The 43,706-nt window shown below is 69.7% G+C and carries 40 protein-coding genes and 1 riboswitch; of the genes, 13 read left to right on the top strand and 27 right to left on the bottom strand.

Annotated features, from left to right (window positions below):
- Positions 1–2 precede the first annotated feature (2 nt).
- Positions 3–1,169: a class I SAM-dependent methyltransferase gene (locus AAG801_RS13555; protein WP_341888843.1), complete on the top strand. Its 1,167-nt coding sequence runs from the start codon at positions 3–5 to the stop codon at positions 1,167–1,169.
- Here the strand turns inward: AAG801_RS13555 and AAG801_RS13550 are convergent, their stop codons facing one another.
- A complete protein-coding gene (locus AAG801_RS13550; RefSeq protein ID WP_341888842.1) occupies positions 1,170–1,667 on the bottom strand; it encodes an Lrp/AsnC family transcriptional regulator in 498 nt (165 codons plus the stop codon).
- A 140-nt stretch (positions 1,668–1,807) separates the two neighbouring features.
- Here AAG801_RS13550 and glmS point away from each other — a divergent pair, with 140 nt between their 5' ends.
- Together glmS and AAG801_RS13540 are read left to right on the top strand one after the other, a co-directional pair.
- Positions 1,808–3,676, top strand: coding sequence for a glutamine--fructose-6-phosphate transaminase (isomerizing) (gene glmS / locus AAG801_RS13545; RefSeq protein WP_341888841.1), 1,869 nt, complete (start codon positions 1,808–1,810; stop codon positions 3,674–3,676).
- Between the two features lie 142 nt (positions 3,677–3,818).
- Positions 3,819–4,475: a class I SAM-dependent methyltransferase gene (locus tag AAG801_RS13540; protein ID WP_341888840.1), complete on the top strand. Its 657-nt coding sequence runs from the start codon at positions 3,819–3,821 to the stop codon at positions 4,473–4,475.
- A gap of 31 nt (positions 4,476–4,506) precedes the next feature.
- Here AAG801_RS13540 and AAG801_RS13535 read toward each other — a convergent pair whose 3' ends face one another.
- Positions 4,507–5,256, bottom strand: a complete 750-nt coding sequence (locus AAG801_RS13535; protein ID WP_341888839.1) for an SDR family oxidoreductase — start codon at positions 5,254–5,256, stop codon at positions 4,507–4,509.
- A 102-nt stretch (positions 5,257–5,358) separates the two neighbouring features.
- On the opposite strand from AAG801_RS13535, the gene AAG801_RS13530 reads away from it, so the two are divergent.
- Positions 5,359–6,255 carry an AraC family transcriptional regulator gene (locus AAG801_RS13530; protein ID WP_341888838.1) on the top strand — a complete coding sequence of 299 codons (897 nt, stop codon included), beginning with the start codon at positions 5,359–5,361 and terminating at the stop codon, positions 6,253–6,255.
- A 156-nt stretch (positions 6,256–6,411) separates the two neighbouring features.
- Here AAG801_RS13530 and AAG801_RS13525 read toward each other — a convergent pair whose 3' ends face one another.
- The 6 genes from AAG801_RS13525 to AAG801_RS13500 form a co-directional block, all read right to left on the bottom strand.
- Entirely contained in the window at positions 6,412–7,710 is a 1,299-nt protein-coding gene (locus tag AAG801_RS13525) for an MFS transporter (protein WP_341888837.1), read from the bottom strand.
- A 14-nt stretch (positions 7,711–7,724) separates the two neighbouring features.
- Complete coding sequence (locus AAG801_RS13520) at positions 7,725–8,744, bottom strand: betaine/proline/choline family ABC transporter ATP-binding protein (protein WP_341888836.1); 1,020 nt, start codon at positions 8,742–8,744, stop codon at positions 7,725–7,727.
- An 11-nt stretch (positions 8,745–8,755) separates the two neighbouring features.
- Positions 8,756–9,634: an ABC transporter permease subunit gene (locus tag AAG801_RS13515; protein WP_341888835.1), complete on the bottom strand. Its 879-nt coding sequence runs from the start codon at positions 9,632–9,634 to the stop codon at positions 8,756–8,758.
- Positions 9,634–10,662 (bottom strand): ABC transporter substrate-binding protein, encoded by a 1,029-nt coding sequence (locus tag AAG801_RS13510; RefSeq protein WP_341888834.1) that lies wholly within the window; start codon positions 10,660–10,662, stop codon positions 9,634–9,636. Before AAG801_RS13510 ends, AAG801_RS13515 begins: the two co-directional genes overlap by 1 nt.
- 10 nt (positions 10,663–10,672) lie before the next feature.
- Positions 10,673–11,443, bottom strand: a complete 771-nt coding sequence (locus tag AAG801_RS13505) for a class I SAM-dependent methyltransferase (protein ID WP_341888833.1) — start codon at positions 11,441–11,443, stop codon at positions 10,673–10,675.
- A gap of 271 nt (positions 11,444–11,714) precedes the next feature.
- On the bottom strand, positions 11,715–13,109 hold the full coding sequence (locus AAG801_RS13500; protein ID WP_341888832.1) for a chloride channel protein: 1,395 nt from the start codon (positions 13,107–13,109) through the stop codon (positions 11,715–11,717).
- Between AAG801_RS13500 and AAG801_RS13495 the strand changes: the two genes are divergently transcribed.
- Entirely contained in the window at positions 13,108–13,659 is a 552-nt protein-coding gene (locus AAG801_RS13495; protein WP_341888831.1) for a MarR family winged helix-turn-helix transcriptional regulator, read from the top strand. The two genes, AAG801_RS13500 and AAG801_RS13495, sit on opposite strands and share 2 nt — an antisense overlap.
- Before the next feature lie 130 nt (positions 13,660–13,789).
- Here AAG801_RS13495 and mmuM read toward each other — a convergent pair whose 3' ends face one another.
- From mmuM to AAG801_RS13460, 7 genes are all read right to left on the bottom strand, one after another.
- Entirely contained in the window at positions 13,790–14,791 is a 1,002-nt protein-coding gene (gene mmuM / locus AAG801_RS13490) for a homocysteine S-methyltransferase (protein WP_341888830.1), read from the bottom strand.
- Between the two features lie 17 nt (positions 14,792–14,808).
- Positions 14,809–16,122 (bottom strand): sorbosone dehydrogenase family protein, encoded by a 1,314-nt coding sequence (locus tag AAG801_RS13485; protein ID WP_341888829.1) that lies wholly within the window; start codon positions 16,120–16,122, stop codon positions 14,809–14,811.
- An 11-nt stretch (positions 16,123–16,133) separates the two neighbouring features.
- Positions 16,134–16,454, bottom strand: coding sequence for a hypothetical protein (locus AAG801_RS13480; RefSeq protein WP_341888828.1), 321 nt, complete (start codon positions 16,452–16,454; stop codon positions 16,134–16,136).
- A 101-nt stretch (positions 16,455–16,555) separates the two neighbouring features.
- Positions 16,556–18,064 carry a YdiU family protein gene (locus AAG801_RS13475; RefSeq protein WP_341888827.1) on the bottom strand — a complete coding sequence of 503 codons (1,509 nt, stop codon included), beginning with the start codon at positions 18,062–18,064 and terminating at the stop codon, positions 16,556–16,558.
- A gap of 59 nt (positions 18,065–18,123) precedes the next feature.
- The gene (locus AAG801_RS13470; protein WP_341888826.1) at positions 18,124–18,651 is read right to left on the bottom strand and encodes a YgjP-like metallopeptidase domain-containing protein; all 528 of its coding nucleotides are present in this window, start codon (positions 18,649–18,651) and stop codon (positions 18,124–18,126) included.
- A complete protein-coding gene (locus AAG801_RS13465; protein ID WP_341888825.1) occupies positions 18,648–19,262 on the bottom strand; it encodes a DUF938 domain-containing protein in 615 nt (204 codons plus the stop codon). Before AAG801_RS13465 ends, AAG801_RS13470 begins: the two co-directional genes overlap by 4 nt.
- 11 nt (positions 19,263–19,273) lie before the next feature.
- Entirely contained in the window at positions 19,274–20,113 is an 840-nt protein-coding gene (locus AAG801_RS13460) for a PA4780 family RIO1-like protein kinase (RefSeq protein ID WP_341888824.1), read from the bottom strand.
- A gap of 86 nt (positions 20,114–20,199) precedes the next feature.
- Between AAG801_RS13460 and AAG801_RS13455 the strand changes: the two genes are divergently transcribed.
- Entirely contained in the window at positions 20,200–20,823 is a 624-nt protein-coding gene (locus AAG801_RS13455) for an ATP-binding cassette domain-containing protein (RefSeq protein ID WP_341888823.1), read from the top strand.
- A 91-nt stretch (positions 20,824–20,914) separates the two neighbouring features.
- Here the strand turns inward: AAG801_RS13455 and AAG801_RS13450 are convergent, their stop codons facing one another.
- Both AAG801_RS13450 and AAG801_RS13445 read right to left on the bottom strand, forming a co-directional pair.
- On the bottom strand, positions 20,915–22,558 hold the full coding sequence (locus AAG801_RS13450) for a diguanylate cyclase (protein WP_341888822.1): 1,644 nt from the start codon (positions 22,556–22,558) through the stop codon (positions 20,915–20,917).
- A 108-nt stretch (positions 22,559–22,666) separates the two neighbouring features.
- Complete coding sequence (locus AAG801_RS13445; protein ID WP_341888821.1) at positions 22,667–23,221, bottom strand: hypothetical protein; 555 nt, start codon at positions 23,219–23,221, stop codon at positions 22,667–22,669.
- Positions 23,222–23,417: 196 nt separating this feature from the next.
- On the opposite strand from AAG801_RS13445, the gene AAG801_RS13440 reads away from it, so the two are divergent.
- Both AAG801_RS13440 and AAG801_RS13435 read left to right on the top strand, forming a co-directional pair.
- Entirely contained in the window at positions 23,418–24,116 is a 699-nt protein-coding gene (locus tag AAG801_RS13440; RefSeq protein WP_341888820.1) for a 3-oxoacid CoA-transferase subunit A, read from the top strand.
- 11 nt (positions 24,117–24,127) lie between these two features.
- Entirely contained in the window at positions 24,128–24,781 is a 654-nt protein-coding gene (locus AAG801_RS13435) for a 3-oxoacid CoA-transferase subunit B (RefSeq protein ID WP_341888819.1), read from the top strand.
- 17 nt (positions 24,782–24,798) lie between these two features.
- On the opposite strand, the gene AAG801_RS13430 is transcribed toward AAG801_RS13435, so the two are convergent.
- Together AAG801_RS13430 and AAG801_RS13425 are read right to left on the bottom strand one after the other, a co-directional pair.
- Entirely contained in the window at positions 24,799–25,689 is an 891-nt protein-coding gene (locus tag AAG801_RS13430; RefSeq protein ID WP_341888818.1) for a hypothetical protein, read from the bottom strand.
- The gene (locus AAG801_RS13425; protein ID WP_341888817.1) at positions 25,686–26,156 is read right to left on the bottom strand and encodes a hypothetical protein; all 471 of its coding nucleotides are present in this window, start codon (positions 26,154–26,156) and stop codon (positions 25,686–25,688) included. The genes AAG801_RS13430 and AAG801_RS13425 overlap by 4 nt, the downstream gene beginning before the upstream one ends.
- Positions 26,157–26,308: 152 nt before the next feature.
- Between AAG801_RS13425 and AAG801_RS13420 the strand changes: the two genes are divergently transcribed.
- Positions 26,309–27,466 carry a CoA transferase gene (locus tag AAG801_RS13420; protein WP_341888816.1) on the top strand — a complete coding sequence of 386 codons (1,158 nt, stop codon included), beginning with the start codon at positions 26,309–26,311 and terminating at the stop codon, positions 27,464–27,466.
- A 39-nt stretch (positions 27,467–27,505) separates the two neighbouring features.
- Positions 27,506–28,438 carry a hypothetical protein gene (locus AAG801_RS13415; RefSeq protein WP_341888815.1) on the top strand — a complete coding sequence of 311 codons (933 nt, stop codon included), beginning with the start codon at positions 27,506–27,508 and terminating at the stop codon, positions 28,436–28,438.
- Here AAG801_RS13415 and AAG801_RS13410 read toward each other — a convergent pair.
- Positions 28,426–29,718, bottom strand: coding sequence for an amidohydrolase family protein (locus AAG801_RS13410; protein WP_341888814.1), 1,293 nt, complete (start codon positions 29,716–29,718; stop codon positions 28,426–28,428). The genes AAG801_RS13415 and AAG801_RS13410 overlap by 13 nt on opposite strands.
- A gap of 980 nt (positions 29,719–30,698) precedes the next feature.
- On the opposite strand from AAG801_RS13410, the gene AAG801_RS13405 reads away from it, so the two are divergent.
- The 3 genes from AAG801_RS13405 (at position 30,699) to AAG801_RS13395 (ending at position 34,634) form a co-directional block, all read left to right on the top strand.
- A complete protein-coding gene (locus tag AAG801_RS13405; RefSeq protein ID WP_341888813.1) occupies positions 30,699–31,166 on the top strand; it encodes a hypothetical protein in 468 nt (155 codons plus the stop codon).
- 5 nt (positions 31,167–31,171) lie between these two features.
- The gene (locus AAG801_RS13400; RefSeq protein ID WP_341888812.1) at positions 31,172–32,647 is read left to right on the top strand and encodes a sugar transferase; all 1,476 of its coding nucleotides are present in this window, start codon (positions 31,172–31,174) and stop codon (positions 32,645–32,647) included.
- A gap of 361 nt (positions 32,648–33,008) precedes the next feature.
- The gene (locus tag AAG801_RS13395; RefSeq protein ID WP_341888811.1) at positions 33,009–34,634 is read left to right on the top strand and encodes an alkaline phosphatase D family protein; all 1,626 of its coding nucleotides are present in this window, start codon (positions 33,009–33,011) and stop codon (positions 34,632–34,634) included.
- A gap of 42 nt (positions 34,635–34,676) precedes the next feature.
- Here the strand turns inward: AAG801_RS13395 and uca are convergent, their stop codons facing one another.
- The 7 genes from uca to ppk2 form a co-directional block, all read right to left on the bottom strand.
- Complete coding sequence (uca, locus tag AAG801_RS13390; protein ID WP_341888810.1) at positions 34,677–38,288, bottom strand: urea carboxylase; 3,612 nt, start codon at positions 38,286–38,288, stop codon at positions 34,677–34,679.
- A gap of 2 nt (positions 38,289–38,290) precedes the next feature.
- On the bottom strand, positions 38,291–38,932 hold the full coding sequence (locus AAG801_RS13385; protein ID WP_341888809.1) for an urea amidolyase associated protein UAAP2: 642 nt from the start codon (positions 38,930–38,932) through the stop codon (positions 38,291–38,293).
- A gap of 5 nt (positions 38,933–38,937) precedes the next feature.
- Complete coding sequence (locus AAG801_RS13380; RefSeq protein WP_341888808.1) at positions 38,938–39,669, bottom strand: urea amidolyase associated protein UAAP1; 732 nt, start codon at positions 39,667–39,669, stop codon at positions 38,938–38,940.
- Positions 39,666–40,439 carry an ABC transporter ATP-binding protein gene (locus AAG801_RS13375; RefSeq protein WP_341888807.1) on the bottom strand — a complete coding sequence of 258 codons (774 nt, stop codon included), beginning with the start codon at positions 40,437–40,439 and terminating at the stop codon, positions 39,666–39,668. Before AAG801_RS13375 ends, AAG801_RS13380 begins: the two co-directional genes overlap by 4 nt.
- Positions 40,436–41,251: an ABC transporter permease subunit gene (locus tag AAG801_RS13370; protein ID WP_341888806.1), complete on the bottom strand. Its 816-nt coding sequence runs from the start codon at positions 41,249–41,251 to the stop codon at positions 40,436–40,438. Before AAG801_RS13370 ends, AAG801_RS13375 begins: the two co-directional genes overlap by 4 nt.
- 17 nt (positions 41,252–41,268) lie before the next feature.
- Entirely contained in the window at positions 41,269–42,327 is a 1,059-nt protein-coding gene (locus tag AAG801_RS13365; RefSeq protein ID WP_341888805.1) for a putative urea ABC transporter substrate-binding protein, read from the bottom strand.
- Positions 42,328–42,387: 60 nt separating this feature from the next.
- Positions 42,388–42,490: riboswitch (guanidine-I (ykkC/yxkD leader) on the bottom strand.
- A gap of 139 nt (positions 42,491–42,629) precedes the next feature.
- Positions 42,630–43,544 (bottom strand): polyphosphate kinase 2, encoded by a 915-nt coding sequence (gene ppk2 / locus AAG801_RS13360; RefSeq protein ID WP_341888804.1) that lies wholly within the window; start codon positions 43,542–43,544, stop codon positions 42,630–42,632.
- Between the last annotated feature and the right edge of the window lie 162 nt (positions 43,545–43,706).

The following is a 43,706-nucleotide window of genomic DNA, read 5'->3' as shown; positions in this document are numbered from 1 at the left end:
CCCTGCGCGAGGGCAAGGAGCGCTCGCTGCTGCGCCAGCATCCCTGGGTGTTCCAGGGCAGCGTGGGCAACGGCCGTGCCGATGCCGGCGAGACCGTGCGCGTCGAATCGAAGGAAGGACGCTTCCTCGCCTGGGCCGCCTTCAGCCCGAGCTCGATGATCCGCCTGCGCGCCTGGAGCTTCGACGAGGCCGAGCGCATCGACGCTGCCTTCTTCGAGCGACGCATCGCCCGCGCCCTCGCGCTGCGCGCGCGTCTGCCGATCGAAAGCGACGGCGTGCGCCTGATCCACGGCGAGGCCGACGGCCTGCCGGGGCTGATCGTCGACCGCTACGGCGACCTGCTGTCGGCGCAGTTCCTCTCTGCCGGCACCGAGCGCTGGAAGCCCACCCTCGCCGACCTGCTGCTCAAGGCGACCGGCCTCACGCGCCTGTACGAGCGCAGCGACTCCGGTGTGCGCAAGCTCGAAGGTCTGGAGCCCGTCGCCGGCTGGCTGCGCGGCGACGGCGCCACCGGGGTGACGATCCGCGAGCACGGCTGGAAGCTGACGCTCGACGTGGCCGAAGGCCACAAGACCGGCTTCTATCTCGACCAGCGCGACAACCGCAAACTGTTCGCCGACACCGTGCGCCACTTCGGCCTGCAGCGGGTGCTGAACTGCTACTGCTACACCGGCGGCTTCAGCGTGGCTGCGCTGGCCGGCGGCGCGGCGCAGGTGGTCAGCGTCGACTCGTCGGCGCCGGCGCTGGCCCGTGCCAGCGCGCACGTCGCGCTCAACGGCTTCGACCCGGCGCGCCACGAGGCCCGCGATGCCGACGTCAACCAGACGCTGCGCGACGCACTGAAGGCTGGCGAGGTGTTCGATGCCATCGTGCTCGACCCGCCGAAGTTCGCGCCGACCGCGGCGCACGCCGAGCGCGCCGCACGCGCCTACAAGGACATCAACCGCCTCGCGCTCAAGCTGCTCGCGCCGGGCGGGGCGTTGTTCACCTTCTCGTGTTCGGGCGGCGTGGGCACCGAGCTGTTCCACAAGATCGTCGCTGGCGCCGGCATGGATGCCGGGGTCGACGGCATCATCTACGAGCGTGTCGCCGCTGCGCCGGACCACCCGCAGACGCTCGTCTTCCCCGAAGGTGAGTACCTCAAGGGCCTGGTGATCCTCAAGTCCTGATCAGGTCGCCGGCGGCCGCGGCAGCGCCAGCCCCGGCTCGAACTTCGCGCGCGAGACGCTGAAGAAGGCCTTCACGTTGCGCACGTTGGCGTCCTGCGTGAACAGGCGCTGCACCAGCGCGTGGTAGGCCGGCATGTCGGCCACCTGCAGGATCAGCAGGAAGTCCGGCCCCGGCGAGACGCGGTAGCACTGGCGCACCTCGGCATCGGCCACCGCACGCGCTTGGAAGGCGGCGAGGTGCTCGGCGCCCTGGCGGTCCAGCGTGACTTCGACGATCGCCGTCAGCCCGGCGCCCAGGCGGTCGGGCGAGAGCAGCGCCACCTGACGCTCGATCACGCCCGCGTCCATCAGCCGCTTGACGCGGCGCAGGCAGGTCGCCGGCGAGGTGTGGACCGCGGCGGCGAGCGACTGGTTGGTCAGCGAGGCGTCGCGCTGAAGCTGGTCGAGGATGCGCAGGTCGGTCGCATCGAGCTCGACGGTGACGGATGTTTCTTCCATTTGTTCGCGATGTGTGAACTATTTGTTCACTCCGCATGGGGGATGGATGAATATTGCATGAGTGGCGCAAACTTGCAATCAATCACCTCGGGGGTCTGCCTAGCATCCGCCCCCATTGCCCAACCCGGAAGGTCGTCACCATGTGCGGAATCGTCGCAGCCGTCTCCACCAAGAACATCGTCCCGGTGCTGCTCGAAGGCCTGCGACGGCTCGAGTACCGCGGCTACGACTCCTGCGGCGTGGCGGTGCATCAGGGCGGCGAGCTCAAGCGTGCGCGCAGCACCTCGCGCGTGGCCGAGCTGGAAGGCAACGTCAACAGCGACGGCGTGAGCGGCGGCACCGGCATCGCCCACACGCGCTGGGCCACGCACGGCGCGCCGGCGGTGCACAACGCCCACCCGCACTTCTCGCACGGGCCGCAGGCCAAGCAGGCCAGCGCGGGGCGCATCGCGCTGGTCCACAACGGCATCATCGAGAACCACGACGAACTGCGCGCCGAGCTGCGCGCCAAGGGCTACGAGTTCAGCAGCCAGACCGACACCGAGGTCATCGCCCACCTGGTCGACCGCCTGTACGAAGGTGACCTGCTCGACGCCGTGCAGCGCGCCGTCGTGCACCTGCGCGGCGCCTACGCGATCGCGGTGTTCTGCCGCGACGAGCCGCACCGCGTGATCGGCGCGCGCGAGGGCTCGCCGCTGGTGCTGGGCATCGGCACCGGTGAGCGCGCCGGCGAGAACTTCCTGGCCAGCGACGCGATGGCGCTGGCCGGCGTGACCGACCAGATCGTCTACCTCGAGGAAGGCGACGTCGTCGACCTGCAGCTCGGCAAGACCTGGATCACCCGCCGCGACGGCGACGGCCCCTTCAAGCCGGTGACGCGCGAGGTGCGCACCGTGCATGCGCACACCGGTGCGGCCGAGCTGGGCCCGTACCGCCACTACATGCAGAAGGAGATCTTCGAGCAGCCCAAGGCGATCGCCGACACGCTGGACGCGGTCGGCAGCATCACCCCGGAACTGTTCGGTGACGGCGCCTACAAGGCCTTCAAGGAGATCGACAAGGTCCTGATCCTGGCCTGCGGCACCAGCTACTACAGCGGCTCGACCGCCAAGTACTGGCTGGAGAGCATCGCGAAGATCCCGACCAGCGTCGAGATCGCCAGCGAGTACCGCTATCGCGACAGCGTGCCCGACCCGAAGACGCTGGTCGTCACCATCTCGCAGAGCGGCGAGACCGCCGACACGCTGGCCGCGCTCAAGCATGCGCGCGCGCAGGGCATGAAGCACACGCTGACGGTGTGCAACGTCGCCACCAGCGCGATGGTGCGCGAGTGCGAGTTCGCCTACATCACGCGCGCCGGCGCCGAGATCGGCGTGGCGTCGACGAAGGCGTTCACGACGCAGCTCGTCGGCCTGTTCCTGCTGACACTGGCGCTGGCGCAGACGCGCGGCCAGCTCAGCGACGACCAGGAAGCCGAGCACCTGAAGGCGCTGCGCCACCTGCCGGTGGCGGTGCAGTCGGTGCTGGCGCTGGAGCCGCAGGTGGTGGCCTGGAGCGAGGCCTTCGCGCGCAAGGAGAACGCACTCTTCCTCGGCCGCGGGCTGCACTACCCGATCGCGCTGGAAGGTGCGCTCAAGCTCAAGGAGATCAGCTACATCCACGCCGAGGCCTACCCGGCCGGCGAGCTCAAGCATGGCCCGCTGGCGCTGGTGACCAGCGCTATGCCGGTGGTGACGGTGGCGCCGAACGACGCGCTGGTCGACAAGCTCAAGAGCAACATGCAGGAGGTGCGCGCCCGCGGCGGCGAGCTGTTCGTGTTCGCCGACAGCGACACGCGCATCGAGTCCGGCGAAGGCGTGCACGTGATCCGCATGCCCGAGCACTACGGCGCGCTGTCGCCCATCCTGCACGTGGTGCCGCTGCAATTGCTGGCGTACCACACGGCGTGCGCACGCGGCACGGACGTCGACAAGCCCAGGAACCTCGCCAAGAGCGTGACGGTCGAGTGAGTGGCGCGCTCGGCGCCTCGCGTCGCCCGGAACAGGGTTGCCGACGCGGCGAGCGAACCCGGTCAGAGGCAGAAGTGACCCGCGCGGCAGCGCAGGCGAGCTGGGTTATTCTGCGATCCATGGCGACAGTCGTGGACCACACGTGAGCGAGACGAAGCGCGGCGACCCCGGCACTCAGGCGTTCGACGCCCATGACTATTGGCAGGCGCGGCACCGGAAGTATGGCGCCGACTTCCGGGGCGTCGGGAACGTGTCGCTGGCTTGCGAAGCCAACGAGAAGCAGATCCACCAGAAGGCGCTTCTGCTTGCCCACCTGCTCGGCCGCCTCGGTGTGGCTCGCGGGGCGCGTGTGCTCGATGCGGGATGCGGGCGCGGATACCTGACCATGCTCATGGCGCAAGTCGGTTTCGACTGCGTTGGCTGCGATGTTTCGCAGGACGCCATCGAGAACGCGTATGGGCGGGACCGTGTCGCCTACGTGCAGTCGCCGCTGGCGACGCTGGACCTCGACGAGTCGTTCGCTGCCGTCCTGTGCATCGACGTGCTGTATCACGTGGTCGACGACGACGAGTGGCAACGGTCGCTCGCTGCCCTGCATGCGCACACGCAGCCGGGCGGCCATCTGTGCATCGTCGAGAACCTGACCTCCGAGCCGAGCCACTCGCCCCACTGCCGCTGGCGGACGATCGTGGACTACGAGTCCTTTTGTCGCCAGGCAGGGTCGCGCATCGTCGGCGTGGAGACGTACACCCCACTGGAGATAGCGCGCGAGAAGAGCGTCATCGTCATCCAGACCTAGGCCGCATCGACGCTCCGCATCTCGGCGGTTCTCATCGCTGCCGATCACCGGCCAGGGCCACGGCGTCGGGCCCAGCCGGGAAGTGCAACTGGCCGGACACGTCGTTCACCGCTTGCCAGACGACCTGCGCCACATGGCCCGGGCTGGTCGTGGCAGACACCTTGGCGAATTCGGCGAACACACTCTGCGCGTAGACGGCGTAGGGTTCGGAGATGAGGCCCTGCATGCGCGCCGCGCCGTTGTCCGCGAAGCGCGTGTCCGGTCCGTAGCCTGGCTCGACGAGCTTCACCTGCACGTCGAACTGCCGCAGTTCGAGGGCGAGCGATGCAGTGAAGCCTTCGACCGCCGTCTTGCTCGCCGTGTACGCGGCCACCAGGGGGAACGGCGCCAGCGTTGCGCTCGAGGTCACGTTGACGATGACGCCGGACCTGCGCTGTCTGAAGTGCGGCAGGATCGCCTGGGTCATGGCCATGACACCGAAGGTGTTGGTCTCGAACAGTTCGCGCACGGTCTGCATCGGCATGGCCTCGAAGGCGCCCAGCGCGCCGATGCCAGCGTTGTTGACGAGCACGTCGACGGGGCCGGCGCTCTCCACCGCGGCCGCGATGCTCGTCGGGCTGGTCACGTCCAGCGCGAGCATGCGCAGGCGCTCGGAGCGGGGCAGCAGGTCCGCGCGCGGGGTTCGCATCGTTGCGACCACGCTCCATCCGCGGTCGAGGAAGTGGCGTGCGGTTTCGCGCCCGTAGCCAGACGAGCAGCCGGTGATCAAGACGGTCTTCACTTGCAGTCCTTGGTGGGTGTTGGGATGCGCAGAACGATAGACGGCCAAGACAGGACTTTCTACAATTGATAGTCCAGAAGTCGTTTGCGAAAGTCCGGTCCGATGCTGGATCCACTCTCCGAAGTCATCTCGCTGCTGCGGCCAGGCACCGTGTTCTCCAAGGGCATCAGCGGAGCGGGCCGCTGGGGTGTGCGCTACTCGGATTTCGGCCATCCGAGCTTTTGCGCGGTCCTCGAAGGCTCGTGTCGCCTGGAGGTGGATGGGCACGAGCCGCTCACGCTCGAAGCCGGCGACTTCGTGTCAATGTCCGCGACGCCGGGGTTCACCATGTCGGGCTTCGAGCCCGTGACGCCAACGCAGATGGACCCGCACGTCGCTGCCTCGTCCACCGAGGAACTGCGCCACGGCAGGCAGAGCGGGCCGCCCGACGTTCGCCTGCTCGGCGGCTATTTCGTGTTCGGCTCGCCGGACGCTGCCTTGCTGGTCTCGCTGCTCCCGCAGTTGGTACATGTCCGCGGCGAGGAGCGGCTAGCGACCGTGGTCCGGCTCGTCAACGAGGAATCGCGTGAACAAAGGGCAGGGCGCGACCTCGTCCTGGCTCGCCTGGTGGAGGTGCTTCTGATCGAAGCGCTTCGCTCCACCACCGGGGCGGCGGCCTCGCCTGGGCTGGCACGCGGGCTCGCGGACGCCCGCCTCGGTGCGGCCATACGGCAGATGCACCGGAACCCTGCCCATCCCTGGACCGTGGCGCAGCTGGCGAAGGAAGCGGCACTCTCGCGCTCGGCCTTCTTCGAGCGGTTCAGCCGTGCGGTCGGCGTTGCGCCCATGGAGTACCTGCTTGCATGGCGCATGGCCATCGCCAAGGACCTCCTACGACGCAACGAGCACGCACTGGCTGAAGTCGCCGAACGCGTCGGCTACAGCTCGGCCAGCACGTTCAGCACGGCATTCAGCCGCCACGTCGGGCAACCGCCGGCGCGATATGCGCGCAGCCATTGACGCGGCGCAGCGCGCGCTGTCGCGGGCGGTGCGGTCGCGCACACCCCGCCGCGAACGTGATGTGCGCCACGCCATCCGCGTGCGACGCATGCCTGCAGATACATTGAAACAAATACAATCTGTGTCGTCCGTCAACGATCGTGTCGCCGATGGGCATCAAAGAGTCTTGCCGGAGCCCCCGCGTGGGGCTCCGTTTTTTCCGGGCAAGTCCTCCCGATCTTCCGGCTGACCGCCCGTCGCCCGTGGATCCAGCTGCAATGCGGCCTGCGAGCTGCCACCGACGATGACGTAGCCGGCCTTGGCCTCCGCCGGCACCGGTACGGCAAAGCGCATCCGGTGCAGCGTGAACAGCGCCTGCAGCGCCGTCACCACCGCGAAGTAGATCAGCAGGCTGCCCGGGCCGAGTGCACTCATCACGATGCCGGCCAGCGTCGGCCCGAGCGAGGCGCCGACACCGTGCACCAGCAGCAGCCCCCCGGTCACCTCGAGCACCCGCGCCGGCTCGATCAGGTCGTTGACGTGGGCCACGCTCAGCCCGTAGATCGCAAACATCAGGCCGCCCAGCGCGATGCCGGCGGGGATCAGCGCGGACGGCGCCACCCTGACCAGCGCAAAGGCGCCCGACGCGACAACGGCCGCGCCGGCACAGACCGCCAGCAGCACGCGGCGCCGGTCGTGGCGATCGGACAGGTGGCCGATGGGCCACTGGAACAGGGCGCCGCCGAGGATCGTCGCCGCCATGAAGGCGGCCACGGTGGCGTCGGAGTGCCCCAGGCGCTGGACGAACACGGCGCCCAGGCCGAGCAGGGCGCCGGTCAGCAAGCCGGCGCTCAGTGCGCCCGAGACACCCAGCGGCGAGGTGCGATACAGGAGCGGCAGGCTCAGGCTTGGCGCTTCCACCGGCGCGGGCTCCGCGACCGGCGTCAAGGTCAGCGGCAGCAGCGCGAACGAGAGCAGCACCGACACGACGACGAAGGGCACGAACCCGAGCCGGTCGCCGACCAGCAGCAACCATTGGCCCAGCGCCATCGCGACACAGGTCACCGTCAGGTACAGCGCGAACACCTTGCCGCGCTGCTCGCGCGGTGCCAGCACGTTGAGCCAGCTCTCGACGACGATGTACAGGCCCACCAGGCAGGTGCCGGTGATGAGCCGCAGCATGGCCCAGTACCAGGGCTCGACCCACAGCGCATGCAGGATCGGCATGGTCGAGGCGACCGAGGCCATGGCCGCGAAACTGCGGATGTGGCCGACCCGCCGGATCAGCAGCGGGCAGTACAGGGTGCCGAGGACGAAGCCGGCGAAGTACGCCGACATCACGAGGCCGGTGGTCACCGTGGAGAACTCGGCCAGCCCGGCGCGCAGCCCAAGCACCGAGAAGAGCAGGCCGACGCCGAGCACCAGCAGACCGACGCCGCTGAGCAGGGTGGCCAGCGGCACCATCAGGCGATGCATGCCGGCCTCCACCGCTACGCCTGCTGCGCGAGCAGGTCGCGCACCAGGTCGGTCGACACCTGTCCGACGATCACCCCGCCGCGCCGCAAGGCCAGCGGCGTGCGCCGCCCGACCAGCATCGGCAGCACCTGCTCGATCGACGCATCGGCATCGACTGCGTGCTCCAGCGCCGGCGCTGGCGCGTCGGCCGGCCACGGCACCCGCGCGGCGTCGATGCTCAGGGCGCGCGCACGGTTCACGTCGCGCACGAACGAGGCCACGTGGTCGTCCGCGGGCTCGAGCAGCACCTCGTGCGGCGTGCCCACCTGGACCAGCCGTCCGTCGCGCAGGATCGCCACGCGGTCGCCCAGGCGCAGCGCTTCGTCGAGGTCGTGGGTGATGAACACGATGGTGCGCCCGAGCTCGGCCTGCAGCGAAAGCAGCTCGGTCTGAAGCTGCGAGCGGATCATCGGATCGAGCGCCGAGAAGGCCTCGTCCATCAGGATGACGTCGGTCTCGCTGCACAGCGCCCGGGCGAGCCCGACCCGCTGGCGCATGCCGCCCGAGAGTTGTGCCGGGCCGTGGCCCTCGAAGCCCGTCAGGCCGACGCGTTCGATCCAGTGCCTGGCCTTCGCCTGCCGATCGGCACGGCCGACGCCGCGCAGCTCGAGCCCGAGCGCCACGTTGTCGAGGACGCGCAGGTGATCGAGCAGGCCGAAGCCCTGGAACACCATCGACAGCCTGGAGCGCCGCAGCTCGATCAGTTCGTCCGCCGCCATCGCCATGACGTCGCGCCCGCCGATCGACACGCGGCCCGCCGTGGGCTCGACGAGGCGATTGATGTGCCGCACCAGCGTCGACTTGCCGGAGCCCGACAGACCCATGATGACGAAGATCTCGCCGGCGCGGATGTCGAGATCGACGTCGTGCAACGCCAGCGTGTGCCCCTGCGCCAGCAGGCTCGCCTTGTCCGCGCCGGCGCGCAGGCGCTCCAGCGCCAGCATCGGCCGCGGGCCGAACACCGTGCTCAGACCGCGGATCCTGATCAGCGACATGGCGGCGGCGGTCAGTGCGGCGCGCCCGGCCGGCGCCCCTGCCATCGGGCACCACCGGCCTGCATCAGCCGGTCGAGCACGATGGCCAGAATCACGATCACCAGGCCGCCGATCAGCCCCGTGCCCGGGTCGTTGCGCTGCAGCCCGACCAGGACCGTCTCGCCGACACCGCGTGCGCCGATCATCGAGGCGATCACCACCATCGCCAGCGCCATCATCGTGGTCTGGTTGATGCCCTGCAGGATGGTCGGCAGCGACAGCGGGATCTGCACCTTCACGAGCAGCTGCCCCCGGGTGGCGCCGAAGGCTCGCGCTGCCTCGACGGCCTCCGCGCTGACCTGGCGGATGCCCAGGTCGGTCAGGCGAATCAGCGGCGGGGCCGCGTAGATCACCGTGGCCAGGATCGCGGGCACCTTGCCGAGACCGAACAGCATCGCCGCCGGGATCAGGTAGACGAAGCTGGGGATGGTCTGCATCAGGTCGAGCATCGGCATCACGAGGCGGCGCAGCCCGCTCGAGCGTGCGCACAGCACGCCCAGCGGCAGGCCGAGCACCAGCGACACGAGCACCGACACCAGCACCAGCGCCAGCGTCTGCATGGCCTGGTCCCATTGCCCGAGTGCGCCGACCAGCCACAGGCCGGCCGCCGCCAGCAGCGCAAAGGCCCAGCGGCGGCTGGCCGCCAGGCCGAGCGCGGCCGTGACCGCGAGGACCACCCAGGGCGGCGTGCTGCGCAGCCCCTGCTCGATGGCGACGAGCACGCCCAGCAGGCCGTTCGAGAGCCGCTCGAACTGGTCACCGTGGTCGACGACCAGGGACTCGATCAGCGCGTTGGTGGCATCGCGCAGTGGCGTTCGCCAGTCGGGGAACAGCGCGCCGGCGTCGGCCATCAGAGCGCCGCCTTGACCTTGCGCGCGACCTCCGGCTCCACCCAGCCGGCCCAGACCTCGGCGCGGGTCTTCAGGAAGTGCCGCGCGGCATCGTCGGCGCTGCCCTGTGTGCGCTGCATGTGGGCCAGCGCCTCGGAGACCAGCTTCGCGCTGGTGCGGTAGCGCTGCAGGAAGCTGCGGATCCGCGGTGCCTTGTCGAGGAAGGCCTTGCTGGCCCCGATCCGGACCTCGACCATCGGGTAGGCGGTGGCGTCGCGCGCGTCGCGCGGGTCCTTGACGCGGTCGAGCGCAGCCCACCTGGCGGCATCGTAGGCGGGCTCGTCGAGCATGACCACCTCGTTGCCGATCTGCCCCAGCAACCAGGTCGGACCCCAGTAGTAGAAGAGCACCGGCCGCTTGCGCTTGAGGGCGGACAGGATGGCCGCGTCCAGGGCCGCCGCGGTGCCGGGTCGGAAGTTCGTGTAGTGCCCGGCCAGCCCGTAGGCGTGCAGCTTCTTGCTGTTGACGAGTTCGCACTGCCAGCCGGCGATGCAGTTGAGGAAGCGCCCCTTGGCGGGTTCTTCGGGGTCGCGGAACAGCGTCTTGAAGCGCGGCAGGTCGGCCACCGACTTCAAGCCCCGGGCCGCGGCCCGGTCGCCCTCGACCAGGTACTTCGGCACGAACCAGCCCTGCACCGCGTCCGGGAAGTTGAGGCCGACTTCGACCAGCTTGCCGGCCGCCACCCCCGCCGTCCAGCTCGGTGGTGTGTTGTTGGCCCAGACCTCCATCATCACGTGCATGTCGCCGCGCGCCATGCCGTTGAACAGCGGAATGGTCGAGCCGGGGATCAGGTCGACCTCGCAGCCCATGCCGTCGCGCAGGATGCGCTGGGCCACTGCGGTGTGGAAGGCGTTGGAGTCCCAGTCGAGGCCCGCGAAGACGATCTTGTGGTCGACTTCGCAGGCCTGCGCCGGAGCGCCGCAGCCCAGCGCAGCACCGGCCGCCAGCGCGACGCATCGCAGCCAGGCGCGCAGACGCTTCGAGGTCATCGGCGCGGCGTCAGCTGCGCGGCAGGCTGGACAGGATGCCGGCGGGAATGTCCGCCTCCTTGCGGCCGATCAGCACGTAGTAGAACAGCGCGCGCCCGTCGATCGAGATGCGATGCTTGTAGCGCTCCAGGTGATGCACCTGCAGGGTGTCGCTGACGAGCAGGTGCTTGACCAGCATCGAGAAGCCGGAGCGGTCGCTCTCCTGCAGGAAGGTCTCCTTGATGTTGAAGGCCACCCAGCCTTCCGGACGGATCAGGTTGAAGGCATTCGCAAAGGCCATGGCCGGAATGTCGCCGAAACCGAGCGCGGCGATGCAGGTCAGGCAGTCGAGCTTCCAGCTCTTCATCTCCGCACTCATCTCGGCATCGGGCCGGCTCATGTCGGCCACGTAGTAGGCGTCGTAGGCGTCCGGTCGGTCGCGCTCGCAGGCCTTGCGGGCGCTCTCCGAGATGTCGACGCCGACGACGCGCGCCGCGTCGAGCAGCTCGCCCACCATGCCGTTGCCGGCGCCGAGATCCAGCACGCGCAACTCGTTGAGTTCGACACGATTGTCCTGCAGGACCTTGGTCAGCAGGTCGCGCGCCTTGCGCGGCGACGCGCAGCGCAGCCGCTGGTAGAAGAGCTGCTCGTACAGGCCGGGCCGGTCGTAGATCTGGTCATAGTCGTGGAAGCGGATCTTCAGCTCGCGGCCATCTTCCTTGAGCAGGAAGTAGGCCTCGTCCTGCCCGAGCGCGTGGGGCTCGGAGATCGGGAAGCTGATGTTGTGGACTTGCTTGAACACGGATGGACCCTCGTGGTCTTCGCGGGAGGCGATGGTCGGTCCCGCAGCGTTGATGTGTGCGCGACGCTGGACGCCGCGCAGGCGAAAGCGACGGGCAAGGCCCGGCCGCCAGGGGCCGGCCTCGCCGCAGCGAAGCCGGCGACGGGGCACTGCGAGCCCCGCCGGCGGGGACGACGTCCCCGCTGATCAACATTTGGACAAAGATAACACAGACGACACCGCCTGCAACGAAGGGATACCAGGTGGCCGGCGCCGTGTCCGGGCCGTGCACTCAGCCCTGGGTGCGGCTGTCCGGCGGCCGGGCTTCGGGCTCGACCGTCTCGGCAGGAGCCGGCGCCGGGGCGATCCGGCCCAGCTGCATCTGCGCCAGGGTCGAGTAGAGCGGCCGGCTCAGGACCCGCGACACGCCGCTGGCAACGAGCGAACAGGCCATCAGGCTGAGCACCATCGCGTGGCCGTCGATCATCTCCATCACGATGATGAAGGCCGTGAGCGGGGCCTGCGTGGCCGCGGCGAGAAAACCGACCATGCCCAGCGCGATCAAGGCCGTCGCATGCGGGTACCCGGTCAGCAGGGCGACGTCGTTGCCCAGCGCCGCGCCGATCGCCAGCGAGGGCGCGAAGATGCCTGCCGGCACGCCCGACCAGGCCGTCAGCCAGGTCGCTATGAACTTGAACAGCAGGTACACCGCCGGGACGGTCTCCTCGCCGGCCAGCATCGACTTCGTGTGAGCGTATCCGCTGCCGAAGGTGGCGCCGTCGGTCGTCACGCCGATGATGGCGACGGCCAGGCCGCAGGCCGCCGCGAACAGCACCGGGCGCTTGAGCCGCCAGCGGCTGAGGCCGTCCGCGGATTGGCCGCGCAGCGAAACGATCAGCAGCCGTGCGAAGAGACCACCGGCGACACCGCTGCACAGGGCGACGAGCAGGCCCGGCCACAGCAGCGCCAGCTCGATCTCGGGCACGCGGATCACGCCGAAGTAGTTGGCGTTGCCGTCGATCGAGATCGCCACCAGGCCGGCCAGCACGATGGCCGAGATGATCAGGCCGCTGCTGCGCTGTTCGGGCCGGCGCGACAGTTCCTCGATGGCGAACATCACGCCCGCCAGCGGCGTATTGAATGCGGCTGCGATGCCGGCCGCGCCGCCGGCCACCAGCAGTCCGTGCTCGGTGACCGCGGAGCGCCGCGGCAGCCAGCGTTTGGCGCCGTGCATGACACCCGCGGCGATCTGCACCGACGGCCCTTCGCGCCCCAGCGACAGCCCGGCCAGCAAGCCCCAGGAGGTCAGCGCGATCTTGGCCAGGCTCAACCGGATCGAGACGAACAGGCCGCGGTTCGCGGCATCCACCGACGAGTCGAGCGACGCCATCACCTGCGGGATGCCCGAGCCGGCCGCGCCGGGAACGTAGCGCCGCGTCAGCCAGACGATCGCGGCGGTGCACAGCGGCGTCCAGACCAGGGGCGCCCACCACCATGCAGCGCGAAGCGCGAAGAAGTGCTCCAGGGCGCGCTCGGTCAACCACGTGAAGCCGACCACGGTGAGCCCGGCCGCTGCTGCGACGCCGACCACGATGGCGCGCGCCAGCCAGAGCCGCCAGTCGGAGAACTCGCGACGCAGGGCCGCCGCGATGCGCAGATCGTGCTTCATGCCCCGAATGCGACCCATGGATCGGCTCTCATATCATGACGTGATGGCCAGACGAACAACCAATGACGCGAGCCCCGGGATGGCTCGACAGGACCCCGCGGGCAGCGACATCGGCGAGCCCGCGGCACGTGTGCTGAGGCGCTTCCGCCTCGTGTTCAACGCCGTCAGGACGCATTTCCAGCAGGTCGAGAAGAAGGCCGGCATCGGGGGCGCGCAGCTCTGGGCGCTGAGCATCGCGCGGGCCCGGCCGGGCATCGGCGTCAACGACCTCGCCGCGGCCATGGACGTGCATCAGTCGACCGCCAGCAACCTGGTGAAGTCGCTCGTCGAACGCGGCCTGCTCGTGGCCGAGAAGAACGGCACGGATCGTCGCACAGTTCAATTGCGCGTCCTGCCTGCCGGTACGGCTGTTCTGCGCAAGGCCCCCGGCCCGATGACTGGCGTGTTGCCGCAGGCGCTGGCCAGCCTCGACCCGAAGACGCTCGCGCGACTCGATGCCGACCTGGCCAAGCTTATCACGGCGCTGGATGCCGACGAGCGCGCTGCCAACATTCCGTTGGGGCAGTGACCGGGCTGCCTTGTCGCGGCCCGTCCCGGAGGGACCATGTTCATCGGCTGCATCGAGTCTGCACTCGCGGCGGGTTCGGTCGGCGAATGCTACAAGAGTATTCGTACAAATACTCCTTCGTGCGAGCGCGCTATCGCGCAGGGCCGGCGTGCGGTGCTCCGGCATCCTGCGCGGCCCAGCGCCGGCAGATGGCGGCGATGTCCGCCGGCGTGGTGCGGCAGCATCCGCCGATCAGCCGTGCGCCGGCGTCGGCCCAGTGCATGGCTGCGCCGGCCAGCGATTCGCCGCCGTCGTGCGCCGCGCCGTGCCAGGTCTTCGTGACGGCGTCGTAGTGTTCGCCGGCGTTGGGGTAGACGACGATCGGCCTGGCGGTGTGCGCGCGCGCGATGCGCACCAGCGACTCGATGTGCTGCGGCGCCGTGCAGTTGATGCCGATGGCCGCCACCGGCGCGAAGCCGTCGAGCGCGGCAACACACTGCGCGAACGGCTCGCCCTGGCTGACGTGCTCGCCGTCGCGGCACGAGAAGCTGATCCAGGCTTCGGCGCCCGGCAGCTCCTGCAGCAGCCGCGTGAGTGCACGCGCCTCGGCAAGGCAGGGCACGGTCTCGCAGGCGAGCAGGTCGGCGCCGGCGCCGGCCAGCACCTGCAGCCGCGGGCGATGGAAGTCCATCAGCGCCGCCTCGGTCAGGCCGTAGTGGCCGCGGTACTCCGAGCCGTCGGCCAGCATCGCGCCGTAGGGGCCGACCGAGGCCGCCACCAGCGGCCGCATGCGCGTGGCCTGGGCCGGGTCGGCCTGCGCCTCATGCCAGAAGATGTCGCGCGCCTCGCAGGCCAGGGTGACGGCCAGGCGCATCAGCCGCGCAGCCTCGTCGTGGCCGATGCCGCGCCGCGCGAAGCCCTCGAACGTGGCCTGGTAGGTGGCCGTGGTGGCCACGTCGGCACCGGCACGGTAGTAGTCGAGGTGTACCTGGCGGATCAGCGCCGGTTGCTCGATCAGCAGCCGCGCCGACCACAACGGGTCATCGATGTCGGCGCCGCGCCGGGCCAGCTCGGTACCCAGCGCGCCGTCGAGCACGAGGTGGCTTCGGCGTGCCAGCCCATCGGCGATCACGCCGCGCGAGAGTTCGTTCATCGTTCGTTCGCGCCTGCTCAGGCCGCGGCCACGCGCCAGACCACGTCGCCCACGTCGTCGGCCACCAGCAGTGACCTCCGGTCCGGCCCGATCGCCACGCCCACCGGGCGGCCGTAGGAGACCGATTCGTCCGGCGCGAGGAAGCCCCACAGGATGTCGCGCGGCGCACCCGCCGGCCGGCCGTTGGCGAAGGGCACGAACACGACCCTGTAGCCGCTGAGCGTGCTGCGGTTCCACGAGCCGTGCTGGCCGATGACCATGCCGTCGCTGTCGAAGCCGGGCAGCGTGCCGGCCGGCATCCAGGCGAGGCCCAGCGAGGCGGTGTGGCCGCCGAGTGCGTAGTCGGGCGTCAAGGCGCGGGCCACCAGGGCGGCATCCTGCGGCACACGATCGTCGACCGTCTGGCCCCAGTAGCAGTACGGCCAGCCGTAGAAGCCGCCGTCGCTGACCGAGGTGAGGTAGTCGGGCGGCGTCTCGTCGCCCAGCCCGTCGCGTTCGTTGACGACCGTCCACAGCCGGCCGGTGACCGGCTCCCACGCCAGGCCGACCGGGTTGCGCAGCCCGGCGGCGAAGACGCGGCAGTGGCCGGTGCGCAAGTCGAGTTCGTAGATGCAGGCGCGACCCTCTTCGGCGCGCATGCCGTGCTCGCCGATGTTGCTCAGCGAGCCCACGCCGACGTAGAGCCGCTGGCTATCGGCACTGGGCAGCAGGCTGCGCGTCCAGTGGCCGCCGGGCTTGAAGCTGCTGAGCCGGCGCGGCGATGCGGTGATCGTCGTGGCGCCCGCCGTGTACGGGAAGGCGACCACGCCATCGGTGTTGCCGACGTAGAAGGTGTCGCCGAGCAGCGCCATGCCGAAGGGCTGGTTGAGGTTCTCGAGGAAGGCGTGGCGCTGCTCGGCCACGCCGTCACCGTCGGCATCGCGCAGCAGCGTGATGCGGTTGGGGCTGTCGCCGAGCGCGGCGGCGCGGCGCATCGTCGCCACCATGGCGTGGTCGAACAGCGTGCGCGGCGCGCCGCCGGCCTGCTGCAAGGCCTCGGCCACGGTCACGTCGCCGTTGGGCAGCACCTGGATCCAGCGCGGGTGCTTCAAGCCGGCCGCGAAGGCGTTGACCTTCAGCCCCGGCGCGGCCGCCGGCAACTGGCCCGCGGCCCAGCCCTGGGCGGTGGGCATCTTCAGCGTCGGGATGCGGCCTTGCGGCTGCGCGAGCGGGATCTCGGGAGCGCCGCCCACCGCGGGCCGGCGTTGCACGTTGCCCTGCAGGCGGCGCCAGCGGATGGCGCCGGCACCCACCAGGGCCACGGCGCGGGCCAGGACGTCGTAGATCGCCATCGAAACCTCTCTCAGTGCAGCTTGGACGGTGGCTGGCTGAACAGCTTGGCCGCGCGGCCCTTGAGCTCGAGCAGCTCGGTGGGCGTCACCGAGTAGCGGCCGCCGAGGGCGTCGACCTCGATGCGGAACTCGACCTCGCGTGCGCCGTTGCGCAGGATGCCGACGGTGAACTCGTAGTCCTTGCGCGTGGCGGGCACGCCCTGCGCGGCGCTGTCGGGGTCGTCATAGCGAACGTTGCGGATCTCGCCGCTGGCCAGGTCGAGCTCGCCCTGCGAGCGCACCTCGTCTTCGCTCAGTTCGTCGATGATGGTGATCGGAAGCTTCAGGTCCATGGCCGGATCCGCGGAGTAGGGGTGGACGCCCGGGAGGGGCGGGCGCCGATTGTCCGCTGAAAGGCCGCGCCTGCCGGCGCGGCCGGTTGGCGGCGAGCTGATCAGGTGCCGCAGAAGGTCTGGTAGCGGGCAGTGGCATCGGCGGGCGCGGGCTCGGCGTAGCGCGCGAATGCGGCGTCTTCATCGAAGGGCCGGCGCAGCGCGGCGAGCAGTTGCTCGAAGGGCGCCAGGTCGCCGTCGGTGGCGGCGGCCAGCGCCTCCTCGACGCGGTGGTTGCGCGGGATGACCCACGGGCTCGCCTGGCGCATGCGCGCCGCACGCAAGGTGGCACCCGGCCCACCGGCCGCATCGTCGTGCGCGCAGCGCTCGCGCCAGCGGGCCAGCCATTCGTCCAGCGCCGCGCGGTCGACGAACAGGTCGCGCAGCGGCGCCTCGCGTCCTTCGGCCGCGCCGGCCAACTGCCGCCAGCCGAGCGTGAAGTCGACCGACTGCGCATTCAGCAGCCCCAGCCAGTCCTGCGCCAGCGCGGTGTCCGTCGCGTCGTCGGCAGCGGTGGCGGCGAACAGCCCGAGCTTGGCGCGCTGGCCGTGCAGCAGCGCCGCCGCGTAGAGGCCGGGGAAGGCGTCGATCACCTCGGTGACCTGCGCCACCGCGCACTGGATGGCCGCTTCGTCCTGCGCATCGGCCATCAGCGGCAGCAGCGTCTCGGCCAGTCGCGCCAGGTTCCAGCGTGCGATGTGCGGCTGGTTGCCGTAGGCATAGCGGCCGCCGTGGTCGATGCTGCTGAACACCGTCTGCGGGTCGTAGGCCTCGATGAAGGCGCAGGGGCCGTAGTCGATCGTCTCGCCGGAGATCGTCATGTTGTCGGTGTTCATCACGCCGTGGATGAAGCCGACGTTCATCCACATCGCGATCAGCGCGGCCTGGCGCTGCGCGACGGCGTGCAGCAGCCCGAGCGCGCGTTCCGGCGTGCCGGCCAGCGCCGGGTCGTGGCGTGCGATCGTGTAGTCGGCGAGCCGCTGCAGCCGGTCGAGCTCGCCGCGGGCGAGGAAGTACTGGAAAGTGCCCACGCGCAGGTGGCTCGCGGCCACGCGCGTGAGCACCGCGCCGGGCAGCGCCACGTCGCGGCGCACCGTCTCGCCGGTGGCGGCCACGGCCAGTGCGCGCGTGGTCGGGATGCCCAGCGCGTGCATCGCCTCGCCGATCAGCACCTCGCGCAGCATCGGGCCGACGGCGGCCTTGCCGTCGCCGCCGCGCGAGAAGGGCGTGCGGCCCGAGCCCTTGAAGGCGATGTCGCGGCGCCGGCCCGCGCGGTCGATCAGCTCGCCGAGCAGCAGCGCACGGCCGTCGCCGAGCTGCGGCGAGAAGCCGCCGAACTGGTGGCCGGCGTAGGCCTGGGCGATCGGCTCGGCGTCGTCGGGCAGCACGTTGCCGGCGAACAGGGCGGCGCCGTCCGCGCCGCGCAGCGCCGTGGCGTCGAGCCGCAGCTCCGAGGCGAGCGCGTCGTTGAGGAACAGCAGTTGCGGCGCAGGTGCCGGCGCGGGCTGGCCCGCCACGTAGAAGCCGGGCAGTTCACGGGCGTAGCTGTTGTCGAAGCCGAAGGAAGGCATGGGTGTCGGTGCGGTGCGCGGGCCCACAGTGTGCCGGGCATTGTTTGGCCCTGCCGGGATCAGGCCGGGGCAATGTCGGGCTCGGCGTCGGGGCCGGCGCCCGGCAGCTCCAGCGCGGTGAGCCACAGGCGCAGATCGAACTCCAGCTGGTGGTACTCCGGCTCCATGTGCAGGCACAGCGCGTAGAAGGCCTTGTCGTGCTCGCGCTGCTTCAGGTGCGCCAGCTCGTGGACCACGATCATGCGCAGGAAGTCGGCCGGCGCGTCCTTGAACAGCGTGGCGATGCGGATCTCGCGCTTGGCCTTGAGCTGCCCGCCCTGCACGCGCGAGACGGCGCTGTGCGTGCCGAGCGCGTTCTTCACGATGTGCAGCTTCGGGTCGAAGGCCACCTTGGCCAGCGGCGGCGCGCTGCGCATGTGGTGCGACTTCAGCTCGCTGACGTAGTCGTAGAGCGCACGCTCGGTGCGCACGGCATGCGGCTGCGGATGGCGCTGTGCCACCACCTGCGCCAGCCGGCCGGCGTCGATCAGGCCGCGCACCTGCGCCTGCAGCTCGGGCGGGTAGCCCTGCAGGTACCTGAGCGTCACGCCTGCGGGCTGCGGCCCCAGGCCAGCAGCAGGTTGTTGGCCGGCATCGCCACACGCTCGCGCAGCGCCAGGCCGGCGCGTGCGGCTTCCTGCGCGACGTCCTCGCGGCGGCGCAGCCCCCAGGCGGGCTGGCGTGCGCGCAGGTCGGTGTCGAAGGCCAGGTTGCCGGCGGAGGTCGGCACCTCGTCCTCCAGGTAGGGCCCGTAGGTGATCAGCAGGCCCTGCGCCGTCAGGTGGCGCGCCGCCCCGCGCATCAGGCCCGCGCAGCACGCCCACGGCGCGATGTGCAGCATGTTGGCGCAGAACATCGCATCGACCATCGCGGGCACGCCCGGCCAGTGCGGCTGCAGCACGTCGAGCTGCAGCGGCACGCGCACCCGCTCCAGCCCGGCGCACCAGGCGCTGATCGACGGCAGCGCGGCGGCTTCGAAGTCGCTGGGCAGCCACTGCCAGCCCGGCAGGCCGGCGCTGCAGAAGGCGGCATGCTGGCCGGTGCCGCTGGCGATCTCCAGCAGCACGCCGCGCGGTGGCAGCAGGCGCTGCAGTTCGGCCAGGATGGGCGCGCCGTTGCGCTCGGCGGCGGGGCTGTGGCGGCGCGGGTCGTCGATCATGGCCAGGCGCCTCAGCTCATGCGCAGCAGGCGTGCCGCCTCTTCGAGCCGCGCGTCCTCGATCTCGCGCAGCACGCCGGAGAGGTCGACGGCACCGGGCCGCTGCTCGTAGCGGCCGGTCAGCGGCGTGTCGGGCAGCAGCAGCCCGCTGGCGTAGAGCGCCCAGATCTCGGCGCCGTACTGCGTGGCCAGCAGCGCCGGCGCAAAGCGGCCGAAGAAGTTTCGCAGGTTGTCGACATCGCGCAGCAGCATGCGCGCGGCGTGGTTGTTGCCGGCGGCATCCACCGCCTGCGGCAGGTCGATGATCACCGGGCCGTCGGCCGCCAGCAGGATGTTGAACTCGGACAGGTCACCGTGGATCACGCCCGCGCACAGCATGCGCACCACCTCGCCGATCAGCGTGGCGTGGTGCTGCAGCGCCTGCGCTTCGCTAAAGGGCAGGTCGTTCAGGCGCGGTGCGGCGTCGCCATGTTCGTCGACCACCAGTTCCATCAGCAGCACGCCGTCGTGGAAGTTGATCGGCCGCGGCACGCGCACGCCGGCGGCGGCCAGCCGGTACAGTGCGTCGACCTCGGCGCTGCGCCAGGCCGCTTCCTGCTGCTCGCGGCCATAGGCCGTGCCCTTGGCCATGGCGCGCGCCTGGCGGCTGTTGCGCACCTTGCGGTTCTCGGTGTAGTCGACGGCCTGGCGGAAGCTGCGCTGGTGCGCTTCCTTGTAGACCTTGGCGGCACAGGTCTCGTCGCCGTGGCGCACGACGTAGACGTCGGCTTCCTTGCCGCTCTTGAGCTGGCGGGCGACGTGGTCGATCAGCCCTTCGGCGATCAGGGCCTGCAGGCGGGCGGGTGCTTTCATCGCTCGATTCTGGGGCCAGGGCGCGGCGGCCGCCGGCGCTGGCTGCGCTGAGCACAATGGGCGGCCCGCCTCACACAGAGCGCGGCGTGAACAATGGCCTGGACGATCCGATGAACCTGATCGAAGCGCAGCAACTGAAGCTCTCGCGCGGCGGCGTGCCGCTGTGGCATGACCTGTCGTTCAGTGTCGGCCCGGGCCTCACGTTCGTGCGCGGCGGCGAGGGGCGCGGCAAGAGCAGCCTGCTGCAGGTGATGGCCGGCACGATGGAACCGGATTCGGGGACCGTTCGCCGCCTGGCGCGCACGACCTTCCACGAGAGCCCGGCGGACCCGGTGCACGATGCCGGCGTGGCCTCGGACTGGCTGGCAGCACGGCAGGCGAGTCTTCCTGGCTGGGACGCGGGCGTGGCCACCGGCCTGATCGAGGGCTTCGGGCTGGCCGAGCACATCCACAAGCCGATGTACATGCTGTCCACCGGCAGCCGCCGCAAGGTCGGGCTCGTCGCGGCGGCGGCCAGCGGTGCCGAACTGACGCTGATCGACACGCCGTTCGCCGCCCTGGACACGCCCTCCTGCCGGGTGCTGACGCAACTGCTCCGCGAGGCTGCGCAGGGCGACCGGCGTGCCTGGGTGATGGCGGACTACGAACTGCCCGCGAGCCTGGCAGGGGCGCGACTGGCGGGCCTGATCGACCTGGGCGATTGGCCTTGACGAACCCCCGGGGGCCGGGCGGCAGCAGGATTCCCGACAGGCCTTGGCGTCGTGTCGCCTGCGTGCCCGGCTGACCGGGCGTTGCACTGGCTCAAGCCTCGCCGCCAGTGGCCGTGCAGACTCGATTGCGGCCACTGCGCTTTGCAGCATAGAGCGCCTCGTCGGCGGCACGCAGCAGCACCGGCAGGTCGTAGGGGGGTGCCACCGCCACACCGATGCTCACCGTGATCCTGAGCGAGCCGCCGCCCGGCAGCTCGACGCTCATCGATTCCGTGAGCGCCCGCAGGCGCTCGCACACTTCGCTCGCCACGGACTGCGGGGTGTTCGGCAGCACCATGACGAACTCTTCACCGCCGTTGCGAGCCAGTACATCCACGCTGCGCGAGTTCTTCTTCAGCAGATCTGACAGCGCAACGAGCGCAGCGTCGCCCGCGGCATGGCCGTACTCGTCATTGACCTTCTTGAAGTGGTCCACATCAATCTGCGCCACAGCGAACGGCCGCTGCTCGCGCAACTGCTGTGGCAAGAGTTCAGCCACGCGCCGGTCCAGCAGTCGTCGGTTCCCCAGTCGCGTGAGCGGGTCGTGCTCCGCGTCGTCGGCAAGTCGCACCGCCGCCTCGCGCTGGCGCTGCGCTTCGCCTTGCGCGTGCGCCGCCTGTTCCTTGGCGCGACGCTCTTCGCTGCGCGTGACGAGCAGCCTGGACTGGACGCGAAGGTGCTTGGTCAAGGCGAGCCGTTCGAGGCGTTCCGCCTGTTCGAAGTGACGCAAGGCCGCCTCGAAATCCCCCAGCACTTTGCAGGCTCGATAGGCGATCTCGTGCGCCCGGGCCTGATCCGCCGCAGCCTCCCCGCTGCCTATCTTCGTCAGCACGGCCAGCGCGCCCTGCAATGCCTCTCCCGGTGCGCCTTGCCGCATCCGGGCTTCCGCCAGATTGACTTCGGCGCTCCACTCGAGCGACCCCATGCTCTGGCGGCGAGCCATGTCCCGAGCGGCTTGCAGCAGTTCGATGGCCACAGCCAGTTCGTTCTGGGCGATGAGCGCCTCGGCCAGGTTGACCTGGACGCTGGCGGCGTAAATCGGATTCGCGCTGGCTTGCGCGAGCCGCAGGGCCGTCTCACCCGCCTGCCGTCCGAGTGCCAGCATCTCGGTGCGCTCGGCTTCGGCATCGCAGTCCCGCAACAAGCGGAAGACATGAGGGCACACGGCACACAGGGCGTTGCTTGCCGTCAGCACGGCCCGATCCGAAGCTTGCGGTGCGTGGTCCGCCAGCGCCTCGGAAAGCAGCCTGACTGCTTGCCAGGAGTCACCCATGCGTTCGAAGCAGACCGCCATCGAGACGGCAGCCAGCAAGGCCGTGTCGGCATCCGTCAGGTGCGACGTGAGCTCCATCAACTCTTGCGCCGCATCCAGTGCCCGCTCGAAGTCCGCCAGCTCGCTTCCGGCCAGCGCCAGAACACACAGCGCCTCCACGCGAATCTCCGCGGAAGCGGCAGACGCCTCCTGTTGCAGGATGTCGACCGCCTGGTCGAGCGACTCCCGGAAGCGGCCGAGGTGAAGGCCATGACGGGCGAGCCAGGTCCCAGCCCTGGCTGCGTCCTCTGTCCAGCCGCCTTGGCGAGCCAGCGCAAGCGCATCGCGCGCGGCCTGCAAGCCCCATTCAGCCGCATGGCCGCTTGAGGGGTCTGCAAGCGCCAGCAACTCGCTCAGGCGTTGTCTGTCAGGGGCCGAATCCATGTGTCTGTCACGCACGTCTGCGATGGTAGTCGGTCGGGACGCGAGCGCATGGCGCAGTTTCACCGCCGGAGACCCGTCACGCGTGCCTCCCCGTGGTGTTGAGCTGCCCTAGTCTGCCGAGCGCGCCGTAGCCGCCATCCTGTCCACCTCCGCCTCCCCGCCGCAGTGCCACGCCAGGTCCAGCCACAGCGAGGCGCTCGGCGCCTGCGCCGCCGGCTGGTAGACCGCGAAGCTGCCGCGCGGCGCGAAGGTCGTGCGGTGGCGGCTGACCAGCGCAGTCGGCTGCAGGAAGAAGTCGGGCGGGTCGAGCCGCTTCGGCAGCAGCTCGCGCAGCACCTGCTGGTGGACGTCGTCACGGGCCAGCGCCACCGCCGGCCCGCGGATCGGTGTGCGGCTCGCCTCGACGAGGCGGCCGTCGATCACCTGGCCGCGGACCAGCCAGACGTTCTCCTGCGCCGAGAGGAACGCGGCGACGGCGCAGAACGCGGCGCCATCCACCTGCACGCCGATGATCGTGCTGATCGGAATGGCCCGGCCGTCGGCGCCCAGCGTGCCGTCGTCCTGCTGCCACCAGCTCTCTTCGGCAGGCGCGGCCTGCGCGCACAGGCTCATCAGCGCGGCCGCAGCGGCCACGAGCAGGGAACGATTCGGGAAGGTCTTCATGCGGGGCGTCCGGTCGGTCGTGGAGGGGCGTCCGCCTTGCCGTTGAATCGGCAGGGCGTGGTGCCAGTCTCGGAGCCTGTGTCGAAGCGCGCATGAAGTACGTGAAGCGTGCGTGAAGCCGCCAGTCCAGCGTCGATGATCCGATTGGCAGTACGCTTCCCGGCGCTGCCCGCTCCCTTCGACGAAAGACGACCCGATGATCGACAAGACCGTGGCCTCGCCCGCCGAGGCGCTGGCCGACGTGCGCGACGGCGCCACCGTGATGATTGGCGGCTTCGGCACCGCCGGCCTGCCCGACGCATTGACCGACGCGCTGCTCGCCCAGGGCGCGCGCGAACTCACCATCGTCAACAACAACGCCGGCAATGGCGACACAGGCCTGGCCGCGCTGATCGCCGCGAAGCGGGTGCGCAAGATCATCTGCAGCTTCCCGCGCCAGGTCGACAGCCACCACTTCGATCGCGCCTGGCGCGCCGGCGAGCTCGAGCTGGAACTGGTGCCGCAGGGCAATCTGGCCGAGCGCATCCGCGCCGCCGGCGCCGGCATCGGCGGCTTCTTCACGCCCACTGGCTACGGCACCGAGCTCGCGAAAGGCAAGGAGACACGTTTCCTCGACGGCCGCTGGCAGGTCTTCGAGACGCCGATCCATGCCGACGTCGCGCTGATCAAGGCCGAGCGCGGCGACCGCTGGGGCAACCTGACCTACCGCATGACCGCGCGCAACTTCGGCCCGGTGATGGCGATGGCGGCGAAGTGCACCATCGCCAGCGTGCATGAGATCGTGCCGCTGGGCCACCTCGATCCGGAGACGGTGGTGACGCCGGGCATCTTCGTGCAGCGCGTGGTCTGCATCGAGCGCGCGGCGACGCGCGGCGCCGGCTTCAAGACGGCATGAAGGAGCAGCGCATGAAGCGATGGAGCCGCGACCAGATGGCGCAGCGTGTGGCTGCCGACATTCCCGATGGCGCAGTGGTCAACCTCGGCATCGGCCTGCCGACGCTGGTGGCCAACCACCTGCCGGCCGACCGTGAGGTCATCCTGCACAGCGAGAACGGCGTGCTCGGCATGGGCCCGGCACCGGCCGAGGGCGAGGAGGACTTCGACCTCATCAACGCCGGCAAGCAGCCGGTGACGCTGAAGGCCGGAGGCTGCTTCTTCCACCATGCCGACAGCTTCGCGATGATGCGCGGCGGCCACCTCGACGTCTGCGTGCTCGGCGCCTTCCAGGTCTCGGCCAGCGGCGACCTGGCCAACTGGCACACCGGCGCGCCGGATGCGATTCCTGCCGTCGGCGGGGCGATGGACCTGGCCATCGGTGCGCGCCGCACCCTGGTGATGATGGAGCACCTGACCAAGGCCCGGCAGAGCAAGCTGGTCGAGGCCTGCAGCTACCCGCTGACTGCGATCGGCTGCGTGGCGCGGGTGTACACCGATCTGGCGGTGATCGACCTCGGGCCGCAGGGTGCCCGCGTCGTCGACTGTGTCGAGGGCATGACGCTGGCCGAACTGCAGGCCGTCACCGCCATTGGGCTGGTCGACGCCCGGAGCGCCCGCAACTGATCGCAGCGCAGCGACGATCAGCCGCGCAACCGCGGCGCCCAGCTCCAGCCCGACTGCACGACGATGTTTGCCAGGCAGGCCATCAGCGTGTCCGTGTCGGGCAGCACACGCGCCGCCGGCCCGCGCCAGGCGAGGGCATCGCCGACCAGCGCCACCGGGGCGCCCGCCAGGTGCTCGACATCGAGGATGGTGCTCTGCACGGTGCGCAGCCAGACCTTCTGCGCATCGGGCCGGGTCGGGTCGAAGAACGCATCGCCCGGCGAGCGCATCGAGGCCTCGCGGGTGTCCGCGGGCGCGGCGCCGTCGGCCTGCAGCTGCTCGAGCACCTGCACCTGCGCAGCATCCGTCTGCAGGTGCAGCGTGACGCGGTGGCGGCGTCGCGCCTGCCCGGTCGGGTTCCAACCGAACTGCAGCGTGTGGTGTGTCGGGTCGGCGTGAACATCCAGCGGCAGGCCGAGCGAGGGCAGGGCGATCAGGCGCTGCACCAGCATGGCGGTGCTGGCCACCGGCGTGCCGGCGGCCGGGTCGATGCGCGTGCTGAAGGCGGCCAGCCAGCGCAGGCCGAGCAGGAACGCCGCCACGTGCAGCAGCACGAAGCCGATCGCCAGCGCCATGCCGAGGCCGGCATGGGTGGGGCCGTCGATCGACCAGAACAGCAGCAGGATCGGCGCCATCAGCGCCGCCGCCATCAGCCGCGCGACGTACTGCCGGCGGTCATGCTGCGAGCTGCACGCGCAGGCGAAGCACAGCGCGGCCGGCAAGAAGCAGATGACCAGCGCAAGCGCCATCGGCGTGCTGCCGATCGCCAGGTGCCAGGCCGAGAAGGCGGCTGCCACCAGCAGCGTGTAGACCGTGCAGGCGACACCGGCGCGCGTCAGCGTCGCGAAGCGCGCGGCGCCCGGGTTCATCGGTGCCGGCCCTCGACGAGGCGGTCGGGCACGACGTTGGCGATCACCGGCGCGCCGCGCTCCTCGACGACGTAGACGGTGAAGGGCCGCGCCTGCCCATCGGCGCGCGCCAGCCACAGGTAGAAGGCAAAGCCCTGCTGGCCGGCGGCGTCGGTGGTGCGGGTGATGGTGGCGCTGCGGCCGATCTCGCCGCCGCGGGCGAAGAAGGGCAGCACGTGCTCGCGCACCACGCGCTCGGCGTTGGCCGCGCCGATGCGATCGACCAGCGCGCGGCTGAGCATCGCCGTGCTGCCGGCAGAGTCGCCCTGGCGGGCGCGCTCGACGAAGCGGTCGACGGTGCGACGCATCGGTTCGGACTCGCTGGCCATGCGCAGGTCGGCAGCGACCTCCGCGGCGCTGGCAGCGAAGGCAGGCGAGGCCGGCACGGTCAGCAGGGTCAGGAGCAGCAGGAAGGTGAAGCGGCGCATGGCGTGGCACTCGGTGGCGTGTCGATGCCGCGCACTGTGCGCGGCGCGGGTTTCGCGCCGGCTTCGCGGGCCGGTGATTCGCGTTTCGTTGGTTTCAGGCGGCCGCTGCCGCGTGGACAATCGCGCTCGCCGCGGCGCAGGAGACACAGGACATGGACGCACTCGCAGGACTGAAGGTGCTGGAACTCGGCCAGCTCATCGCCGGGCCGTTCGCCGGCAAGACGCTGGCCGACTTCGGCGCCGACGTGATCAAGATCGAGCCGCTCGAGGGCGGCGACCCGCTGCGGACTTGGCGGCTGCTGCGCGAGGGCACCTCGGTGTGGTGGGAGGTGCAGTCGCGCAACAAGCGCTCGGTGGCGCTGGACCTGCGCACTGCCGAAGGCCAGGCCGCGGTGCGCGCGCTGGCGGCGCAGGCCGACGTGCTGATCGAGAACTTCAAGCCCGGCACGATGGAAGGCTGGGGCCTGGGCTGGGAAGCGCTGCATGCGCTGAACCCGAAGCTGGTGATGCTGCGCGTTTCGGGCTACGGCCAGACCGGGCCCTACCGCGACAAGCCCGGCTTCGGCGTGCTCGGCGAGGCGATGGGCGGCCTGCGCCACCTGACCGGCGAGCCGGGGCGTGTGCCGGTGCGCACCGGCGTCTCGATCGGCGACACGCTGGCCGCGCTGCACGGTGTCATCGGCGTGCTGATGGCGCTGCGCCACCGCGAGGTCAACGGCGGGCAAGGCCAGGTGGTGGACGTGGCGCTGTACGAGAGCGTGTTCAACGTGATGGAGAGCCTGCTGCCCGAGTACGACGCCTTCGGCGCGGTGCGCGGCGCCGCCGGCTCGGCCCTGCCGGGTATCGCGCCGAGCAATGCCTACCGCTGCGGCGATGGCGCGTACGTGCTGATCGGCGGCAACGGCGACGGCATCTTCAAGCGCCTGATGCGCGCCATCGAGCGTGCCGACCTGGCCGACGACCCCGCGCTGGCGCGCAACGACGGCCGCGTGGCCCGCGTGGCGGAGATCGACGCGGCCATCGAGGCCTGGACCGTGCGGCGCCCGATCGCCGAGGTGATCAGCGCGCTCGACGCCGCGGCCGTGCCGGCCGGGCGCATCTACACCGTGGCCGACATCGCCGCCGACCCGCAGTACCAGGCCCGCGACATGATCGTGCAGACCCACGACGCCGACGGCCGGCCGCTGAAGGTGCCGGGCATCGTGCCCAAGCTGTCGGCCACGCCGGGGCGACTGCGCACGCCGGCGCCGCGGCTGGGCGAGCATGGGGGAGAGGTGCTCGGGGCGGAAGGGTGGCAGGCGAGTCGCTAGACTGGCCGCCACGACACCTTCAACCCGTCGACCCGCCCGATGCCTGAGCAACCCGGACACCTCGGCCCCCCTGCGGCCGGTTCGCCGCCAGCTGGCCCCTCGCCACCGGGGCGTGCGCTCGACATCGCCGCACTCGGCATCGATGCACGCGACCGTGCCGTGCTGGTCTCGATGACGCGCATGCTCGATGGCCAGGCGGGCTTGAGCCTGCGCTGGGTGGAAGACGTCAACGCCTGCACCACGCTGTTCGTGCCGCACGACTGGACGCAGTACGTCTCGCCGCCGCGGGTGTTGGTGCGGCTCACGCCACGCGGCGCGACGCCGGCCAAGTCGCCGCGCGGCCTGTCGGTGGCCTTGCCGCTGCGTGTCGGCGAGATGACCGGGATGCTCGAAGCCGCTGCAGCACTGCACGAACTGGCGCGCGGCGCCGTGCAGCGCGGGCATGCCCCCGTGGCGCTGTATGCATTGCGCGACTTGCTGGTCGGCGCCCTGCTCGCCGGCGAGCGTCGGCGCACGCTGTTCGGCCTGGGTGACGGGCACGTCATGATCGTCGACTTCCGCACGGGCGAGATCGCGAGCTCGCTGCCGCAGGCCGAACTGCTGGCGCGCCCGCTGCAACTGACCGACCCGAAGCGTGCGCCCGCCGACCTGTCGTGGCCGGGTGCGACGCACGCCTTGCAGCTCTCGACCGTGCTGTGGGGCATGACGCACGCGCTCATCGACCAGGGCGTCTCGCCGCGCACGATCAACGGTCGCTACCAGCTCACGCAGGCACCCGAGCCCGTGGTGCTCTCGCGCCCGAAGATGGCTGGGCTGGCGACCGCCTGGACGCAGCGCGCCATGAACGTTGGCGAAGCGGCCGTGGCGGGCCGGCTCTCGGCCTTCGAGATCCTGTGGTTCCTCAGCACGGCCTTGGCGCTGGGCATCGCGGTGCCGGCGGAAGATGCCTCAGGCGCAGGTCATCTGGCGTAGATCAGCTTTCCGCCGCGCACCACGCACTTCACCGCAGCGAAGTTCCTGGCGTCCTGAGCGGGGTCGGCCTCCAGCACCACCAGGTCGGCGTCGAACCCCGGCGCGATGCGCCCGCGCCGGCCGGATTCGTTCCACCGCGCCGCCGGCGCCGTGGTGAGCGAGGCCAGGATCTGCATGGGGCTCATGCCCGCCTGCGCCATCAGCTCGTACTCTTCGGTGGGGTCGGTGTCGGTCATGTAGTCGACGTCGGTGCCGAACAGCACGGTGCCGCCGGCCGCGGCGAATTGGCCGAACTCCTGCACGCTTTCGTTGACGATGCGCTCGGCAATCTCCTTCGGCACCTGCTCCTTGGCCAGCTCGTGGCACAGCAGCTTGAGCGTGGGGATCATCGAGACCCCGTTGGCGCGCAGCTGGTCGAGCAGCGGCTTCGGCCAGGGCGCCGGCATGCCCAGCGGCGGGTGGGCCAGGATGTCCACCTGCGCGTTCAGCGCGGCCTGCACGCCGTCGAAGTCGGTGGGGTGCGCGAAGACCAGCTTGCCGCGCCGGTGCGTGGCCTGCGCGGCAGCGGCGGCGATGTCGGCCCGCATGCGCTTGACCTTGCCCTCGCCCTGGGGCGCGGCGATGAACAGCTTGGTCGCGTCGGCGCCGGCGTCGAGGTTCTGCCGCACGGTGGCCAGGGCAGCGTCCACCGAGTCGGGCTGCGGCAGCTTGTTGCGGAACGCCGGATCGAGGTGATCGAGGTACATCGGCAGGCCGTCGTGCGGAAACAGCGCCCAGCCGGCGGTGAGGATGCGAGGCCCCGCGAGTTCGCCCTTGTCGACGCGTGCGCGCAAGGCCAGCGTGTTGTCGCGATCGGAGGCGATGTCGAAGACGGTGGTGAAGCCCCAGCGTGTGGCCAGCTCCGTGAGGCCTGCCTCGAGCGCTACCGCAGGCCGCGTGCGAGCGTTGCCGAACGTGCTGCCGATCAGGTGGACGTGGCTGTTCTGGAAGCCCGCGAGGATGACGCCGCCATCGCACTGCGGAGCGAGCGATGGTGTGGCTTCGGAGCCCTTGTCGGCGGGGCCGACCGAGGCCACCTTGCTGCCGCGGACGAGGACCACGCCATTCGTGATCGGCGTGACGTCAGGCGACGGGTAGACCGTGGTTGCGCGCAAGGCCTGGCTCGCCGAGGGCGCTGCGTGAGCCGCAGGCCAGGCGGGCACCAGCAACATCAGGCAGGCCAAGGCGAGAGGGTTCTTTCGACGGGGCATCGGGTACGGGTCCTGGGGGGAGTGACTCATGGCGGGTGGGACTGACGCGAATGGGAAGCTCGTGAGCTATGGCTGTGAGGGGCAATCGCGAGACCGAGAATATCGTGCGAGGGCACGTCCGAGCGGTGGGGCTGATTCAATGGACGTGAGCGCACTTGGGAACTGCCGTTCGCCATCTCCTGGAAGTGGCGTTGACCACGTTGCCCTAGGAGCTAACGCAAGACGGCTTTGCCTTGCACGCCCATCGAGTTGGATGTCAGCCTTTTCGTGACGCCTGAGATCACCTCGGCAGCCATAGAACGAACAGGGCTTCTCGCCGAGCGACATGAAGGCTGGCGAAGCTGTTACTGCGGCGGGCGGCTTGTGGTTTCTCAGCACGGCGTTGGCCCTGGGCATCGCGTGCCGGCAACCGGGTCACATGTGGCCACCGCGCAGGGCTGAGTAGCATTGACCGAGCGGACTTGGCGCGGCTGGCCCCCAACGACGGCCGCGTGGCCGAGATCGATGCGGCCATCGAGACCTGGACCCTGCGGCGCCCGAGTGCCGAGGTGATTCGCGCGCTCGACGCCGCGGCTGGGGGAGCACGGGCAAGCGGTGCTCGGGGTGGGGGAGTGGCCGGGGCGGGCTGAGGCGGAAGACTGGAAAGAAAAGGTGAGGTCTATAGGCGCTCGCGGCCATGCATCGCCGATTGAGAAAGTCACCTTCCGGACCTTCCCAAACTCCGCCGAACTCGCGAACCACGCGCGCGAGTTGACTAGAAAGTGCTGACCGGGGACGAGCCGTTTGCGTACTGTTGAGATGAGAGCGCTCGGATCGGCGGCCAACCGGCGCAAGCCGAAGCTCTTGCCAACACTCCGGCAACAAGCCGTTGTTGGATTGCAGACTAGTAAAGTTGGGGACACTCCCGGTCTTCGCTGAGCGTGGCGGGACGGTTGAAACTAGCGCGCTGAAGGCGGCGCCGGTGCCAATCGCCAAGTTGCCGTACTGGTGGTGTTTGAACGGAGACTGCCTTGTCAGAACATCAGAGAGACGCCCGTGTTCCTCCTAGCGTTGGCAAGATCCTCGGGCTCGACCCAGACGGGATAGGAAGTGTTTCGATAGAGGACATCGTAGGCAGTGCGCCAGCGGTAAAGATGCTTGTGCATCAGTACTACGAACTTGAAAAAGCTGCCGAGCGACTTCGCCTAGCGAACCTCAAGTACGAAGAGGAGATCAGCAAGCGAGGTGAGAACGAGTTGCTTCGGAACTCTGTTGCAGCCTTGGAACAACAGTTGAGCATCTATGAAGACTTCGAGCGCGCATACGCGAATAAGAAGTGGGCCGCGCGACTGGGCGCGTTTATGCAACTGGTAAGTAGCGTTGCCGTAGGCATTGGAGTCAACTTGTCGACGCCGACGCCATCAGTTGGGGGCGTCGTGTTGATTGCACTCGGTGTCGTCATCGCAATAGTTGGTATTTATGCCGCGTCGAAGGGTTGAGTGCCATGTCGAATGCACGGTTCATCTTTCGATCCCAAGGTGACGCGGTGGCCTTCATTGAAGATGGCCACGTCTTTGCTTTGGACGGCCAAACCGTAGGCTTTGTCGATGATCGAGAGCGAGTCTACGATCGTGCTGGCCAGTACAAGGGTTTTCTGCTGCGTGATGGGCGCGTCGCACTCAAGTCTGACGAAGCGATCTCAAGGATTGAGCCTCCGCCTCTAAGAGAGAAGGCTGCTGCGCGACCGATGGTCATTCCCCAGCGATTGCCTATGCCTCCGCTTCGTGAGCCGATTGTCGAGGCCATCGTCGTCGCCCCGCTTGAGCCTGAGCGTCGTGTCGGGTTCCCCACAACCGTCGTCGCCTTCGCATCAGCGAGCGTCGTTGCCTTGACTGCCACGGCTTCGTTCCTGGCCACTCGTGACTCTTGGTTTGCGGGCTCTGCGACTACCGGCAAAGTACTTGCGGGATTGGCTATTCTGACTATCGCTTGTGCGCTGGTTGCTTCAGTCGTCAGGCGTCGTTCAAGAGGCATTCAACCTAGGGTGGTTCTCGTCGCAGAAGCCCGAACGGCGGCATCGATTCGAGATGAGCTAGTGGGAAAGGGAATGCGCATTGCTGACGTGGTCGAGGTGATTGATCTTGAGGAAACTTCGCCTCCCGATCTGTCGCGCGCCGCTTCTCTCCTGAGAGCTGGGAAGATCGATAAGGTCCTAGTTTCGGACGACCGATCAGCAGTGCTACGAAAGATTCAAGCGCTTTCTGGCGTGCGCTGCGCTAAGGACGTGCAATCGGCAACTGAGTTCATCGACGACAGAGCAGGAAGAGTTCCCCTATGGCTACTAGGAACTGGCGGAATCGAAACGTTGCGGCGAACTCGTAGAGCTAGTCGCGCGCAGAGAATCGTCAAGCGAGCCTTTGACGTGGTTGCCTCCGGCCTGCTTCTGGTCCTCCAGTTGCCGGTCATGGTACTGGTGACGATAGCCATAAAGTTGGACTCACCAGGTCCGGTGCTGTATCGGCAGGAGCGCGTCGGCTTAGGTGGTCGGACATTTCATGTCCTCAAGTTTCGGAGCATGCGAAACGATGTTGAAAGGGATGGTGTCGCGCGCTGGGCAACTAAGAACGACCCAAGAGTTACACGTGTTGGATCGTTCATTCGAAAGTCAAGGATCGATGAGCTACCCCAACTGCTTTGCGTACTCCGCGGCGATATGAGCATGGTTGGTCCACGCCCCGAGAGACCAGTCTTTGCGGAACATATGAAAGAAGTCATTCCCGCATACGATCTTCGGAATCTCGTCAAACCCGGTGTGACAGGGTGGGCTCAAGTCATGTATTCGTATGGTGCAAGCGTTGAGGATGCTCGCATTAAGCACGAATACGATCTCTACTACATTAAGAATGTGTCCCTAGCGCTTGATCTGTCAATACTCGTTCGGACCATCGAGGTTGTACTCTTCTCGGAAGGGAGTCGCTGATGCCCTCCCGCGTGGGTCACGGCGCAGCCAGATGACTATTTTTGGCTGCTGTCGGACTAAGTGCGTAAGGACCGCGCCGCCAGGCGCTCTACTGAGATTTAAAGTGCATCACATGCTCCGAATGGGTCGCCTTCTTCTCTGAAGTGGCAAGCCGAACGGTGTATCTCGCGGCTGGGCGGCAGCCTTGAAGGGCAGGTCAGGTCTGCGGGCATCTCTGGACGGCTGCAAATCCCCGCTCGCTCGTGTTTGACTCCGAACTCTTGGCAGCAGAATGTTGCGACACCCCCCGTCACCACTCGGTCACGCCCCTGCCATCTGCGCTTCCTAGCCTGCGGGCTGGTTCACCCCAGGAGCGCAGCCCATGACCTCATCCCTTCTCACCGGCCGCCGCCGGTTCCTCCAGTTCGGCACCGCCGCCGCCGGCAGCCTGGCCGCGCCAGCGCTGATCGCGGCCGATGCGTCGCGGCCCGTGGCCGCGCAAGGCCTGCAGTTCGGTGACCCGGCCGATGGTTCGGTGCTCGTCTGGAGCCGCAGCGACCGCGCCGCGCGCCTGCTGGTCGACTGGAGCCTGGACCGCAGCTTCGCGCAGTCCACCCGCATCGTCGGCCCCTATGCGCTGCCCGATGCCGACTTCATCGCGCGGCAAGACCTCACCGGCCTGCCCGACGACCGCGAGGTGTTCGTGCGCGTGTCCTTCCAGTCGCTGGCCAATGACCGCGCGCTCTCCGAGCCGGTGCTCGGCCGCCTGATCACGCCGCCCGCATCGCGCGGCCACGACGACGACGGCTGGCACAGCGGCCGCCACGGCAACGGCCGCCTGAGCGACCTGCGTTTCGTCTGGGGTGGTGACACTGCCGGCCAGGGCTGGGGCATCAACCCGGCCTTCGGCGGCATGAAGATCTACGAGAGCATGCGCCAGCGCCAGCCGCGATTCTTCATCCACAGCGGCGACACCATCTATGCCGACGGGCCGATCCGCGAGAGCGTCACCGCCGAGGGCGGGCGCCTGTGGCAGAACATCGTCACGCCCGAGGTCAGCAAGGTGGCCGAGACGCTGGACGAGTTCCGCGGCCGCTACCGCTACAACCTGCTCGACGAGAACGTGCGCCGCTTCAACGCCGAGGTGCCGCAGATCTGGCAGTGGGACGACCACGAGGTCGTCAACAACTGGTCCGACTCGAAGGACCTGTCGGCCGACACGCGCTACACCGAGAAGAACGTGCCGCTGCTCACCGCCCGCGGCACCCGCGCTTTCCTCGACTACGCGCCGCTGCGCCCGTTCGACGCGCGCGAGTCGCAGCGCGTCTACCGCAAGTTCTCGCACGGCCCGCTGCTCGAGGTGTTCGTCATCGACATGCGCAGCTACCGCGGCCCGAACACCGACAACCTGCAGCCGGTGCCCGGCGCCGACACCGCCTTCCTCGGCCGCGAGCAACTCGAGTGGCTCAAGCGCGGCCTCGACAAGTCCAAGGCCGTGTGGAAGGTGATCGCTGCCGACATGCCGATCGGCCTGAACATCGGCGACGGCACCAACGCCTCGGGCCTGCCGCGCTGGGAAGCCATCGCCAACGGCAACGCCAGCGGGCCGCTGGGCCGCGAGCTGGAAGTCGCCGAGCTGCTGCGCTTCATCCGCCACCAGCGGGTGCGCAACACCGTCTGGCTGACGGCCGACGTGCACTACTGCGCCGCCCACTACTACGACCCGCAGCGCGCCGCGTTCAACGACTTCGAGGGCTTCTGGGAGTTTGTCTCCGGCCCGCTGAACGCCGGCAGCTTCGGGCCGAACACGCTCGACGGCACCTTCGGCCCGCAGGTGGTGTTCCAGAAGGCGCCGCCGGCCGGGCAGGTCAACCTGTCGCCCTATGCCGGGCTGCAGTTCTTCGGCGAGGTCAACATCGACGCACGCAGCGCGGCGATGACGGTGGACCTGCGCGACCTCGGCGGTGCGTCGGTGTTCAGCAAGACGCTGCTGCCGCGCTTCGGCTGACGCGCTGGGGTGGGGCCGCGCGCGGCCTCACCCCCGCGTCGCTCACACGGCGTCAATGACCACCAGGCACTGCCCCGCACGCACCGTGGAGCCCGGCTGCGCGCGCAGCTCACGCACCACGCCGGCACAGGGCGACTCGAGCGAAATCTCCATCTTCATCGACTCCAGCACCGCCAGCGTCTCGCCCGCGGCGACGCGCTGGCCCACGGCCACGTGCAGTTGCCACAGGTTGCCGGCGATGTGGCTCTCCACCGCGTGCTGGCCTTCGCCCAGCGGCACGTCGTCGCCCAGTTCGGCGGCGACGCTCTCGCTGTCGAACTGCGCCTGGCCGCTGGCCGTCCAGCGCTGCCGCTCGGCATCGAAGGCCGCCCGCTGGCGCGCACGGAACGCGGCGATGCCCTCGGCCTCGGCCGCCAGGAAGGCCTCGTAGTCGGCCAGCCGCAGTTCGCCCGTCTCGATGCGCAGCGGGTGGCGGCCGAGCGGGAAGTCGCGGCGGATGCGCAGCAGTTCGTCCGCGCTCACCGGGTGGAAGCGGATCTGGTCGAAGAAGCGCAGCAGCCACGGCTTGCCGTCGAACGCGGCGACGCGGCGGTAGCGGTTCCACATCTGCAGCGTGCGGCCGACGAACTGGTAGCCGCCCGGGCCTTCCATGCCGTAGATGCACAGGTAGGCGCCGCCGATGCCCACCGAGTTCTCCGCCGTCCAGGTGCGCGCCGGGTTGTACTTCGTGGTCACCAGGCGGTGGCGCGGGTCCAGCGGCGTGGCCACCGGCGCGCCGAGGTAGACGTCGCCCAGCCCCATCACCAGGTAGCAGGCGTCGAAGACGGTGCGCCACACCGCGGCTTCGTCGGGCAGGTCGTTGATGCGGCGGATGAACTCGAGGTTGCTCGGGCACCAGGGCGCGTCCTTGCGCACCGTCGTCATGTATTTCTGGATCGCGAGGCGGCACGCCGGGTCGTCCCACGACAGCGGCAGGTGCACCGTGCGCGAGGGAACGGCCAGGTCGTGCGCCTCACAGACACGCTCCCATTCGCCGGCGATCAGATCGAGCAGGCGCGCCAGCGGCAGCACGCGCGGCTGGTAGTGCACCTGCAGCGAGCGGATGCCCGGGGTCAGGTCGATCACACCGGCGAGGCCTTTTGCCTCCAGCGCCTGCATCAGCGCGTGCGCACGGAAGCGCAGCACCAGGTCGAGCTCGGGCGGGCCCACTTCCAGCAGCAGGTGCGTGTCGCCGGACAGGCGCGCCACCAGCCGCTTGCCGCCGGTGCCGAGGTCCAGCACCACCGGCGATGCCAGCGGCGCCGGCTGCCAGCCGGTCTCCACCGGCGCCAGCGCCGCGATCTCGGCGCTGCGCGCGTCGGCGAGCTGCCGTGCAGTGGCCAGGTCCACCGGCACGAAGCGCACGCGGTCACCCGCCTTGAGTTGCCCGAGCTGCCACAGGTCGGCCTCGATGACCGTGACCGGGCAGACGAAGCCGCCCAGGCTCGGCCCGTCCGGCCCGAGGATCACCGGCATGTCGCCGGTGAAATCGACCGCGCCGACGGCGTAGGGGTTGTCGTGGATGTTGGAGGGGTGCAGCCCGGCCTCGCCGCCGCTGTCGCGCGCCCACTCCGGCTTGGGGCCGATCAGCCGCACGCCGGTGCGGCTGGAGTTGAAGTGCACTTCCCAGTCGCTGGCGAAGAAGGTCGCGATGGACTCGGGGGTGAAGTACTCCGGCGCGCCGTGCGGCCCGTACACCACCCGCAGCGTGCGCAGCGCGGGCAGCGCGGTGCAAAGGGCCGGCAGCAGCGTGGCGCCGGTGCTCGCGTCGGCGTGGGCGTCGGCCAGCGGCTGCAGGTGCAGCACGTCGCCGGCGCGCAGCGCGCGGCCGCCGTGGCCGCCGAACAGGCCGAGCGTGAAGGTGCTCTTGCTGCCCAGGTAGTCCGGCACCTGCAGCCCGCCGCGCAGCAGCAGGTAGCTGCGCGCACCGCTGCCGCTGATCGCGCCGAGCGCCAGCGTGCTGCCGGCCGGCACGAACAGGGCGGTGTCCATCGCCTGCGCCACGCCGTTCAGCAGCACCGGCAGCAGCGCGCCGGTCACCGCGACCACCGCGTCGGTGCGGAAGCGCAGCTGCGGTCCGCTCATCGTGATCTCGAGGCCGGCCGCGCCCTCGGGGTTGCCGAGCCGCCGGTTGCCCAGGCGCAGCGCACGATCGTCCATCGGGCCGGACGGCGGCACGCCGACCGCCCAGTGCCCGAGCCGGCCCGGCCAGTCCTGCACGGTGGTCTGCGTGCCGGCGGACAGCACGTCGAACGCCGTGCTGCGGTAGGCCAGGCCTTCGAGGCAGCGCGTCCACGGCCGGCCCTCGGCGAACGGCGCGTCGGCGAGGATCTGCCGCAGGTAGCTGCGGTTGGTCTCGACGCCATAGAGGCGCGTGCCGGCCAGCGCGCCGTCGAGCGCGGCGCGGGCGGCCTCGCGGTCCGGCGCCCAGGCGATCAGCTTGGCGATCATCGGGTCGAAGAACGGCGGGATCTCGCAGCCGGCCTGCACCCAGGTGTCGATGCGCAGGCTGCGGCCGTCGGCCGGCGGGAACTCGACCTCGGTCAGCAGCCCCGGGCTGGGCTGGAAGTCGCGGCCCGGGTCTTCGGCATACAGGCGGGCCTGGATCGCGTGGCCGCTGGGCTGCAGGCCGCGGGCCAGCTCCGCCAGCGGCGGCAGCGTGCCCGCGGCCAGTTCGATCATCCAGCGCACCAGGTCCACGCCCCAGACCTGCTCGGTCACGCCGTGCTCCACCTGCAGGCGCGTGTTGACCTCGAGGAAGTAGAAGCGCTGCGCCTGGCTGTCGTAGACGAACTCGACCGTGCCGGCGCTGCGGTAGTCGACCGCGCGTGCGAGCGTCACGGCCGCGTCGCACAGCGCCTGGGCCATGCCCTCGGGCAGGCCGGGCGCCGGCGTTTCCTCGAGCACCTTCTGGTTGCGCCGCTGCACCGAGCAGTCGCGCACGCCGAGCGCGAGCACCTCGCCGCGGCCGTCGCCGAACACCTGCACCTCGAGGTGGCGGGCCCGCTCGATGTACTTCTCGATGAACACGCCGGCATCGCTGAAGTTGTTCTGGCCCAGGCGCTGCACCACCGCGAAGGCCTGCGCCAGCTCGTCGGCCGACTGGCACACGCGCATGCCGATGCCGCCGCCGCCGGCGGTGCTCTTGAGCATCACCGGGTAGCCGACCCGCTCGCCGGCCGCCAGCGCCGCGGCGACGTCGGGCAGCAGGTCGGTGCCTTCGAGCAGCGGCACGCCCTGCTCGCGGGCCAGCGCGCGCGCCGTGTGCTTGAGGCCGAACACGCGCAGCTGCTGCGGCGTCGGGCCGACGAACACGATGCCGGCGTCTTCGCAGGCCTGCGCGAAGGCGGCGTTCTCGGACAGGAAGCCGTAGCCCGGGTGGATGGCCTGCGCCCCGGTCTCGCGGGCGATGCGCAGCAGCTTGTCGACCGCGAGATACGTGCCCGCAGCCGGGCCGTCGCCCAGTTCCACCGCCTCGTCGGCATCGCTGACGTGCAGGCTGGCGACGTCGGCCTCGGCATACACCGCCACGCCCTTGACGTGCAGGGCGCGAAGCGTGCGCAGGATGCGGCAGGCGATCGCGCCGCGGTTGGCAATCAGGACCTTGTCGAACATGGTCAGTTCCACACCAGCACTTCGGCTGGCGTCGGGTTCCAGCCGTTGCACGGGTTGTTGAGCTGCGGGCAGTTGGAGATCAGCACGATCACGTCCATCTCCGCGCGCAGCTCGACGTACTTGCCGGGGCCGGAGACGCCGTCCTCGAAGGTCAGGCCGCCGGCTTCGGTGACCGGCACGTTCATGAAGAAGTTGATGTTGGCGCCGATGTCGCGCTTGCCGAGCCGGCCGTCGTGCAGGCAGGCGCACAGGAAGTTGTCGCGGCAGCTGTGCATGTAGCGCTTGCCGAGCGCGTAGCGCACGCTGTTGCTCTCCTGCGCGCAGGCGCCGCCCAGCGTGTCGTGGCGCCCGCAGGTGTCGGCCACGATGGTCAGCAGCGGGTTGCCGAGGTTGGAGTACAGCACGCTGCCGGTGGTCAGGTAGACGTTGTTCTGGCGGCGCAGCGTGCGCTGCGGGTCGTAGCGCTCGCTCGGGCGGGCGGCGCTGTAGAACAGCGTGTCGACGGCCTGGTTGCCTTCGAGGTCGAGCAGGCGCAGGGTCTGCCCGGCCTTCAGCTCGAACAGGTAGGGCTCGCCGGCCGGGATGACATGGCGGAACACGGCGGTCTCCGGCGACCGCGCGCTGGGCGTGAGGGACGGGCTCATGGTGTTCACAGGTGGAAGCGTTCGGTGTTGTGGAAGGCGCGCGCGTTCTCGGGGCGCGACTGCCGGCAGGCGGTGCTGATGCCGTCGCTGTGCGAGGCAGTCCACGCCAGCTTCACCGGCCGCGGCCGGTACTGCGGCTCGGGGTCCATCGGGTGCTGCAGCGCGGTCAGCACCACCAGCGTGTCCATCGGTGCGTAGAGCGCGACGTGATCGCCGGCCTTCGAATGTCCGGGCACGAAGTGGAAGGCGCCGTCGGCATCGACCGTGACCTTGCTGAACAGGTTGACCACCATCAGCAGGTCGGGCAGGTCGAGGTTCCACTTGCCGAGTTCGACCAGCAGGTTGTCGCATCCATTGCGGAAGAAGCCGTTGCGCAGCTCCTGGTAACGGCCGCTGCCGTACCTGGCCTGCACTTCTTCGGCGTTCAGCACGCCGCCCACGCTGTCGTGCCAGCCGCAGCTGTCGGAGACGATCGCGGCCAGCACGCGGCCCATATCCGAGTACAGGCAGTGGCCGGCGGTCAGGCGGAAGGTGTGCTGGCCCTTCAGCGTGTCGGGCAGGTTCAGCCGTTCGCTGGGCTGCTGCGCGTTGAGCAGCATCATGCTGACGTTCGCGCCGCCTTCCAGGTCGGTCAGGCGCAGCACCTGGCCGCGCTTGAGCACGAACGAGAGCTGGCCGCCGCCGGGCACGGTCTCTTCGTACAGCGTGGTGTGCAGGTCGGGGGTGTCGTCGTTCATGCGGGGCTCCTCGCCGGCAGATCTGCCGGCAGTGCCGGGGCGCCGCTGCGCCCGGGGTTGAGGGGGATGTCGTAGGTGATGCGCGCGCCGTAGGCCAGCGGCTCGTGCGGGTCGATGCGCAGCTTGTCGAACACCAGCAGGCGCGTGCCGAGGTGGAAGCCTTCCGACAGGTCGTGCGTGACCATGAAGACGGTCAGCCGCGTCTCGCGCCACAGCTCCAGCAGCAGCTCGTGCATGTCCTTGCGGATGCCCGGGTCGAGGGCGCCGAAGGGCTCGTCGAGCAGCAGCATGCGCGGCCGCGTGATCAGCGCCTGGGCGATCGCCAGCCGCTGCTGCATGCCGCCGGAGAGCTGGTGCGGATAGCGCGCTAGCGACGCGCCCAGGCCCACGCGCTGCAGCATCTGCGCGGCGGCCTCGCGGGCGGCGCGCTTGCGGGCGCCGAACAGCCGGCCCAGCCAGGGCGCCGCCGGCAGTTCCAGGCCGATGGCCACGTTGTCCAGCACCGTCAGGTGCGGGAACACCGAGTAGCGCTGGAACACCACGCCGCGGCTGGCATCCGGCTCCGCCGCGAGCGGCACGCCGTCCAGCAGCAGCTGCCCCTTGCTCGGCCGCTCCTGGCCGAGCAGCAGCCGCAGGAAGGTGGACTTGCCGCAGCCGGAGGCTCCGACCAGCGTGCAGAACTCGCCCTCCTCGACGCTGAGGTTCAGCCCCTCGAGCACGACGTGGCTGCCGTAGCGCTGCCAGACGTTGCGCACCTCGACGAAGCTCATGATCCGCCGCCTTCCGACCACGGGAAGATCCGGCGGTGCAGCCGCTTCAGGCCCTGGTCCATGGCCCATGCCAGCAGCGTGATCCACGCGACGTAGGGCAGGATGATGTCCATCGACATGTAGCGGCGGACCAGGAAGATGCGGTAGCCCAGCCCGCTGGTCGCGGAGATCGCCTCGGCCGAGATGAGGAACAGCCAGGCCGCGCCGAGCATCAGCTGCAGCGAGACAAAAAGCCGCGCCAGCAGCACCGGCAGCACCACGCGCAGCACCACCGTCCAGCTGTTCGCGCCGAGTGTCTGCGCCTTGACGAAGGTCTCGCGCGGGATCTCGCGCGCGCGCTGCTCGAGGTCGCGCGCCAGCACCGGCGTGATGCCGATGACGATCAGCATCACCTTGGACAGCTCGTCGAGGCCGAAGACGATGAACAGGATCGGCAGGATGGCCAGCGGCGGGATCATCGACACCACCGCGAGCAGCGGCGACAGCGTCGCCCCCAGCAGCGGGAAGGTGCCGGCGGCGATGCCCAGGCACAGGCTCACGACGGCCGCCACGCCGATGCCGAGCAGCAGCCGCTGCAGGCTGGCTGCGGTGTCGGACCACAGCAGCACGTCGCCGGTGCGCTCGTCCTCGGTGAAGGCCAGCTGCCGCATGGCCTCGACCATCGACGACGCACCCGGCAGCAGCTTGTCGTCCGGGTTCTCCGCCAGGCGCAGCGACGACGCCACCGCATAGACGGCCACCAGCAGGATCAGTGGCAGCAGCGCGAGCAGCCACCGCCCGCCGGCGCCGGGTTGGCGATTGATGAAGCGCATGGCGGCGTGCCGGCGGCTCAGAGCTTGCCGTCGACGGCCATCTGCAGGTAGCTGGGGTCGAAGCGCAGCTTCACGTTCTTCGCATTGCCGTTGACCTTGCCGCCGGGGAAGGCGACGCCGATCGCGTCGGCGCTCCTGGCGCCGTCACCGAGCAGCTTCTTGTCGAACGAGAACTGCGAGACGCGCTTCATCGTCTCGGGCAGCTTGGGGCTGCTGACGAAGGCGAGCATGTCGGCCGGCGTGTACATCATCTCGGTGGTCTTCAGCTGCGCCTCGTAGCCGGGCAGGTCGGTGCCCGAGGCCTTGGCCATGAGGGTCAGGGCGTCCTTGTCCTTGGCCTTCATCAGCGCCATGATCTCGAACCACGCGCCGGTCAGCGCCTTGCCCAGCGCGGGGTTGTCCTTCAGCGTCGCGGTGTTGACGACCATCAGGTCGATGATCTCGCCGGGCACCTTGCTCGAGTCGAACACCATCGTGGCGCCGGGCGTGGCGGCGACGGTGGCGAGCTGCGGGTTCCAGGTGACGACCGAGCTGACCTTGGGCGTTCCGAAGGCGCCGACGATGTCGGCGTCCGAGGTGTTGACGACCTTGACGTCGCGTTCGCGCAGGCCGACCGAGTCCAGGCCGCGCGCCAGCAGGTAGTGCGAGACCGAGAACTGCACCAGGTTCACCGGCTGGCCCTTGATGTCCTTCATCGTCTTGCCGGCGCCCTTGAGCACGATGCCGTCGTTGCCGTTCGAGTAGCTGCCCGCGATCAGCGCCGTGCTGTCGACACCGCCGGCGGCGGGCACCGTCAGCGCGTCCATGTTGGTCATCGTGCAGCCGTCGAACTTGCCGGCGGTGTACTGGTTCAGCGACTCGACGTAGTCGTTCAGCTGGGTCACCTTGACGGTGACGCCGTACTTCTTCGCCCACTTGTCGATCACGCCCTTGGCCTGGATGTAGTCCCACGGCATCCAGCCGGCGTAGATGGTCCAGCAGACGTTGAAGCTGGTCTTGGGCGCGGCGCTGGCCGGCGTGGCCAGCAGGGCAGCAAGGCTGAGCGAGGCAGCAGCCAGGATTCGGCGGGAGATCATCGGTGGCACTCCGGTTGGGGTTGGCGGGCACGCGGGAGCAGCCAGACGCCGTTGACGCCGCTCTCCCGGGCTTTTGTCCCGCCGTGTAACCCCCAACCTGGAGGTCGTCAGCTCTCGGACCAGCATCCGCGCGAGGCGGATCGGAACCCTAGCCAACCATTTCGGACTGCAGCACTGACACTGCTCCCGGGCAGTGTGCTAGCAGGGAGCGTGCCAATCGACGCAGGCCGCTGGCGTGCCGGGCGCCCCAAGATGGCGCGGCGACCGCTCGCTGGCGGTGCGGCGGTCGGTGGTTGCGGCGCTCAGTAGGCGGCCGGCACGATCATCTCGGGCGGCACCGGCTGCCGCTCGTAGTCCTCATGGCGTTCGCGCTCGGGCATCGCGATCGATGTGCGCTCGACCTCCTGGTAGGGCATCTGCGCGAGCAGGTGGTGGATGCAGTTCAGCCGCGCCTTCTTCTTGTCGTCGGCCGGCACGACCCACCACGGCGCCTCGGGGATGTGGGTGCGCTCGAGCATGATCTCCTTGGCGCGCGTGTACTCCTCCCAGCGCCTGCGCGACTCCAGGTCCATCGGGCTGAGCTTCCACTGCTTCAGCGGGTCGTGGATGCGGCCGAGGAAGCGCAGCCGCTGCTCGTCGTCGGAGATCGAGAACCAGTACTTGATCAGCTGGATGCCCGAGCGCACCAGCATGCGCTCGAACTCCGGGGCAGAGCGGAAGAACTCCTCGTACTGGTCGTCGCTGCAGAAGCCCATCACCCGCTCGACGCCGGCGCGGTTGTACCAGCTGCGGTCGAACAGCACGATCTCGCCGCCGGCCGGCAGGTGCGAGGCGTAGCGCTGGAAGTACCACTGCGTGCGCTCGCGGTCGTTCGGCGCCGGCAGCGCGGCAACACGGCACACGCGCGGGTTCAGCCGCTGGGTGATGCGCTTGATCACGCCGCCCTTGCCGGCGGCGTCGCGGCCCTCGAACAGGATCACCACCTTGTGCTTCGTGGCCACCACCCAGTCCTGCAGCTTGACCAGCTCGCCCTGCAGGCGGAACAGCTCGCGGAAGTAGGCGTGGCGGGCCTCGCGGTCTTCCGGCGGGCGCGGCGTGCCGTCCTCGGCGATGCGCTCGAGCTGGCGGTCCTCCAGCTCGAGCTCGATCTCCTCGTCGAGGTCGTCGCGCAGGTCGTCGTGGATGCGGCGGATCAGGTCGGCGTCGATGTTGCTCACTGGTCGACCCTCCGCACTGCGTGCTGCGGGATGAGCGCTTGGGAGCGGCCCGGCGCGCTCACTGGACTACCCTCCGCACTGCGTGCTGCGGGATGAGCGCTTGGGAGCGGCCCGGCGCGCTCATGCGGGCACCTGCGCAGCCACCTCGACGAGACGCCGCGG

This window comes from Variovorax sp. YR752, assembly GCF_943372545.1.
The sequence above is the reverse complement of the archived record's forward strand: the minus strand, read 5'-3'. Positions and strand labels throughout refer to the sequence as shown.

Coding starts and splice junctions, on each gene's coding strand:
- AAG801_RS13550 (WP_341888842.1), bottom strand. CDS start 1,667: ATGGAAGAAACATCCGTCACCGTCGAGCTCGATGCGACCGACCTGCGC.
- glmS (WP_341888841.1), top strand. CDS start 1,808: ATGTGCGGAATCGTCGCAGCCGTCTCCACCAAGAACATCGTCCCGGTG.
- AAG801_RS13530 (WP_341888838.1), top strand. CDS start 5,359: ATGCTGGATCCACTCTCCGAAGTCATCTCGCTGCTGCGGCCAGGCACC.
- AAG801_RS13525 (WP_341888837.1), bottom strand. CDS start 7,710: ATGCATCGCCTGATGGTGCCGCTGGCCACCCTGCTCAGCGGCGTCGGT.
- AAG801_RS13520 (WP_341888836.1), bottom strand. CDS start 8,744: ATGTCGCTGATCAGGATCCGCGGTCTGAGCACGGTGTTCGGCCCGCGG.
- AAG801_RS13515 (WP_341888835.1), bottom strand. CDS start 9,634: ATGGCCGACGCCGGCGCGCTGTTCCCCGACTGGCGAACGCCACTGCGC.
- AAG801_RS13510 (WP_341888834.1), bottom strand. CDS start 10,662: ATGACCTCGAAGCGTCTGCGCGCCTGGCTGCGATGCGTCGCGCTGGCG.
- AAG801_RS13495 (WP_341888831.1), top strand. CDS start 13,108: ATGGATCGGCTCTCATATCATGACGTGATGGCCAGACGAACAACCAAT.
- AAG801_RS13500 (WP_341888832.1), bottom strand. CDS start 13,109: ATGGGTCGCATTCGGGGCATGAAGCACGATCTGCGCATCGCGGCGGCC.
- mmuM (WP_341888830.1), bottom strand. CDS start 14,791: ATGAACGAACTCTCGCGCGGCGTGATCGCCGATGGGCTGGCACGCCGA.
- AAG801_RS13485 (WP_341888829.1), bottom strand. CDS start 16,122: ATGGCGATCTACGACGTCCTGGCCCGCGCCGTGGCCCTGGTGGGTGCC.
- AAG801_RS13480 (WP_341888828.1), bottom strand. CDS start 16,454: ATGGACCTGAAGCTTCCGATCACCATCATCGACGAACTGAGCGAAGAC.
- AAG801_RS13475 (WP_341888827.1), bottom strand. CDS start 18,064: ATGCCTTCCTTCGGCTTCGACAACAGCTACGCCCGTGAACTGCCCGGC.
- AAG801_RS13465 (WP_341888825.1), bottom strand. CDS start 19,262: ATGATCGACGACCCGCGCCGCCACAGCCCCGCCGCCGAGCGCAACGGC.
- AAG801_RS13460 (WP_341888824.1), bottom strand. CDS start 20,113: ATGAAAGCACCCGCCCGCCTGCAGGCCCTGATCGCCGAAGGGCTGATC.
- AAG801_RS13450 (WP_341888822.1), bottom strand. CDS start 22,558: ATGGATTCGGCCCCTGACAGACAACGCCTGAGCGAGTTGCTGGCGCTT.
- AAG801_RS13445 (WP_341888821.1), bottom strand. CDS start 23,221: ATGAAGACCTTCCCGAATCGTTCCCTGCTCGTGGCCGCTGCGGCCGCG.
- AAG801_RS13440 (WP_341888820.1), top strand. CDS start 23,418: ATGATCGACAAGACCGTGGCCTCGCCCGCCGAGGCGCTGGCCGACGTG.
- AAG801_RS13435 (WP_341888819.1), top strand. CDS start 24,128: ATGAAGCGATGGAGCCGCGACCAGATGGCGCAGCGTGTGGCTGCCGAC.
- AAG801_RS13430 (WP_341888818.1), bottom strand. CDS start 25,689: ATGAACCCGGGCGCCGCGCGCTTCGCGACGCTGACGCGCGCCGGTGTC.
- AAG801_RS13425 (WP_341888817.1), bottom strand. CDS start 26,156: ATGCGCCGCTTCACCTTCCTGCTGCTCCTGACCCTGCTGACCGTGCCG.
- AAG801_RS13420 (WP_341888816.1), top strand. CDS start 26,309: ATGGACGCACTCGCAGGACTGAAGGTGCTGGAACTCGGCCAGCTCATC.
- AAG801_RS13415 (WP_341888815.1), top strand. CDS start 27,506: ATGCCTGAGCAACCCGGACACCTCGGCCCCCCTGCGGCCGGTTCGCCG.
- AAG801_RS13410 (WP_341888814.1), bottom strand. CDS start 29,718: ATGAGTCACTCCCCCCAGGACCCGTACCCGATGCCCCGTCGAAAGAAC.
- AAG801_RS13400 (WP_341888812.1), top strand. CDS start 31,172: ATGTCGAATGCACGGTTCATCTTTCGATCCCAAGGTGACGCGGTGGCC.
- AAG801_RS13395 (WP_341888811.1), top strand. CDS start 33,009: ATGACCTCATCCCTTCTCACCGGCCGCCGCCGGTTCCTCCAGTTCGGC.
- uca (WP_341888810.1), bottom strand. CDS start 38,288: ATGTTCGACAAGGTCCTGATTGCCAACCGCGGCGCGATCGCCTGCCGC.
- AAG801_RS13385 (WP_341888809.1), bottom strand. CDS start 38,932: ATGAGCCCGTCCCTCACGCCCAGCGCGCGGTCGCCGGAGACCGCCGTG.
- AAG801_RS13380 (WP_341888808.1), bottom strand. CDS start 39,669: ATGAACGACGACACCCCCGACCTGCACACCACGCTGTACGAAGAGACC.
- AAG801_RS13375 (WP_341888807.1), bottom strand. CDS start 40,439: ATGAGCTTCGTCGAGGTGCGCAACGTCTGGCAGCGCTACGGCAGCCAC.
- AAG801_RS13370 (WP_341888806.1), bottom strand. CDS start 41,251: ATGCGCTTCATCAATCGCCAACCCGGCGCCGGCGGGCGGTGGCTGCTC.
- AAG801_RS13365 (WP_341888805.1), bottom strand. CDS start 42,327: ATGATCTCCCGCCGAATCCTGGCTGCTGCCTCGCTCAGCCTTGCTGCC.